The organism is Butyrivibrio sp. NC2002, from assembly GCF_000702265.1.
Lineage (GTDB): Bacteria > Bacillota > Clostridia > Lachnospirales > Lachnospiraceae > Butyrivibrio.
Map to the genome: position 1 here is coordinate 575,705 of NZ_KL370881.1, position 57,671 is coordinate 633,375.

Consider the following 57,671-nt stretch of genomic DNA (forward strand, 5'->3'; position numbering starts at 1 on the left):
GGAAATATCATTATGGGTGGTGTAAAGCTCGATATAAACACGATATCACAGGAACAGCATGGGAGTCTTTCCGAGTATCTGACCGGTGTGGAAGCGTACCTTACAGAAAAACAGGCTCAAATAATACAGGAAGCACAGCAGCGTAACACAGAGATAACCTATACCGTTGCGGAGTGCGGCGAATTTCACAGCATGGGAACCTATCATGAGGGAATTTCCACTATAGAAGAGGCAAAAGCTCTGTTTGAGAGCATCCGTGAAAATCATAGCAATATGATCCCTGCTGTCGGCATCAACATACATGAAGCTGGGACACCGGAGATAGATGATGTGCAGATGGATGTCCTCTATGGAAACACCATAGATCTTGATAATCTGCGGTATGTTCCTCAGATATGGAATGATCAGGAGGGACTGTCAAAGATCGGGCAGATCATAGATGCATTCCCGGATGTAAAGGTAATCGGGACACTGCCGGGATTGACTGTACAGGATAGACCGGAACAGGATATGGATGCCGTAAAGCCGGTATATGTGGACGAGGCTGCGAAGCTGGCGGCTGAAATAGACCGCTTTTCCAGTGACTTTGATCCCTATGAGTACAAGGATACGGTCGATAACTGGGAGTTACAGGTGCAGAATATAGCGGATGATATCCGAAACGGCAATTCTGCGGATTATAAGAAGTACCTGGGAACTGTGATAGAAGAGAGTGACAACATCGAGGATGTCCGCAAGGCGGCGGAGCTTCTTGTGAAGTTGGCTGAATACAAGCCGCTTGCCAAGGTGGAGGAGCTTGAGGAGGTAAATCTGAACCAGATCGACAATGTACTCAGCAATACGGTTCCAAAATCTGAGGAGAAAAGGGAAGCCCGGCAAGCGGAGCAGGAACGCTTGGAAGAGCTGCAACGCATCGAGGAAGAGGAAAGAAAACGCAGGGCAAGAGGGGAACGCCCATCACTACGGGCGAGACTTGCGGCCAAGAAAGCTATAGTAGCCGCAAACAGTGCAGTCCCCCAAAGAGAAACACAGCGACAGGTGCAAAATGAGCCGGTAAAACCACATATTGAGCTTTAAAGGTGTTTTTATTGGACAGGTAAATTTGTAATATGAGATCAGGATGGGGAAATACCCTGTTCTGGTCTCTTTTTTTATATCAGGTCAAATTTCGTGAAGATGTAGCAAATGGTAAAATAAAACTGTAAATGCCTATGCCGTTATGCTATGAGCATAGTACATAGCATAACGGCTTCTCTTTCGTTGAGCTAGCAAGGAGGGTGAATATGTCTTTATCCATACAAGAGCGATTAAAAGACCTACGTGTGGAGCGTGGCTTGACGCTGGGGCAGCTTGCGGAGCAGACCGGGCTTTCCAAGTCTGCGCTGGGCAGTTACGAAACGGAAGACTTCAAGGACATCAGCCACTATGCCCTTATCCGGCTGGCGAAGTTTTACGGTGTGACCGCTGATTATCTGCTGGGGCTGTCTGAAATGAAAAATCACCCAAACGCCGATCTTGCAGACCTGCGTTTGAGTGATGAAATGATTGACCTGCTGAAAAGCGGGAGGATAGACAATACCCTGCTGTGTGAGCTGGCGGCGCACCCGGATTTCCCCCGGCTGATGGCTGACCTTGAAATCTATGTGAACGGAACGGCACTGAAACAGGCGCAGGGTGCAAACGCCATAGTGGACACGATGAGCGCAACTGTTATAAAAAAGCATAATCCTGGCATGAGTGATACGCAGTTAAGACAGCTTATCACCGCCCATATTGATGAGGACGAGTTTTGCCGCTATGTGATACAACGGGACATAAACGGGATTGCCCTTGCTCTGCGGGAAACACACAAGGACGATTTTTTCAGCGTCCCAGAGGATAACCCGCTAAAAGAAATGCTGGAAACTGCTGGTGAAATCGTCAGCCAGGACAGCGACACGGAACAAGCGTACTTGGCGTTTATCTGCAAACGGCTCAAGCTGAATTTTAGGAAGCTGTCAGTAGAAGAACGGAAGTGGCTGAAAAAGATTGCGGAAAAATCCGACTTGCTGAAGAATCCAAAACCGCAGAGAGGACGAAGATAAAAAATGCCTGAAGGGCGTGTCCGCACAGGGACATCTTGAAATTGAAGGTACTACACCAGCCGATTGAGGGATGAAACGAAAAATCCGAGGCAGAGAGATATTCTCTTCCTCGGATTTTTTTATTTCAATAGACTCTCCGCCTCGAACTTGGTATATTGTGTTGCTGAGAAATGCGGTGCCATACACCACACATGGTTCGGAAAGTATGCTGTGAAAAAATTGCATCTTTTTTAATGCTGTCAGCGGTCTTTCCCTCTTTTCTCTTGTACGCATTGTATCGTCAGAGGCGTGGTTCAGAGCTTCCTTGTAACCCAGAGAGCAACGACCTGTATGTTTGGCTTCAGGAAGCCGCCCGCATCGACGAAGAAGAATATTCCTTCCATGGCATCCATACTGTCGATTTTCCAGTTCCCGGAGGGCCTGTAATTACAATAATTCTTCCTCGCTCCATTTTCGCCCTTCCTTCAACTTCGTGCTCTGTTCACCTTTTCACAACGATTCAATAGGCAAATTATGCTGTAAACATTTCACGGATTGCATCTATCCCAATCACGGGATCATTGGTCACCTGATGATTGGTTGCGTTATCATGGTACAAGCTCATAATTGCCTCTACATCATGGTTGTTAAAGGCATCTACCCATTTACATACTATTTCTTTTGGCCGTAACATAAATATTTCCTCCATATATCGTTAGCTGCTGTTTTCAAGATACACGATTCATGTAACATCACAATTCCCGCCGTTTCCACTGATCCAGGGCAGCTGCGACACAAATACCTGCCACAACGATCGTTAAGACGAGATAGGGAAGGTGGAAACCGTGCAGTGCTACCTCGTACACATCAAAATAACGCAATGGGGTCAGGTAGTCCAGGAAATGATTTCCTGTGTACTCGGCAGTAAAGGCCAACCCATAGGCAGCCAGCATGGAAATTGTTCCTGTCCGCACCGCAGCCTTATAGGATCGAAGCACACTGGAAAACAGCAGACCCAGGGCAAAAAAGAGAGTCTGGGTAAAGAACATTCCCATCGTTGTGGAAAGCACCGCTCCCGGCTGATCCAGACCGCCCAAAGGAAGAACGATCGTGAAATAATTACACACGCCGCTGAACAGGGCGAACACCAGCAGGTTCACTGCCGAAACGATCACCTTCGCCAGAACAATGGTTTTCCGCTTCACAGGCTTTGTGAACAGGTATTCCGATGTTCCGAATTTCTTTTCCCTTGCCACACAGGACAGTCCCAAAGACATGGCATAAGGAAACGCCAGCAGTCCCTCCCAGAAATAGATGCACACATACCAGCCGGTGGATGTCGTCAAGTCGCCTTTGACTCCGAACATGATCATGATCAGTCTCGGAAATTGGCTGACCATCGCTGCCATTTCATCCAGACTGTCCCGTAGGGACAGAAGCTCAAAATAGCAGAAACCGCACAGAAGCAGCATGATTCCCAGCCAGATCAGCAAAAGTCTTCTGGTTTGGCGGAATTCATTTTTAATCAATGTTTTCATGTTCACACCTCCTTAGCTGCGGAACTGAATGTCTTTTTTCAGAAAGACACCGTAAGAAAGCACCAAAAACAAGGCAAACAGCAGCACGCACCACCCAAGATACCGGAGGTCATAGAAGCCGGCTTTGGAGATCTCGGCGGCTCCGAAGAACGAGTAGGGAGACAGAAAACTGATAGCCCGGTTACTGACGATGTTGGAGAAGCTGGTAATGCAATACTCAACGAACACAACCAAACCGGCAGTCAGCAGCGGACTGCGGTTGCGGGAAAACAAAACTCCCACCATCAGCCCCATTGCAGCGAAGAACAGCGTCACAAGGGTCAGGGACAGGGCAATCAGGAAAAACTCTCCCCAAGGAGTTCCGGAACGGAATGTTGCCATGGCGAAAAGGGAAGCCAGCAGATACGCCGCACCCACGATCGCCACGCCGACAAACACCGTCCATGCCTTTGCCCAATAAATTGCTTTCCGGGGAAAGGGCTTTGTAAACAGGTATTCCGAGGTTCCTTCCGTACATTCTCTGGTGTGAATGGAAATGCCGAAGTGCATCCCGAAAACGCCGGAGGCAATCATGAAAAAGCTGGTCAGGAACCCGTAAATACCCAGCGGAGAGGTCAGGTATTCCATCGATACGCCGACGCTCCTGTAAAAGTCCGTGGTGCCCATGGTTTCAAAGAGTTCCACGGAGGCCGCATCCAGAAAGCTGTAATAAGTCGGTGTCATGAAAAAGATGCACGCAGCCAAGGCGATGGCCCAGCCCAGGATATAGGTTCGATGCCTTCTCAGTTCATATTTCAAAATGACCATGCCTGACACCTCCTTACGCATAGTAGTGCAGGAAGATCTCCTCCAAAGAGGGTTCTTCCAAAAGCACATCGTCCAAATGCAGCAGGTGAAGCTTGTCAATGATCGCCGTGATATTGCCGTTATACATAAAGGAAACAGAGGTCTTGTCAGGACTCTCGGTGTAGTTGGCAATGCCGGGCAGGCCCCAGAACTCACGGGGGATGGCCGTTTCAGCGGTAAGGCTGACCTTTTTATAGCCGCTTTCCCGCAGCTCTCGGATGGACTGAATGCCCACGAGCTTGCCCTCTTTTAAGATCGCCACCCGGTCACACAGCTTCTGCACCTCACTGAGGACATGGGAGGAGAAGAAAATGGTGGTTCCCCGGCTGTTCTCCTCCTTCAGAATATCGTAGAAAGCCTGCTGGATCAACGGGTCTAAGCCGCTGGTGGGTTCGTCCATGATCAGCAGCTTGGGCGAGGTCATGACGGCAGACACGATCCCCACCTTCTTCTTGTTGCCCAGAGACAGGTCTGCGATTTTCCGGGTCAGATCCAGATTAAGGCGCTCAGAAAGCTCATACATTTTCGTTTCGCAGTCCATGCCGTACAGGTCAGCGGTGTATTGCAGCAGGTCCCGCACCTTCATGTTTTCATAATAGCTGTTCTCGCTGGGAAGGTAGCCCACATCTCTGGCAATGACACTGGCCTTGGTCTGACAGTCCAGGCCGAAAATAGAGGCGTTGCCGCCGCTGGGATGGATCAGGCCCATCAGCGTGCGGATGGTGGTGGATTTTCCTGCACCGTTGGGGCCAATGAAGCCGAAAAACTCGCCCTCATTCACCGAGAAACTGAGGTCGTTGATCCCCCGATGGGTTCCATAGTGCTTGGTCAGCTGGTTTAAGACGATTGCTTGCTCACTCATTTTTGATACTCCTCCTTATAAAAATTTTTCCGCAGAATTGCGATGTTCTCCTCAAAATTCTCCATGACAGCCTGAAAATCGAAGGCCGCCGCCCCACGGTACCGGGCCGCATAGCCCTCAGCCATCAGAAGCAGCATTTGAAAGACCGGCTGGGCATCCTCCGGGTTTTTGAACTTCAGCGCATCATCTTCCCGAAGAACCATATCGTTTCTGAATTTGCAGACTTCCTCGGTCAGAATCACCAGCGCATCGGCTACTTCCGGAGAGGTTTCCTCCCAGACGCTGGTAATAAACTGCAAAATAAAGGGCTGGTTTTGGAAGCTCTCCATTTCCATGCGGCTGGATGCCAGGATTCTGTCGAACAAATCTGTTTGGGAATTGAGGGCTTCCTTGTCAAATATTCCCTCTATGATTTTCTTGCAGTATTCCAGTAGGTAAATGTAGAGCCGCTTTTTACTGCCGAAATACTGAAACACAGACGCTTTGGAAATGTGTGCGGCTACCGCAATATCATTGATTGAGGCTTTTTCATAACCAAACTTGCCGAAACACTGGAGCGCCGCATTGAGAATAGCCGTTCTCTTTTCTTCGGTCAGGGCCAAAAATTTGTCCAATTCATTTTCTCCTTTTTACATAATAACCGATTCGGTTATTTAGAGTATAGCACCAATAACCGAATCGGTCAAGCAATAAAAATTATCATTTGAAAACAGATACTCACCTAAAAAGCCGTCTGTACAAGCATTTCTCATGCCCGCACAGACGGCTTGCTTTATCTCTGGTAATCAGTCCAAAGGGTTGTATTCCGTAACGGTTTTCAAGTATGTTTCCGGGTCACCATTGAGAATTAAATTCACATAGGCTACCGGGTCATTGTATATCAGATAGTCAAGCTCTGACCTCTGGTACATATTGTCTGCGACCTCGTTCTCAACGGCGGTGCAGTCTATAGAAATCATGCTGCCATCAGCGAAGCAAAGCTCCACACAGGCAGTATCGATATTAAATTCACAAGTTAATAAATCGCTCATTTTGATTTTCTCCTCATTTTGGTATCCTATTTTCGCAAGTCTGACTCTCCAGAAATATTGGTAAATCTTTGGTAAAATTGAGAGCGAAACACAAAAAACGCTTATTTTCAGGTCTTATAAGACGATTTGAGACTTTTCATCATGCCCGGTAAATCCTGCCGTGGCATTGGACTGTTTATGGGAGATAACAAAAAGAAAAAGGCACATATAGCTGTAGGTGCAAACGAGGTGGCTATAACGGAAGCTATGACAGAATGCACGGAAAGAAATTATAACAGTGTAGTCATGCTGTTTAAGGGTGCCGGCTTTTTGAATGTAACTGCGGTGCCGCTCAATGATCTTAATATGTTTAATCAGAAGAAAAATGGGCAGGTAGAAGAGGTTACTATCAACGGAAATAACGAGTTTGAGGAAGGAGATATCTTTCCGAAAAATTCTAATGTGCTGATTACCTACCATAGCAAGTAGGAGAAGGGAGAAAAATATGGCTTTTTGTACGAATTGTGGAAGTGAGATTCCTGAAGGAACAAAGTTTTGTGCTAATTGCGGTGCGCCGGTAGGTAATGCTCAGAATGATGGGACCAATGCTGGCGGAAATAGTGTGCCGGAAACTTCGTCTGTATCTTCGGCATATGCCGTAAATAATCAAAGCGTATATGAACAAGATGTATATCAACAGCAGACCAGTAAGAGAGGACTGGTGGAGACAGATAATGTAAGCGGCCTTGAAAAATATGGAAAGTTCATAGGTATAGGTCTTTTAATCCTTGCAGTGGTTGATTTCGCCACTGATCCGCCAATACTTACAATAATACTTTCAACGGCAATTATCGGAGGAGCGATCTTTTGCCTTACAAAGAAGTATAAGCTTAAGGGCTTCCCTATAGCAGCTATAGTTCTTGCAGCATTTTGTCTTTTAGCGGGAGTAAACCAGGCAAATAGATATGGCATGTTTAAGATTCCCGGTAATGATAAGATAGCCGAGGATTTAACGGAGGAGCGGGCATCAACAGCAACAGCAACCGAGCAGGTAGCAAGTGAACCACCGTCCGTGAATGATGGGACTAAGACAGAACTGTTTAATCAAAAATTGGATAATGAACCTGCAGGCAATCAGGATGATGCTGTGGCTGCAACGGATTCCGATATGACAGATGAGAGCAAGGACGAGGATATCACTGAAACCACTGATCAAACATCTGGCGTGGATCCGGATTTAAAGGCATTTCTTGATAGTTACGAGGAATTTGTTGATGAGTATGTAGTGTTTATGAAGAAGTATATGGCAGATCCAACAAATGCCGTTTCAATGCTGAGTGAGTATTCTGAGATCATGGGAAAATATTCAGATTTCGCGGAAAAGGTAGATCAGTATGATTCAAAGGAAATGTCTACTGAAGATGCCAAATACTATCTTGAGGTGACCACGAGGTGTTCGCAGAAGATGCTTGATATTTATTCAAATTGACGTAAAGGATTAGTTGAGAATTTGAGGGAGTGGTATTCACTCCCTCTGTTTTAAGTTCTACTTTTATCGTGCCCTGTAGTGACTTGCTGTTGAACATAATCGTGAGAACTGTCTCTTCCAACATACTTTTGTACGTTGTCCATTTTCTGTTGAAGTGATTGGACTTCATTCTCAGCAGATTTATAAGTTTTTTCGAGGATAGTCTTTCGAGATTGCATGGCTTCATAGTCGGCCCGTATCTCTGACGGCTCGACAGATTTTGGGTCAAGTCCCATCTTTCGAAGCATTCGTTCAGCACCGTCATATAGAATAAGCTGAGTTTCATGCATACGAAGGTATCTGTCCGGATCCTTGGATTTCTTGTATTTATCCTGAAAGGGTTTATTGTCCCTGTACTGTTCCGCATATAGGAGCAGTTCGGAGACTTTTTTCATTTGATGCTCCAGCTCTACAAGCTCAGTACGGGCAGATTTCGCCTCGGCAGTCTTTTTGTCAATTTGCTTCTGAAGCTGAGAAAGGTTATCTGCAACGGCATAGCTGGCGGCGGCAGTCTTAAGGTTTTTGACGGAAGCCCAGTGCTGGAGACCGGGGCTGTTTTGAAATTTTTCTCCAGAGGTATCTATGAGCGTTCTGCTTGCACCGGTTCTGGTGACGATATCCTTCTTTGGTATCTTGATCCGTGATTTCTGCTTTGGAGCTTCTGTGGTGTTTGGCTCCTGTACAGTTTGTTCTTTTTTCTGCCATTTCTCGGGATTTTCAATCCTGTCTTTGATTTCTTCTTTTGTATAACCTGCTCCAAAATTGCGGAAGCTGCCACGCACAGGTCGCTCTTGGCCCGGGGCGGTGAACTTTATGTATTTTGCGTGAGGATCTCCGATTATTTCACCGGTAACTGTATAGCCTTTTTCTCTGATAAGGCGTAAAAAGTCCTCGTAGGATTTGGCGATTCTAATGCATTCGTCGATATCTTCCTGAAGCCGTTTTTTCCATGATGTGCCTTCCTGTTCAGCTTTCCACTGAATATATTTTTTACCTTTTCTGCCACTTGGCTCAATGATGGAAAGGCTGTGTTCTTTGCATAATTCATCGCTAAGTTGCCTGATGTGATAATAGCTTTTCTTGCAGGCATTGTATTTTTTGTGATCTATGTTATCGGCGGCGCAAAATATAATGTGATTATGTGGGTGACCTTTATCTGTATGGGTTGCGACAACATAGGAGTATTTGCCACCGAGCAGTTTGTCTGCGAGTTCGATCCCGATACGATGTGCTTCTTCATGAGAAACCTCGCCTTTTGCAAAAGACTGGATCAGATGATAAGCCTGATTTTTGTCAGATTGCTTTGTTCGGGAAAGAGCATAGTCAAAGTCATGCCTGGCTGTTTCGGGACTACAGCCAAATGAATCAACGAGCAGTTGCTGCTCGGTCTTATCCGGATTGCAAATATAAGCTACAGCTTTTGTAACGGTACTTTTGATAGCATGGATTCGTGTGTATGCCATATCTTATCCATCAACTCCTTTATCTCATTTAGATCTTCTTCGTAAGCGTTCCCGGTTTTCATAATCCGCTCTCTGATCATGTTTATGTTTCTGCCGAGGGCGGCTATCTGGTAGTTGTATTCCTTCAGTCCGTTATAGTCGATGTCATAGACATAACCGTATAGGATCAGGTGGCGGATATACTCAGATATATTCCGCATTTTGGATTCTTTGATTTTCTCATCGAGGACATATTTTTCATTTTCGCTCAGATACACCTGGATGGGTATCTTGCGATCACGTTCTTTGCTCATATAGGGCACTTCCTTTCAAAATTGCCGTATCCGGCGTGTTTGATTTTTGGCAGAAATGCTCTTTTTTCGGAAAGGGAAAAGGATGCAGTTCTGCATTAACGGGGGTCAGGGGGAGTATCCCCTTGCAAGCTCATTTGCTGTCATTTTGCCGGCAGGGAAAATGGTCAGTAAATGTGGATGTGTCATGACACATCCAATGCTTGGTATTCTTCTTGCAAATCGGTTCCGATTTGCGGGTTCAGACCGCCATAGGGCGGTTCGCTTTGAACCCATAACGCCGTATCCGGCGATTGCCTTTATGCTTTTGTACTGTGGGGAATAAAGAGAAAATAAAAAACTGCCACAGTACGGCGCACGGATAGCGCCGGTATCTTTAGCAGTTTTGGTGTTTTATGAGCCATATCATATCAGAGTGCGAAATGACTGGCAATAGATTTACGAAAATATATCAGAAGAGCTTTTCTGCGATTTCTCTCAGAGTGAGAGAAGTCTGCTCATAGGTCACATCATCGGAGATCAGCGTTCTGGTGATGTTATCGTAGTCGCTCTTATAGAATTCTTTATCAAGGAACTCCGTTATGAGCGATTTTATATCTACGCCTTCTTTTGCGGAAGGGCAGATAGGAAGCTTTGAACGATGCTCACGAACCTGTTGTATAAGTCCCATAAATGAATCATCCACAGTAATGGTCGGATAGAGCATATGGAGATCATACAGGTGTCTTGAAAAACGTTTCGTTTTATCTTCCATGTAATAATCGCAGAGGGCATAAATCTTATCAATGAATGTCCTGCTGACTGACTGCACTTTCATCGAAAACGGTTCAAGCCCGTAATCTGAGATGATGTCTGATGCAGAGTCTTTTATTGCTCCATAGATAATCGAGTCAACATCCCTTTCTTCGGTCGGGAAGGAATAGGAGACAAGGGCGGTTTCAAGTTTTACTCCGGGCATGATGCCTTCCACCGGGTAGTCGTTTGCAGGTTGATAGCCAAAGAGGTAATAGTTGTAATCTTTATCGCTCTCGATACTGTCCCAGTTCTCAATGGGCATACCCAGCTCATCACTGATCGGTTTGAGGATATTGTATTTGAGTTTCTTTCTCCGGGATTCTCCGATATGTTCAGAGAAGGTGATATCAATATCTTCGGAAAACCTGTTGATAAGGTGGAAACACTTCGATAATGAGGTTCCCCCTTTGAAAACTATATCAGGATTGCTCTTTGCCAACAGTTTTAAGATCATGGTAACGTAGTAATCCTTTTCAATGATGGATTCTGCGATGCCGGTCTGTGCGTTGGCTTCTGTTATGACCTCTGTAAAGAGATCCTTATCATTATGCAAGTACATGGTCTAACCTCATTTCATAATAATACCGGAAGGTTGAATCCGGATATCGTCTTATATATTGGTCAACATCGTCTCTTGTAATATGGTTCGCAAGAGAATATTTTTTTAATTTTTCCCTCGCTTCATCATAATCGCTGTCAAGGTAAGAGTCCAGATTTTTTAATAATTCCAAAAGCTGAAGAACCTTAACATTATCATCGGAGATGGGAACATTGGTCTTTCTGACAATAAAGGACTGCTTGCCGATCAGCACTTCCCTTACGATGGCGGCTATGTTGTTGCTGACGATTTCCTTCTTCATAGGTACCTGCAAGGACAGTCCGATGATGTTGGCAAAGGTGCTGCCGGAATAATAACCGTCAGTCTTACCACCACGGGAGATATATTTGTACCTTGCTACCGTTTCGGGAGTCGGGCCGGCGGATGAGCTGAAGCGGGTTTTCTTCGGAATATAATAAATCCCTTTCTCATATCGCACAATCTTACCTGCGTCTGCAAGTGTCTTGATCTGCTGGCGGAAGTTATCCCTTCGCATTCCTTCTATATGAATATCATCGAGGAAGATAGGCTCCCCGTCATCGTAATGTTCTTTCAAATATTCAAAAAGCATAGTCTGCTCCTTATAAAATCACGCTATATAATATATAATATGATACATAGTGAATTATAAGGCATAAAAAATCGCAAGTCAACCCCTTATGACTGGTTTTTTATGGCTTTTTTACGGCTATTTCAGGGGAGGTGATGCCTATCGGAATAAAAAAATAAAAATTTTTTTATTTTATCCGTGATGTTTTGGCATATCAAAACACAGTAAAGGAGTGTAAGGATGTTTTGAAAGTTCCTTGCGAAGAGGAGGAACTTTTGAATGAACGAATCTGAAAAGCGGGAGGTGGAGGAAGACTTCTGGAAATTTATGAGAGACTCCATCTGGTACTGTGCAAGGAACGTGACAAGAAGTGCCAGTGCTGCGGAAAGAAGAAACAGCGGCATTTCACTTGAATCTCTCAGTGAAGGAAGCTTAAGAGACTATATCGCAGTGGAAAACAGTCACGAACTGGGGGAAGAAATTGAGATGATTATCAGAAATATACGCTTCGCAATTAAAAGCGACGGCTTTGGCGATGTTTTTGATAATCTGACGGAAAGGGAAAAAGAGGCACTCATTTTATTTGTAGGCTTTGGCTACGATTTTGATTCGATTGGAAAACTCCTGGGGATCACTCCTGAACGAGCAAGGGACTACAAATATAACGGGCTGAAGAAAGCGAGGGCTAAGAAGAATGGAAGAAGAAAAAATCATAATTGATTACGACATGATCATTGCTGCCAAGAGTGGAAGTATGCAGGCTCTCGGATACATACTCGATCGTCACAGCGACTATATAAACAGAGTGGTGTATCATATAGCACCTTGGCTTAACAAGCAGTGTCGAGAAGAATGCAGCCAGGAAATCATGATGGCTCTTATGCGGCTCATCAGAGAGAAATACAGAGTATAACAATAAAACGGAACTTTCTGGCATTCTTACACCTTTTATTTGTCATTCTCATAAAGTCCATAAGAGTTAAGTGTTTTAGCAGGCATGGTGTCTCTTATAGGCTTTTCGGGCTGACAAGTCCGATGTAAGAATTGCCACCACTACGGTGGGAGTGAACCTTGAAAACAGAATATGGTCATTCTGCAAGACGTATGGAATGTGGAGCTTGCTAAGTGGATGGTGCGATGATCTGCGGTTATATTGCAGCGAGCGTTATCTGTTCTGGCTAACGACAGTAAGGGCTGTCGCGGCGATGATACTTCCAGTGATAATGATACATTTTCCCGAGGGAAACCAATTAGCGAAGGTGGTGCAACGCCAATGTGGGTTACGAACCTGGTAACTACTTGCAGGATTTTTTTGAATGTCTGTGGGCAAAAGCCTATCTGTGAATCAGACAGTTTTTTGCCTGCAGATATTAATTAATGGAGAGATGAGAAGTGGAGGTGGTCGCTATAGATAATAAGAAGCTATTACGTTATAGCATTCAACTGTCTATGCTAAAACAGCTCCTTATCAAACACCTGATTGATGATAGGGAATATAAAAGAATATTAGTGGTACTTATGCGAGATTATGGCGTAATATCTGATCTTAAAACTTGACTTATCTACCGTATTATTTTATATTTATCATAGTACATTACGATAGTGATACAAAAATGAGAGGTGGATATGGAAGTTGAAGTTATAAAAGCAAAGACAAACTTTGACAATTCTGCGGCGGTAGGCAGAAAAGACCGCCTCAGAGTAGCTGCGTATTGTCGAGTAAGTACTGCGGATGAAGAGCAGATCAAGAGTTATGACTCTATGGTTAAGTATTATACTGATTTAATAAAGAAGAATCCCGATTGGAAATTTGTTGAAGTATATGCTGACAAGGCTTCTACCGGAACCAAAGCAGAGACGAGAGAGAACTTCCAAAGGCTTATAGCAGACTGCATGGCTGGTAAGATCGACATGGTTATTGCAAAGAGTCTTTCGAGGTTTGCAAGGAACACACTGGATACCCTAAAGTATGTGAGGCAGCTCCGAACAAAGAATGTTGCTATTTATTTTGAGGTTGAGAAGATTAACACTATCAAGGATGGAGAATTCCTTCTTACCATTCTAAGTTCTGTGGCACAGCAGGAAGTAGAGAACACTTCTGCATATGTAAAAAAGGGTCTTAAGATGAAGATGAAGCGGGGTGAGCTTGTAGGATTTCAGGGCTGCCTTGGCTATAAGTATGATATAGAGACCAAAACGATATCGGTAGATGAAACAGAAGCCGAAACTGTCAGATATATGTTTGAAAGATATGTGGCAGGAGCCGGAAGCACGATGATTGCCAGAGAGCTTAATGAGCAAGGCATCATGACTATACGGGGTAATCCTTGGACATCTTCAAGCGTCATGGGGGTTATCAATAATGAAAAGTATACAGGTGACATTCTGTTAGGAAAGACATTTACTGTTGATCCTATAACTAAGAGAAGGCTTGATAATCTTGGAGAGGAAGATCGCTTTTTTATAAAAAATCATCATGAGCCAATTATCTCACATGAGACGTTTGAAAAAGCACAGGCTCTGAGAGAAAGGCGTAATGGTGGAAGACAGCACCATGTTGAGATTGGCAAGAGAGAAAAGTACAGTAGAATGTTTGCGTTTAGCTCTCTTATAGAATGTGGTTTTTGCGGTGGTCATCTCACAAGAAGAAAATGGCACAGCTCATCCAAGTATAAAAAGACTATTTGGCAGTGTGTTACATCTACGAAGGGTGGCAAAAAGCTATGTCCCGATTCAAAAGGTATTCCGGAACAGGTCATAGAGGAAGCATTTATAGAATCATATAGACTTTTGTGTTCAGATAATCAGGAAGTAATGAATGAGTTTCTGAGTAGGATAGAGAAGACTCTTGGAGATGATGCCAACGAGAAGAACTATCAGAAGGCTAAGAAAGAGGTCAAGCAATACAAAGAAAAAAGAAAAAAACTTCTTGATAAATATGTTGATGACGGGATAGATAAAGAAACCTATATGTCAATGGATGCTGAATATGAGGTTAAATATGCAGAAGCACAGTCTCAGCTTGAATACTATGAAAAGCAGGTACAGGGAGACGATAGTCTTCGCAAGAGAATAGAAGGCTTCAGAAAGACTCTTACTCAGAATCAGGTTCTTGAAGAATTTGATAGAGCGGTTTTTGAAAGTATTGTTGAAAAAGTCATTGTCGGAGGGTACGACGATGACGGAAATGCAGATCCCTATAAGGTCACTTTTATATACAAAACCGGATTCAAGGATAGCTTCGATCATGCTAAAACAAAGTTTGGTCCGAAGAGTAAAAAGAGCGACGAAAATGTGTCCTCAAATAGTAGTGTACATCAGGAAAATCAGTGCTCAAATCATAGTGTAGACACATGTTGAGACCGTCGTCCTGTTAACGAAGACAAGCGGTAGCGAAGGCTGAGTGTTACAGGCGCGGTTGTTCTGGCGAGCCCCGTATTTTGGGGCGAGAGCAGAACTTCCTTGTGAAATAGTGGTGAGACATGACAAGCGCATAACCAAATCGATTTACTTATCTGAGATTATTCTAGTTACCACGGCTGGCCATCCAGTGCCAGCCGCGTTTCTAATTCACGTAGCAAATCAGTTTGCTACGATCGAATAATTTTCAAGGAATATTTTTCGACTTTATCAGAATAAAAAAGGCTTAGTTTACTGTCTAAATTTATGTGTTCTAGTTTTCGACAGTAGAATTCTATGGTGTATTACGGTTGATTTTAATAGTCTTTTCAATTTGGATCGTAATGTTTGTGAGATGATTACGGCAGAAAAAATGATATGCGTGGAAATCGACAGTAGGTAAAGAATGTTTACTACGTGAGGTATTTACATTTTGATGATACTGACCGTAATAAGATCCTTGGTACTACTGTCGATAAATACACTTTGGTAAGAGGCGACCGTAATTGGCGTGCGAGCACTACTGGCGGAATTGGATAAATATTTAGAAAGACCGTAACGGCCGGGATAATGTTACTGCCGAAAAAGTAGATAATGCCAAAAGAGTACGTAATGAGTGCTATAAAAGAAAAATAGAGAAAAAATAGAAAAAAGAGAAATCGAAACTTGGACTCGGTTTGGGAAAATTTGAATTCTACCTCATCCAAGTATACTGATTATCTGATCCCAATCTGCATTTCTGATCGCACTCTTTAGGGCCTCAAATCTCTCTTTTTCATCATCCGGCATTTTGTATTTTTCTATAGAATCAAGCAACATGAGAATACTGTCATAGTCAAACATCTGGGCAATTTCCTTCATGGCAGTGTAGGCCTCCTTTAGCTTGTTGGGAGTGATTACTTCCTTTTCGGAATCGTCTTCAGCCTTTTCAAATATCTTTGCCAAAAGAGCTGTCGCTTCTCTGTACATTACAAGAAGCTTATCGGTATTTTTCTTAATGAAGCTTAAATCGCCTTCATTTCCTGCTTTTTCAAGGCTTTCTGCAAGATTTCCAAGCTCCATAAGACCTACAATTCTAGAAGAACTCTTAAGTGCATGAACCTTGGTTGTATAATTGCCGAAACTCTCAGAATCATAGTAATCCTTTATCTGCCTTGAATTATCCTGATATGAATCATAGTAGGATCGCAGGGCATCCATTAGTCCCTGAGACGATCCGCAATTTGCTATTGCCTTTTTTATATCAAAGAGAGAAGAGTGCCTGATAATCTCCGGTATGATTTCTAAACTGTCATTTCCAACATCATCCTGCTCAGATATTGTGGCCTTTTTTACCTTGTCCCCCGGAAGGAACTTGCAAATAATACCCTCAAGAATATCCGTTTGGATTGGCTTAGACAGATAATCTGTAAAGCCTGCATTTATATAGAAATCCCTTGATCCTGACACTGCATTGGCAGTAAGGGCAATTATCGGAAGGTCTCCATCGATGGTCTTATCCTTCTTAATCTCTGAAAGAGTCTCTATACCGTCCTTTCCCGGCATTCTGTGATCAAGGAAGACCATGTCATATTTCTTTTGCCTCATCATCATAAGACATTCATCACCGCTTTGAGCTGTATCGATCTTAACGAGAGTTTTTTTAAGTAGGTTCTTAATAACAGTGAGATTTATCTCAGTGTCGTCAACTACCAGAATCTCAGCATCAGGCGCTGTAAAGCTTTCCTTATATTCTTTTCTGACGGATATGGATCTCTTGAGGGCTGTATCGTAGTCTCCAAGCGGTTCAGCGTCAATTATCTTCTGGGTAATATCAAAGTAAAAATCAGACCCTTCGCCGTAAACGCTGTCTACTTTAAGTTCACTTCCCATCATTTTAAGAAGGCGCTGAGTTATGGGCATGCCAAGTCCTGTTCCTTCAATCGACCTGTTTCTCTTTTCCTCAATTCTCTCAAAAGCTGAAAAGAGCTTAGGAAGATCCTCTTCTTTGATGCCTATTCCAGTGTCTTTAACAGAATAGCGCAAAATGATATCATCATCATCTATCCTTGTTATATCAACAGATAGGGTTATGCTGCCTTTTTCCGTGTATTTAACTGCGTTGGTGAGAATGTTTGTTGCTACCTGCTTGAGCCTTATTTCATCCCCATATAAAAGGTGCGGAATCTTAGGATCCACCTTTACTACAAGCTCCAGGTTTTTATCATCAGCCCGTTTCTTGATCATGTTGACAAGATCATTAAGAATAGACGCCACATCATATTCAACCGGAACAATCTCCATCTTTCCGGCTTCAATCTTGGAAAAATCAAGGATATCGTTAATAATGCCCAGTAGAGAATTACCGGCGCTTCTGATGGCTTCGGCATATTCTAAAATACTATCCTCTGTACTTTCCCTAAGGATCATTTCATCCATTCCCAGCACTGCATTTATCGGTGTTCTGATTTCGTGGGACATATTGGATAAAAAGGCGCTCTTTGCTTCATTGGCAGCCTGGGCATCCTCAACTGCCTCAACGAGCTCGCCTGTCACGGCTTTTAAGAAGTGCGAGAGTCTCTCGGAAAGAGGGATGAAATCATCATGATGATGAGTAACAGTCTGCTTTATTAATATGTGGGACTTTTCTGTTCCCAGTCCTTCTCTCATTCCTGTGGCAACAAGCGCACTGTTCAATATGCCGCCCTGTCCTTTGTATCTGTAAATTTCACCCATGCCAAGAATGGGAAGAGGCTCCTCGTCTCTTCCTTCACTATAAAAATCAAACTCCAGATGATAATCGCTCTGAAGAAAAATAATTCGGTTGCCACAAATAACTAAAGAGAGTGCTTCAGGGCCAAAACCAGCCATTCGCATGGCAGCATTTTTTGTCCCATTTAAAATGTCATCATACTCGCCATAGGAAAACCTTACCTTCTCACCGGGCAGTATATCTGCTTCAAGGTAAACCTCTCCATTTTCGCCAAAACCTGATGGAGTCCTTCCCATGAACACACCGTTTCTTTTAACAATAAGGGGGAATTCACAGATATTATGGACAAACATTTTGTCCGGCTTAACTCCAAGATATTTTTCATAAATATCTGTAGATTTCATGTCGTCTATTGTAAATACAGTAGTTCTGCCGTCATTGGTTATATTGCAGGCGCATACGTCCATCTCTTTGCCAACAGGTTCCCAGCCAAAGAGATAATCACAATAAACATATAAATCTTTACCGGAGTAGACTATTACCGAAACTCCCGGCCCCACATTTCCCTGACCTATAACTACGGTGTCATTATTACTTCCTACAAAATCGTTTAAATTTTCAACTGAGTTGGCATTGGCGATTGCCCCATATATTGGGACATCCTCAAGACCTTTAGAGAGCTCATCAATAAATAATGATGCAGAAGCTTTTATCCTGGCAAAATAAATCTCGACTGCCTTTACATTTGGAATCTGTAAAATATTCTCTCTAAGCTTTCTGGAATAAAATAAGACATCGTCAACCAGAGTATCTGAATTTCTGTCAAAGTTTTTGTAAAAAGAGGTAATATTTGCCTCCCTAACAAATGTAAAGCTGATGATAATAAGACTTTCAACATGATAAAAGGGCAGAATGCCTCCTGCAGACATTCCTATGGTTTCCAAATTACTAAAACTGGTATTAAGTATTCTTTGAAGCTCGGCTATATCTTCTTCCGGATTATTGGCAAACATGATTTCAGCCACAACTTTTTTATATTCGATGTCAGAAGTTGCTTTTATAAACCCCGGGAGCTCTTTCTTGAATTCCTCCAAGTTCTTTACAATCAGCTTTTTTTGAACCATATACCACTTCACCCTTTATTTTTCAAAAAACACAGTGTTGATAATATCATATCGTATAACTGATAAGTGTTCATGACTCATTATAACATTATAAGGTAGTTCCTGCCGACTGTTTTATTCTGATACAAAGTCGTGTCCGACGCTTTTGGCAGTGAAAAGAAGAGACCAAAAGACTCAAGGACGTTATCAACGAAAAGAGTGCCGATACCAGAAACAATGATTTTACAGTTACTCAGGAAACGAATTTGCTGATATGCAGATATGAGACAATATGAAGTGTTATTCTAAAAGACATTGACGCAAAGATCCATTAATGACTATAATTATTTAGATATAAAAATACTAAGGAAAGAGAGGTAATCATAATGTGTGTTGTTAAAAGAGAGATTGTAAATGTAAATAGTATGATGACCTCGGTTTCTGCCCTTTAAATCTTATAGGGATAAATGTTATGACTTTTAACCGTGGCATATTTGTCGCGGTTTTCTTTTGCTCGTTTTGGGCGGTTTCCGTTAAATAAGATCTCCATACTATCAACCCGATTTGAATATTGATCATGCTAAGATAAAAGGAGACAACAAATTGAATAATATTATTATCCGAAAAGAAACAAGAGAAGACTATCATAATACTGAACTTATGACCCTGCGTGCATTCTGGAATCTGCACGGTCCTGGATGCAATGAGCACTTACTGGTAAACAAGCTTCGAACTGATGACGAATATTTGCCAAAGCTTAGCCGTGTGGCAGAACTTGACGGAAAAGTAGTAGGGGCTATTTTTTATTCTAGGGCCAAGGTGGTAGATGGCGATGAAGAGCATGAGGTATTAACATTCGGACCACTTGCTGTGGAACCTACGTGCTGTAATATGGGAATAGGAGCGCTTCTTTTAAAAGAAACTCTGTCTTTAGCAAAGGAAGCAGGATATAAGGGAATTGTGATCTGCGGCGAACCGGGATATTATCCAAAGCACGGATTTAAGACATGCGATCAATATGATATCCACCATCCCATATTTGGAAATACAGATGCCTTTATGGCACTTCCACTTAATGATGGTTTTGAAGATGTTCATGGATATTTTTACGAGGCTCAGGTATTTGAAACGTGTGAGGACGAAAAGGAAATAGAAGAATTTACCAAGAATTTTCCCTATTACAAACCATTAAAGCTCTCCTGCCAGTGGCTACATGTTGAAAAACTAGGAAAAATTTCGGAGGTAGGCAAAAACAGTTATAAGATAAAGTTCTGGGAGCAGGAATTGCCGGCTAAGCTTAAGGGAAGTTTCTATGAGGAAGATTCTTATAAGCTCCCTGTTGTAGGTGACTATGTGACATTTTTGTACAATAGGCATGGAGACTGCACAATTCTTTCTGTCTGTGAGAGACAAAGTTTTTTGCAAAGACCTGATCAGGCTAAGACCGGAGTTATGCAATATATGGCAGCTAATGTAGATTATCTTTTTATCGTCACATCACTTAATGAGGACTATAGCTATAATCGTATAGCAAGATACGTAAGTATTGCAATTGCCGGCGGAGCAGAGCCGGTTGTAATCCTGACAAAATCAGATCTTTGCAACAATCCCGGAAGATATGTACGTGAAGTGGAACAGATATCAGATAAAGTGCGAGTCCATGCAATCTCTGCCATGTACGGTATTGGCAATGAGGAACTACAAGAGTACATGACACCCGGAATCACTATATGCCTGATGGGCTCATCCGGCGCAGGGAAATCGACGCTGATCAATTCCATTACAGGGAAAGATATCATGAAAACATCTACGATCAGAGAAGATGATGGTAAGGGAAGACACACAACCACATACCGTAAGTTGATCGAACTACCAAGAGGTGTAACTCTTATAGATACTCCGGGTATGCGTGAAGTTGGTATGGCAAATGTGCAGGAAGGGATTGATGAGACTTTTTCAGATATCGTTAATCTGGAGAGCCGATGCAAATTCAGTAATTGCAGGCATGATACAGAACCCGGCTGTGCAATTAAGGCGGCCATTGCAAGCGGGGAATTATCTTTAGAAAGGTATGAACTGTATAAAAACCTGGGCAGGGAAAACACCAACAATCATGCTATGAAAAAGCAAATTTCCAAGTGGGCAAAGGCCTATAAGAAGAGCAACAAGAGAAATATGTGGGACTGAAGGAGAATATAGAAAGGGAGTAGCTGATATGCATTTTGTTGATGCAAAAGGAATACTAACCACAAATGGAGGGCGCTGTGGCATGAACATCTACCGCGGATGCAGTCATGGCTGTATATATTGTGATAGCAGAAGCAAGTGTTATCAGTTTACGCACCCTTTCGAAGATATTGAAGTTAAGCAGAATGCTCCGCAGCTTTTGGAAAAGGCGCTGAGATCAAAAAGACGAAAGTGTATGATCGGTACGGGCTCAATGTCAGATCCATATATGCATATCGAGGAAGAGCTAGGGCTTACAAGGAGATGTCTGGAGATTATCCTGCAATATGACTTCGGGCTTGCTATACAGACAAAATCTGATCGTATCCTTCGGGATATTGACATTTTGGATGAGATTAACCGCTCTGCAAAGTGTGTGGTACAGATGACCCTTACGACATATGATGATGACTTGTGTAAAAAAATTGAACCAAATGTTTGTAACACAAAGAGGCGGATAGAAGTGCTTGAAGAGATGCAGAAAAGGGGCATTCCAACAGTTGTATGGATGACCCCGATTCTGCCCTTCATCAATGATACTGAAGAAAACATTACATCTATTCTGAATGAGTGCGTCCGGGTAGGAGTAAAAGGCATTATAGATTTTGGAATGGGATTGACGCTTAGAGATGGTGACAGGGAATATTATTATGCAGCGCTTGATAAGTACTTTCCGGGAATGAAGGAACGCTATATCAAAAAATATGGAAATGCCTATGAACTACCAAGTCCAAAAGCCCGGGAACTGACTGAGGTATTCCGAAAAATCTGTAAGGCAAATGGGATTATGTCAAGCCCGGAGGATTGTTTTCGCTTTATAAATGACCTGCCGGAGAAATATTCGCAGATGAGTATTTTTGACCTGTAAAGGCTGCTAAACAGACACTGGGAAAAGAATGAGTTAACCGGTTTTTGCCACTATCTATATCAGACTATTGATAATATGATAACAGCATAAGATATCTTATTTAGAAAAATGACGTACTTATAAATCTATCATATTGTCAGGAAGAAATGAGGGTTACAACTATGAATAAATTAACAGATTGGGTCATAAATAAGATTAAAAGCGAATACAAAGAAGATGTCGCCCTGCTTCTGGCGCTGCATGGACATAACACGGCAGATGACGGGCATGGTCTATGCTTTGACTATTTTGTTCCGGCAAATGAGAGAGGTAACGAACTTGCAGAAACATTCATTATTGATGGAGTGGGGCATGACCTTTATCCCCGTTCATGGGAACGATTAGAGGAATCGGTGCAGATGAATGACATGCCTATTATCCTGGACGGTGCAGAAATCCTGTATGCACGCTCTGATGAAGATAGAGAAAGGTTTCTTAATCTTAAAAAGAGACTTCAGGATAATCTCCATGATCCAAAATTTGTTTATGGAAAAGCGCTGGAATATATGGATAAAGCGCTTGAAATATATCGCATACTTATCTTTGAGGACAGCCTTTATAGAGTGCGTTCGGAAGTTGGGTATATCCATTATGAATTGACAAGGGCTGTGGCAGTTATGAATCACACCTATGCGGAAGAGCCGATATTTAGCACCAAACAGGCTTACAACGATGATCCTGATAGTCGTATGTATCACTGCCCTATGATGAAGCAGGTTCCGGATGGCTTTTTTGAAAATGCTTCTCGCCTTTTAACTGAGAATGATCCCGAGAGGATTAAGGAAGTGATCTATTCTTTGCTTAAAGCGACCAGAAAATTCATATTGGAAAGAGAACCTGCAAAAGAGCCCAAAGTCATGGATGAAGCCAACTACAAAAACTTTTCTGACTGGTACCGTGAGATGAGTCTTACATGGCGCAGGATCCGTTACTTCTGTGATAATGATATGAAAGAGCCTGCCTTTTGTGATGCTCAGTACCTTCAGGAAGAATTATTGTATATAACGCAGGAGTATCACATTGAGGAGATGAACCTGCTTGATTCTTATGACTACAATAATTTGTCCGGATTAAAAGAGAGGGCAAATGACTTGGAAAATCGAATCCTTGAAATACTTGCAGGTCACAGTGCACCGGAAAATAGTTATGGATCAATAGAAGAGTTTCTTAAGATCAGAGGCCAGGATATATGAAATATCGAAATGCGAAAGAGCTTTTTCCCGATGAACTCCTAAAGGAAATCCAGAAATATACTTCAGGTGAGATGATATATATACCGGAGAAATCTGAGAAAAAAAGCTGGGGAGAAAAATCGGGAGCAAGGGATTTTTATGTAAAAAGAAATGCTGACATAAGAGCTAAGCATAGTGCGGGAAAATCCATACAGGACCTTGCGGATGAGTACGGATTATCCCATGATTCTGTCAGAAGAATCTTGTATAAATAATTTTTTTGATCGGACTGTGAAAAAACACTATAAAAATCAGGATGAAAAAGTTAACATTATGATGTAAGGGAAAAATTCTTATCCCTTACATCATATTGTTTTAGAAGGTTTTTTTGGAAAAGGTGTTGTTGATTATGTCAATGGAGGCGGAGGATCGGGAGATGTCCACTGAAGATGGGAACAGGATATACAGATCGTCTCAGGGCAGCCGATGAAAAAGGCGCTCTCGATCATGAGCAGCTTAAGCTCAGCGCAAAGAGAATATTAAATACTATTTTGAAGTTTGACTAGGAGAGATGGATGGGAATTACGTTTTATTATTCTTGGGAAATAGCCCTGATAGAATGGATACAGAGCAGAATGGGGACTTTTGGAACATCGCTTGCCGGATTCTGCTCTTTCTTCGGAGAAACCACCATAATTATTGTGGTGATCGGTATTTTATACTGGGGATTTAATAAGGACTATGCAAAATATGTTGGACTAAATGTACTTGTGGCAGCAGTATTAAGTCCCCTGATAAAAAATATTTTTATAAGAAGGCGACCTTATTTCGACACCCCCGAAATAAAGTGTCTTAAACCTGCTGAAAAAGGGGCGGATATATATGATATAGAAGCCCAGGGATTTTCGTTTCCCAGTATGCATTCAACAATCGGAGTTGCTCTCTATGGATCGCTTGGCAGATACTCCGGGCTTATATGGGTTAAAGTAATAGCGATCATATTTCCGATACTTATCGGTATTTCAAGATTCAGCTTGGGAGTCCACTATCCGACTGACGTTCTTGCCGGTTGGATTTTGGGACTTTTTACTATGCTTCTTATACCTGAAATAGAGAAAAGAATAGATAATAAACTAATATCATACGGCATTTATGCTTTGATAGGACTTCCGGGATGGTTTTATTGCACAAGCGATGATTACTATGCGGTATACGGAATTCTTGTGGGAGTCCTCTTAGCATTTTTGTTTGAACAAAAGTATGTTAATTTTGAAAACACAAACAACGTAGTATACTGCCTTACAAGATTAATTTGCGGTGCAGTTCTGTTCATCGCTATGAGTAGTATACTTAAAGTGATCTTCAATGCAGATATTATCAATAATAATGACCTGCTGTACAGATTTGCGAGGTTTTTCAGATACTCTGTCAGCTCATTTGTGGTAATTGGTATATACCCGATATTATTTAAAAAGTTTAGGAGAATATATGGCTAATCATAAGAGCAGAGAATCAAACATAGAACTTTTAAGAATTTTAGCTATCATAGGAGTCATAGTTCTCCATTACAACAATCCTGTTTATGGGAAAGGATTTGTAAATTATGATAAAGGCATAGAAAGGATCATCCTTATTGTCCTTGAGAGTTTGTCCATCTGTGCAGTTAACTTATTTGTACTTATTTCCGGATATTTCATGGCAGGCAAAAACAAAAGAGATTTTCTAAAACCCGCAGAGCTTTTATTTAAGGTGGCATTATTTGGGAGCGTATTCTTTTTGGTTTCCATCTTTGCTACAGGGATGGAAATAAATTTTGACAATTTCCTTAGATTCTATATTCCCGATAAATGGTTTGTTTTTGTCTACATTGCTCTGTATCTTTTTTCGCCATATATAAATATTGTATGGAAAAACCTTGATGCATCCGGAAAGAGGCTGATCCTTATCATGTCTGCGATTGCTTTTTCCATATATCCTACGATTGTCGATGAACTTGCATTATTATCCGGAAGACAGTTAAACGGGACTATGCCAATTGGAGTGACCGGTGATGCAGGAGGATATACATTAGTCAATTTTGTCTTCATATATTTAATAGGCTGCTATATAAGAGACTGTGCAAATGAAAACAGAAAAATAGCCGGTCAAAAAAAGCTTTTTATTTTTCTTATAGCGGACCTGATCCTCATTTCGCTCTGGGCCTATGCAGATATTATGGCAAAAGGAGTAATGCCCGGGGACTCGGTTTCATATAATTACAACAATCCGCTTGTGGTGATAGAGACAGTTCTTATATTTTTACTGTTTAGAAATATGAAGAGTTTTGAAAGCGGTCTTATCAACTACCTTGCTGCAGGAACATTTACCACATACATAGTACATATAAGATTTATAGAGATATTTCAAATAGGAGAAAAAGTAAATTCTTCAGTATTTATGCTTGCTATGGACATAGTAAAAAGTGTGATCATGGTTTATGCTTCCTGTATCCTGGTATATGCCCTCTTCGAGCTTATTTTAAGACCGATCAGATCATTTGTGATAAAGCGCTGGAAAACGCACAGATTTTTTGAAGTGTGATCACAGGTTTGTGTAGTTACTGTTATATGTGGTGTTCGAATTTTAAATAATAGTTTATCAATATTTTACTAATAGTTTAAGGCTGTTATGTTAGAATAAAATTAACCTTGAGATATTAGGAGGTATGCAATGAATCCGGCTAACAGTATCTATGATAAATGCAAGATAATCGCAGAATCGGTTGCAAACCCCTGTGCAATTATGCAGGTAAAAAGAGACCGGGAGGGAAACTGCGAGGAAATTATTATTTTTGCCACCAATCCTCAATATAGTTTGACGGGAGAAGACGTTGAAGGACACAATTATGTTGACTTTATTCCCCGTGAACCGGAGTTTGAGGATATGTGTGTTCGTGCTGCTTTTGGCGGCGAGAAGTTTCATACTTACGTAGATACCACCAAGATGCTGGGCGGGTGGTCAGACAATCTTATATTACCCCTGAAGTTTAAAGATGAAGAAGATATAGGCTATTGCCAGTTTATATATGAAATGAATAAGGCCATGGAACCTGAAAAGTTTTCCACGGTCTCTCCTTTAGTTGCTGGATTTATCATTCAGTGCGGATTAACTCTTAGAGAAAATAATATTTTTGAGCAGAACATTGATAAGGTGTCAGATGATATAAGGCAGTTTACAGGAGCAAAAGCAGTCTGCATAATTTCCGCTGACTTTGAAAAAAGAAAAGCTAAGATCATGAGTCTGGCAAAGGATCCGACAGAGATCGTGACAGAGCAGTTTCTGGCAAATATTTCAATAGATATGGCAGAGAGCTGGAGCAGGCTTATAGGAGAGAGCAACTGTTTTATCATGCGAGATAAGAGTGACCTTGAGAGAGTAAGTGAAGCCGCTCCTGAATGGGCCCATTTCCTTAAGCTTGAAGGTACGAAAACAATATGTCTTATCCCGATTGTAAAAAGGAATATGACTCTTGGATTTCTTATATTAAATGATTTTCCTGTAGAAAAAGTTACCACAATAAAGGAATCTCTTGAACTTGTTGCAATTCTCCTTGCTTCGGAATTTTCGAACCACCAGTTTATCGAGAGACTGGAGTGGCTTACAAGCGTTGACCTTTTGACAGGTGTCAGAAACAGAGCGACCATGAACAGAGTGGTCGATGAATATGCTGAACAGCTTAAATGGAAAAAGTTCCCCTTCGGTGTAGCATTTTGCACAATGAATGGAATGAGGGCGCTCAATGATAAATACGGTCATGATGCCGGGAATAAATGTCTCGAAAAAGCAGGTGAAATCTTAAGAAGCGTATTTGATGAGACTGAAATATTCAGATCGTCAGGAGAAGAATTCGCAATAGTAGCAATGGGAATGGATGCGAAGGATTTCGAAGAAAAAATAGAAAAATTAAGAGTGCTTTGCAGTGATCCAGACGGAGTATATTTTGCCATCGGAACCCGTTACGACGAGGAAACAGGCGATATCAGGCAGGCTCTTAGGAACGCCAGCAGGGATATGCTTACAGAAAAAGCGCAGTTTTACATAAAATATCCAGAAAAAGATTTATAAATTGCATAGAATTTTCAAGAACGAAAGAAGAATTCTCTATGTTTTTCTCCAAAATGCACCACTATAATAGGCAATGTAACAAAAACATGTACGTTTTGACCAAAGGCGTGCAGAGTGTATTAGGAGGAAAATATCATTATGAAAAAGAAAGTAGTAAGTCTTCTTACAGTTTCAGCTCTTTCACTTTCAATCCTTGCAGGATGCTCATCAAATTCAGCTGACACAGCTGCTGATGTTGCAAGCTCTGTAGAGGAAGCAGCAGAAGAGACAACAGAGGAAGTATCTGACGCAGTTGAAGAGACAGCAGAGGAAGTTACAGACGCAGTTGCTGGTGGCGACCTTGCTGATAAGAAGGTAGGCGTTTGCATCTATCAGTTCTCAGATAACTTCATGACACTTTTCAGAAACGAGCTTGAAAGCTATCTTGTAGCTCAGGGATTCTCAGCAGACAACATCACAATCGTTGATGGTGCTAATGACCAGGCTACTCAGACAAACCAGATTCAGAACTTTATCACAGATGGTGTTGATGTTCTTATCATCAACCCTGTTAACTCATCATCTGCAGCTACAATCACAGACCTTGTTGTAGCAGCTGACATTCCGCTTGTTTACATCAACCGTGAGCCCGATGCTGATGAAGAGCAGAGATGGCAGGACAATGACTGGAACGTAACATACGTTGGATGTGACGCTCGTCAGTCAGGTACATATCAGGGTGAGATCATTGTTGACCTTGGACAGGACGTTGTAGACCTTAACGGCGACGGCAAGATCCAGTACATCATGATCGAAGGTGATCCTGAAAACGTTGATGCTCAGTATCGTACAGAGTTCTCTGTAAAGGCTCTTGAGGATGCTGGTTGGACAGTTGACTGCCTTGATGACGAGGTTGGTAACTGGGATCAGGCTACAGCTCAGCAGCTCGTTGCTAACGCACTTTCTGCTCATCCTGAGACAGAAGTTGTATTCTGCAACAACGATGCTATGGCACTTGGTGCTCTTCAGTCAATCGAAGCAGCTGGCCGTACAGTTGGCACAGATATCTATCTTGTAGGTGTTGATGCTCTTTCAGAGGCACTTGAAGATGTTATCGCAGGCACAATGACAGGTACTGTATTCAACGATCACTTCTCACAGTCACACTCAGCAGCTGATGCAGCTATCAACTACCTTACAGGCGCAGGCAACGATCACTACATCGGATGCGACTATGTAAAGGTTACAGCTGACAACGCTCAGGAGATTCTTGACTCTGTTAAGTAATCATCTGTCGTGATAGTGACAGCTATTAGTAGTTAGACCATATATGGTGCGGATGCGCGCGTAGTGTCCGCACCATTTTTGATGAAAAAATATTGATTAATCCAGCAAAAAAAGGTAAAGCACGAAGGTATTCAAAGATTTTAGGAGGGATTATGGCAAACGAATACAAGTTGGAACTTAGAGGTGTATCCAAGTCATTTCCCGGCGTAAAGGCACTAGATAATGTTCAGTTAGCTGTCCGCCCCGGAACAGTCCATGCTCTTATGGGCGAGAATGGCGCCGGAAAATCAACTCTGATGAAATGCCTTTTCGGTATCTACAAAATGGATGCGGGAGAGGTTCTTATAGACGGACAAAAAGTAATTATAAACAATCCTGATGAAGCAATGAAAATGGGAATTGCCATGGTGCATCAGGAATTACAGCCGGTACCAGCAAGAAGTGTTGGCGAAAATATGTATCTGGGAAGATTCCCCGTATGGAAATTCGGACCATTCCAGATAATTAATCATAAAAAGATGTACGAAGATACAGAGAAGTGGCTAAACGAAGTAGATATGCACTTCGATGCCAGGGCTCAGCTGTCTACACTCTCAATCGGACAGATGCAGTCAGTAGAAATAGCCAAAGCAGTTTCTCATGATGCTAAGGTTATCATTTTCGACGAGCCTACATCTTCTCTTTCAGATAATGAAGTAGAAACATTGTTCAAGATCATGGAAAACCTGAGAAAACGTGGTGTTGCCATGATATACATCTCGCACAAGATGGACGAGATCAAGCGAATCGCTGACGACGTAACAGTAATGCGAGATGGAACATATATCGGAACATGGCCTGCAAAAGATCTTACAATTGATGACATCATAGCTAAGATGGTAGGTCGTGAACTTACAAACATCTATCCTGCAAAGGACAGAACACCCGGAGAAGTCGTTATGGAAGTTAAGGATTTATCTTCCATACACGAAAGATCATTCCAGAACGTATCATTTAACCTTAGAAAAGGCGAAATCCTTGGATTCGGTGGTCTGGTCGGTGCTCAGAGAACAGAGCTTATGGAAGGTCTCTTTGGAATAAGAAATCTTTCAAAGGGTGAAGTTATAATTCACGGTAAAAAAGTAGTTATCAAGAATCCGAAGGATGCGATGAATGCAGGTATCGGAATGATAACAGAGGATAGAAGAGCAAGAGGTATTTTTGGTTGTCTATCCATTAAGGACAATGTAGGCGTATCTGTTTACAACAAGTTCTTAAAAGCAGGATTTATTCTGGATCATGCAAAGATCAACAAGGTAGTTGATGAAAGCATAAATAAGCTTAGGATCAAGACACCCAGCAGTAAGGAACACATCGCAAACCTCTCAGGTGGTAACCAGCAGAAGGTTATCGTATCAAGATGGCTTGCAAATGATCCTGATATCCTGATCATGGATGAACCTACAAGAGGTATCGACGTAGGTGCCAAGCATGAAATATACGAGATCATGACAGACCTTGCAAAGCAGGGAAAAGCAATCATCATGATTTCATCCGAAATGGCAGAACTTCTTGGAATGAGTGACAGAGTAGTTGTTATGTGTAACGGTAAAAAGACCGGAGAAATAGACACAGAAGACGAGATGACTCAGGAAAAGGTAATGAGCTACGCAACAATGTTCTGAAGACAGTTACTTAACGAGGTGTTTTCGAGTTTAGTAAATGTCTTCGCTCTGGCGAGGGCAAAGCCCGAGAGCAGAGCTTCCTAATAAACAAATAAAGGAGTATAAAAATGGAAAAGACAAAACAGCAGAAAATGAGAGATTTTCTGATAAATAATGGTGTTATTATTGTTATGTTCATCCTCGTAATCTATACAGGTGTAACAAACAAAAACTTCCTCACAACAGGTAACTTTACAAACATTCTCATGAATATGAGTTCACGTCTTGTTATCGCTCTTGGTATTGCAGGATGCGTTATCACAGCAGGATGTGACCTTTCAGCAGGTCGTATGATCGGTTTTGCGGCATGTATCGCAGGAACACTTCTTCAGAAAGTTGATTATTCAGGCAAGTTCTTCCCCGGAATGAAGCCTCTTAACATCTTTGTTGTACTTCTTATAGTACTTGCGATCACAGGACTCTTCGGAGCTATTACAGGATTTTTCATTGCATATCTTCACGTTCCTCCGTTCATCGCAACACTTGCTATGATGGAAATCGTTTATGGTCTTGCACTTATCTATACAAATGCAACACCCCTTGGTGGATACGTAACACAGTATACAGACATTGCTTCAGGTAAATTCCTCGGTGTAAGCCATCTTATCTGGATCGCTATTATTGTAGCAGCAATCACATGGTTCATCTTCAACATGACACGTCATGGAAAATACATGTATGCTATCGGTGGAAACCCGCAGGCAGCAGAAGTAGCAGGTGTTCCTGTAAAGCTTACAATGATCCTCATCTACATGAAGGCAGCTATGATGTATGGCCTTGCAGGTTTCATGCTTGGTGCAAAAGCAGGTGGTGCTTCAGTAAACCTTGGTTATGGTTACGAGATGGAAGCTATTGCAGCTTGTACAATCGGTGGTGTATCAGTTACCGGTGGACGTGGTAAAGTTTCAAGTGCGATCATCGGTGTTGCCGTATTCGAACTTTTGAAGGCAGCTCTTCAGTACCTCGGAGTAAATGCAAATGCTCAGTACATTGCAATCGGCATCGTTATCTTCGTAGCTATCTCACTTGATATCAGAAAGTACGTTGCTAAGAAGTAATCAACATTAATTCAGTCTTTATTCACCCCTTGGAAGTTGATTCTAAGGGGTGATTTTGTTATAAATGACTTTGAAAAAATCATTTGGGAGAGATAACATGAAGAAAAAATACCTATTTTTATTATCACTTATAGGAGCTGTGACGATATCTGCATGCTCCGCAACAGAAACTAAAGAGCAGAGCGCGCCTTCTATAACTGAGGAAACCAAAAGCGTAGATGAAGAAGCTGCAGCAGATGAAGAAACTGCCGAAAATACGGAAGATAGCAGTGCCAAGGAGGAGATTTCTTCAGAAGCTGAAGATGCAGAGCAAACAACAGAAAACATAGAAACAACTAAAGAGACAGAAGAATCTACAGAAGAGGGAACACAAAAGTTATCAGAAGATGATGATTTTGCCGCAGAAGCAAGGGAAAGAGCAGCAAAAGAAGCAGGAAGCAGCATAGAGGATGCAAGGTACTGTCTATCTGATGACTTTGACGGAGACGGCGAGACAGAAGCCTTCGTATTTGTAGGATCTGAGGTTGATGATGAGTGGAGCTCCTGCGATGGTGACATTTGGTATGTTACCAGGGATAAATGTGAAAATGTAAGAAATGGTAGCTTCTATGCCTATGATGAAGGCGTTTTCAGGGTATTTGATACGGGTTCAAAGAAGTTCATTGCATTTAGTGATGTCTATGCGACAGCAGCTCCGACTAATCTTTATTATGTAGAAAACGGTGAACCTAAGGAGTCGATCGTTTCAGGAATCGGTTCATTCTTTGTGCCGGATTATATAGACGGTTACTGCATCAATCTTGATTCCTACGACAATCTCGGACACTACGAAAACGGCGAGGAATCATTCGTTGGCCACACCTGGAAGAACTACTATTTCTACTATGATGAGACTTTGGGTGATTTTAAGGAATATGTAGGACATGACATCACGGAGGATGAGTTAAATGCAGCCTGCAATATGGACCTTACAGGCGAGATCAGAAGTGAAGGCTATGAAATAGACTCCATGTTTAAAAGAGATAACGGGATATATCAAGTGAACTACTCTGTTAGAACAGATAATGAAGACGGCTCCTATGATGTAGAATACGGAAATGCCACATATAATGCAGGTGCTGGTGAGTTTATCAAGGTTTGGGATCCGGAAAAAAGTGACTGGAAGTCTTCTGATTACGGCGGAACTATCCTAAAGAGCATTACAGAGTAAAGAATGCAGATCATACACTTTAACAAAAGTCACTAAGTTTTTCATTATATAGCAAACAACATGGCAGAGGGCTTATAATTGTAAGTGGATTTAGAAAGGAAATGTCCGGCTTTCGCAGGGCGGACTAAATAAAGAAAAATGGATATAAATAAATTTTTGGAACAATCGGGAATATCACTTTTGCTCTTTGCAATATGTGTTTATTATGCATGGCGCCTTCTTTTTATGAAGGACTATACAGCTGTAAGAGGAAAAGATCAGGATCCTCCGAAGGATATTGAGGGTTACTGCAGGGCAGCAGGACTCATAGTAGTTTTCTTTGGAATAGCAACTCTTGTAATGGCAGGACTTGTTCTTATAGATCCTACAATTGGATTTATCCAGATAGTAATATGCACTGCGATCATGGTCTTTCTGTGGAAAAAAATGACTGACAAATACGCTTAAAGGGAATAGAGATGAAATATAAAGTCTTACTGGTTGATGATGAGGAAGAAGTTTCTCAGGCTATAAAGAGAAAACTTGATTGGGATGAGATTGGTTTTGAAATCCCGGAATATGCGCACAACGGTCTGGAGGCTCTTGAATTTGCGGAGGATAACACACCGGATGTTGTAATGACAGATATCCAGATGCCGTATATGACAGGGCTTGAACTGTCTAAAAAGTTAAAGCAGTTATATCCCGGGATAAGGATCATCATTTTTTCAGGATATGATGAGTTTGAATATGCCAAGGAAGCAATACGCCTTGAAGCTGAAGAATACATATTGAAGCCGATAGATGCAGAGGAATTAAAAAATGTATTCACCAGAATAAGGGAAAGCCTGGATAAGGAAAGAGATGACAGGCAGAACCTTGAGAAATTGCAGAGCTACTATATGGAATCCCTTCCTCTTTTGCAGGAGGACTTTTTTGCTGCGCTTCTTGACGGAAAAGTTGATGAAAAAAGAATCGACAAATATATTAAGGACTACCAGATAGATTTAAAAGGACCTTATTATTGCACGGCGATAATACACGCAAGCACAACAGATTTGCCGGAGGGTATGAGCCATGTTCTGTTATCCGTATCGGTAAGGAGACTTGCAGAGGAGAAGCTATCTCCCATGTGGAATGCCAAGTTTTTCTCATATCTTGGTAATACGGTTGCAATAGCTCAATTTGATAATGAAAATGAGATCATAAAGTTTACAGATGAATGTGACAGATTCTGCAGACTTGCGCTGTCTGTATGTAAGGCCAATGTAACGGTGGGAATAGGCCCTGTTGTAAGCAGTGTGGATGCGATCACAACTTCTTATTCCGGCGCAAAAGATGCTCTTTCTTACAGAGTTTTGTATGGAACCACCAAAGCCATAAATATATCGGAGATAGCGCCTGCCCAGGGAACCAAAAACAATCAGGATAACGAAGCGGATTTCCATGACATCTTTAAAAAGATAAAAATGGAAGACGAAGAAGCTCTTTTAAATACAGTTGAAAACTATGTAATGCAGAGCACCAGAGGGCAGATGTCAGTTCAGGACTACAGATTTTTTGTAATAGATATCATAGGTGAATTGTACAGATTTATTAAGGGCAATCAGATAGACCCCGAAAAGATATTTGAAACAGGTGAAGATATCTACGCAACAGTTTCACAGCTTGATAAAAATGAGCTTATAAACTGGCTTAAAGCATCATGCAAAAAACTTCAGCAGATCATGCGGGAAAAAAGAACCGATACTACAAAATCCTTTGTCGGAAAAGCAATCGAGTATGTTGAGGATCACTATGCAGATCAGGATCTGTCTGTAGACAGGATATGTATGGAACTAAGTGTGAGCAGTGCATACTTTTCCACGGTATTTAAAAAAGAAACAGGAAGGACCTTTGTTACCTATCTTACCGACTACAGAATGGAAAAGGCGCTCCAGCTACTTATTGAAAAAGATGAAAAGACCTACGTTATCGCTCAGCAGGTCGGGTATGCTGACCCTAACTACTTTAGCTATGTTTTCAAAAAACAATTTGGAACTTCACCTTCCAAGTACAAGCAGGGATTGACGGGAGATGGAAACAAGAAAGCTTAAAGATGCTGTAAAAAAGATATATCCAAGGAGCATACAGGTTACCATCCTGATATCATTCACGGTGGTATCCTTTGTTTGTATGCTCTTTTTGGGTGTTGCAATGTACCAGAGATTTGAGTCCAGATCAAGGCAGATGGTAACTGACAGCTCTACCAGACTTCTTAATCAGACAGTAAGTGGCATAGAGGACTATCTTAGAAATATGCGAAGAATATCTGATGCCATGTATTATGATGTAATAAAGGATAGTGACCTCTCTGAAGAGAATATTGGCAGTGAGATGAGTCTTTTATATGAGGCAAACAAGGATAATCTTATAAGCTTTGCACTTTTTACTGATGCTGGAAAGCTTGTAAGTGCTGCTCCTATTGCTGTGGAAAAGGAAGGCGTTCACGTGACGGAACAGAGCTGGTTTTTGGATGCGCTTGACCGAATGGACAATCTTCATTTTTCAGTACCGCATGTGCAGAATCTCTTTACAGATGATACTGACTATCGCTACCATTGGGTAATATCGCTAAGCAGGGCTGCAGAGCTAAATTATGGCGGAACACCAAGACAGGGCGTGCTTCTTTTGGATATGAATTACAACACAATAGAGCAGATGCTAAAAGAGGTCAATAATGCAAACAGTGACCAGTATGTGTATCTGGTAAGCGGGACAGGTCAGATAATCTATCACCCCAAAAAGCAGCAGATTGATACGGGGATTTTCCATGAGAATATAACTACACATTCAATGTATGACGACGGAGCTTACGAGGAGTCATTTGAGGGCGAAAACAGAATAGTAGTTGTCGATACAGTAAGCTATACCGGCTGGAAGCTGGTAAGCGTAACTCCTATAAAAAGCCTGTATCTGGGACTGACAAGTACAAGATATTTCGCTATCATGATCCTTTCACTGGCTATTCTTGCACTCATCATAATGAACAGACTTGTCACAAAAAGAGTAACAGGACCACTCCTTAAGCTTAATGAATCCATCAAAAAAATGGAGGCAGGAAGTCCTGATACCAGAATATACATAGGCGGTTCCTACGAGGTAGAGCATCTGGGCAGGACACTTCAAAAAGCTATGGACGAGATCAGCAGACTAATGAAGGATATCGTCACACAGCAGGAAGAAAAAAGAAAGAGTGAACTGGATGCACTTCAGTCGCAGATAAATCCTCACTTTTTATATAACACTCTTGATTCCATTGTGTGGATGATAGAGGGTGATCATAACAAAGATGCAGTATTTATGATAACCCAGCTTGCCAGCCTGTTCAGGGTAAGTCTAAGTAAAGGCAGAACAATAATACCTATCGGAGATGAGATAAGGCATGCGGAAAACTATATGAATATCCAAATGGTAAGGTTCAAGAATTCGTTTTCTTTTAAAACAGAGATAGAACCTGAGGTAAAGGAATACCTTACTGTCAAGCTGATCATTCAACCAATCCTTGAAAACGCAATTTATTATGGTGTCAAAAATATGGAGGATGAAGGAAAAATAGTTTTAAGAGCCTACAAGCACAAAGGAGAAATCTTCATAGAGGTTAAAGATAATGGCTATGGCATGCCCAAAGAAAAGGTGAAGTATCTTCTTACAGATGATACAAGGGCATCCAAAAACGGCTCAGGTGTGGGTCTTATAAATGTTCACAAAAGAATACAGCTCAGGTTTGGTCAAGAATACGGCCTTCATATTGAAAGTGAACCGGATGAGGGAACGATAGTAATGATACATCTTCCCGCTATTGAGGGAACAGAAGAAAACAGAATAAGACTTGAAAACGGAGGCGGTGAGAATGAAGAAAGATAGATATACACTCACAGGCATAGTGGTGCTTCTTGTTGGAATAATCGCCATTTCCGCTTATGCAATGATCAGAAGTAATTACGATGATGATGTATACAAAATAGCTGTGATAGTCGAGAATCCGGGTGACGATAAATGGGCGTCCTTTAAAGCAGGTGCCCAGGATGCCGGATCTGACAAAAGGGCTGTTGTGGAATTTATAAATTCATCTGATATTTCAGATATAAGTGATCAGAAAACGATCATAGATAAAGAGATTGCAAACGGGGCTGATGCGATAATAACCGAACCGGTAACAAGTGTTGGCACAGAGGACATTATCAGGGAGATAAGTAACAAGGCGGTCCTTGAGCTTGTGTGCTCCAACGCGGAAGCAGATATTGATGTTGAAGGAAAATATGCTGTTACTATGCCGGATAACTATCAGATAGGAAGAGCGATAGGCAGTGAAATTCTTATCAGACATACAGATGATATAAAGAATAAGACTATTGGAATAATAACGGGGGATCAGGACAGGGAAAAATTCAGCCAAAGATATAAAGGACTTATAGATTCTCTTGAGGGGAAGGGTGTAAAAATTGTATGGCAGGTTTTGATAGACGATGAAGACGAAGCCTCATTAACTGAAGCTATACAAAACAATCCGGTTGATGTGATCGTTGCTTTGGATGATGAAGGACTTACGCTTGCAGCCCGGGCGACTGCAGAGAGCTCATATCTTCCGGAAATATATGGAGAAGGAAACTCTGTAAGAAACATTTGCTATGTGGACAGGGGAAAAATAACGAGCATGATCGTCCCCGACTATTTCAGAATAGGGTATCAGAGTGTTGTAAGCGTTGTGGAAAAAATAAATCACAAGCTCACACCAATGGAGGATGAAATAGTAGACTACAGGGTTATAAACAGGGAGAACATTTTTAATGAGAAAAATCAGAAGTATTTATTCACGAATGTTGAATAAAAAAAGAGGGGGATTTTTCCAAAATTCATTTATAAAAGCTTTGCTTTTTTGCATGGTTTTACCTGTGATAACAGGATGCGTTCCTGAAAAGAAGCCGGATGATGAAATAAAAATCGGGGTATGTGTATATGATCAGTATGATACTTTCCTTACACAGCTTCTTGAATGTTTTGACAATGAAGTAAATGGCAATGAAGTAAATGGCAATGTGTCAGTAGAATATGTATATGCGTCACAGAATCAGATGACCCAGAACGATCAGGTTGAAGAGATGATCGAAAAGGGAATGGATGTGATATGTGTAAATCTTGTGGATAGGACTGCGCCTACTACGATCATAGACCTTGCCAGAAAAAACAATGTACCTATCGTCTTCTTTAACAGAGAGCTTGTAGGAGAAGACCTCATGCAGTGGAGTAAACTCTATTATGTCGGAGCAGATGCTTACGAATCAGGAAGACTCCAGGGAGAGCTTGCTGCAGATGTTTGCAAGAGAAACAGAATAATTATAGATAAAAACGGTGATGGCCTTATCCAGTATGTGGTGCTTGAAGGCGAAGCAGGACACCAGGATTCTATTATAAGAACAGAGTATTCTGTAAATACAATGATAGATATGGGCATCGAAGTAGAGAAAATAGGTTATGCCATAGCCAACTGGAACAGAGCGCAGGCTCAGACTAAGATGGCGCAGCTCATTGAAAGAAACGGCGATGAGATCGAAGTCGTTCTGGCAAATAATGATGACATGGCACTTGGAGCTGTTGATGCCTACGAAAGTGCAGGAGTGCCAAAGACAGAGAGACCGGCGGTTTTCGGAATCGATGGTACTGATGTGGGACTTAAAGCAGTCGCTGATGGAAGTATGCGTGGAACGGTATATAATGATAAAGAGGGTCAGGCAGAGGCGATGTATAAACTTGCGATCGCCCTTGCAAATAATGATGATCCGGATGAACTTGGACTTGTAGACGGAAAGTATAAAAGACTTCCCTACACAATTGTTGATGTTAGAAATGTAGATGATTATCTGGAAAAGAAATGATGATAGTTAAGCTTAAAGATGAAATAGATTTAAAAATAATACAAAAAAGCGGTCAGTGCTTTAGAGTAAAGGAAATAAAAGACGGACTTTTCAGATTTATCACAGGAAAAAATATTGTATATATAAGGGAAAAAAGCAAAAAAGAGATAGAAGTATCCTGTGATGAAAAGACCTGGAAAAACGTCTGGGAAGAGTACTTTGACCTGGGGACTGATTATGCAGAAATCTGCAAAGAAGAGAGAGGCAAAAATTCATTTGCGGATGCAGCAATGGAATTTGGAAGAGGCCTTAGAATCCTAAAACAGGATGAATGGGAGATGCTGATTTCATTTATTATATCCCAGAGAAAAAGCATACCTGCAATATCATCCTGTATAGAAGCACTGTGCGACAAATTTGGAGAAAAGATAGAGACTGAATATGAAAAAGTAAATCTGTTTCCAACGCCTCAAAGCCTTCTAAATGCGAGCGCAGATGAGCTTAAGGCTTGCGGACTTGGTTACAGAGCTCCGTATATAAGAGATGCAGCAATGAAGGTAGCAGCGGGAGAACTAGACCTAAATGCTATTTCAACGCTTTCTGATGACGAACTCTTTGAAAGCCTCCTTAAGGTACACGGAGTTGGCAAAAAGGTAGCTAACTGTGTGCTCTTATTTGGATATGCAAGAAAAGAAAGAGTTCCGATAGATGTCTGGATAAGCCGCGTGATAGATGAAGAATTCGGAGGAGAAAATCTTTTCCCGATATTTGGTAAAAACGGCGGAATAATGCAGCAGTACATTTTTTATTATGAAAAAAACAGGTAATAAGGTAATAGGAAAACTTATGAGGAAGAAATTATTATCCATTACTATTGCGGCAGCTTTAATATCTGTGATATTCACAGGCTGTGGCAAAAAGGAAGAAGCAGAGCAAAAGGTCAGCATAAGCCCTGAGGAAGCCATAGAAAATGCAAAAGAAGAAATGGCTAATGCTGAAAATCTTTTAAATGAAAAAAGAAAAAGTGACGGGCAGGAAAAAGTATCTTCAAGTGAAGATGAAGAAAAAAGCGCTGTAAATGCCGAGCAGTCCTCAAATAAAATCCTGAATGACACAAACAAAGTCAGCGTTGTCGAGGGCGGCTATGCAAGTGGATATGGTGTTTACATCGGAGCAGATGATGAAGCACTTATGCAGAAGCTATCGAATGATACGGAGATAGGTCTTGCAATAATTGACGCTCAGTACATTTCACCGGAGAATATAAGTGCTCTTAAATCAAGAGGCAAAATGATCTATAGCTATATAAATGCCGGATCACTTGAAAACTTCAGGGATTACTATGACACCTTTAAGGAAAAGACACTGGGGGCTTATGAAAACTGGGATGGCGAGTACTGGATGGATACCTCGGATGAAGAGTGGCAGAATTTCTTGTGCAATGATCTTGCACCATCTCTTATGGAAAAGGGAATAGACGGCTTTTTTGTGGATAACGCAGATGTGTATTTTAACTACCCACGAGAAGATATCTATGAGGGTCTTAAAAATATTGTAAGTAATCTCTCTAAAATGGCGGTAGGAAGAGTAATAATAAATGGCGGAGATGCCTTTGTTTTAAGGCTTATAGAGGATAACAACCTGGGAGTCATAGAAGGCATAAATCAGGAATGTGTCTGCAGTAAGGTAGATGATTACTCTGGAAATGTCTTCGCTCCTCAGGATGAGGAAACAAAAAAATATTATCTTGCCTATCTTGACGAAGTATCAAAAAACGGAGGGGACGTATATTTAATAGAATATACTGAGGATGAAGCAATAATAGATGAACTTAAGAAACTCTGCGATGAGAAAGGATATAAGTGTTACGTAACTAATTCACTTGGGCTTGCAGGGTAACACAAAAGGGGATGATTTTTTGAAAAACAGATGCGTTATAGTTGGCGGCGCAAGGATAAATAACTATGATTTTGTGAAGAATCATATTAAGGAAGATGACTTCATAATATACTGCGATGGAGGCTTGTCACATTTGGAAGGTCTTGGCGGGAGTGTAGACCTTATAATAGGGGATTTTGATTCTCATGATAATCCCAATATGGATAAAGAGACAATCGTTCTTCCGACTGTTAAGGACGATACCGATACCGTTTATGCGGTAAAGGAAGCAGTAAAAAGAGGATTTAGAGATTTTGTCATGGTTGGCGTTATTGGCGGAAGATTTGACCATACTCTTGGAAATCTCTCAATGCTTCTTTACCTTGATAATTTAGGGGCCAAGGCGATGCTCGTAGATGACTATTCGGAGATCACACTTTTATCTGCGAAAGATGGAGCCCATTCAGAATGCAGAGTAAAGGATGACTGCAAGTATTTTTCAATAATATGCGCCGAAAAAAAGGCAAGCGGGATAACAATAAGAAATGCCAAATATGAAGTGGAAGATTTTGAGATGACAAACGATACTCCGATCGGCGTTAGTAACGAAGTCATAAAAAACAAAGAAGCTGTCATAGAAATAAGAGAAGGAAAAATATTTGTCATAAAAGTAGTATCAGAATAATTTGTGTAGAATTTAGTGCTTAATATGTACAAAAAGTACTGTTATAAAAAATGTATTTTTTTTACATAATATTGTGATGATAGGGTTAAAAGCTAAAAAGGAGGATATGTATAATGCTTTTTTCAAACGAGAGCGGGGCACTTGTCGCAAAGCGCCAGGGAGAAACTCTTAGGATCGAAGCCTGGGGAAAGGATGCATTTAGAGTAAGAAGTACCATGTATCCGGAATTTACCGGAAATGATTGGGCACTTACGGAAGAAAAACCGGAGGCAAAAACTGTTATTTCAATTACGGAAAGAGAAGACGGTCCCTTTGCGGAAATATCAAACGGAAGAATAAAGGCAACTGTAAATTTTGCAGGTGTTCTTACATTTTATAGAGATGACAAGATGTTTTTGAGGGAGTACTTCAGAAACTACGGCGGCACAGAGTCCAAAGAATCAAGATGTCTTAAATATGTAAACAGGGATTTCAGACCTTACGTAGGTGGAGATTATCATCTTACAGTAAAGTTTGAGAGCAATGACGGCGAGAAGATCTTTGGTATGGGTCAGTATCAGCAGCCCTACACGAACTTAAAGGGCTGTGTTCTTAATATGGAGCAGAGAAACTCTCAGATAACAGTTCCTTTTGCTGTTTCAAGCCTTGGCTATGGCTTTTTGTGGAACAACCCGGCAGTTGGCCGCGTAACTTTCGGCAATAACTATACAGAGTGGATCGCAGAGGCTACAAAAGAGATGGACTACTGGATAACAGTAGGCGATGCGCCAAGGAACCTCATTGCAAATTATACAGAAGTTACAGGAAGATCACCCGAGATGCCCGAAGACCTGCTTGGATTATGGCAGTGTAAGCTTCGCTACCGTACACAGGAAGAGGTTCTTAAGGTTGCACATGACTGCCAGAAAAACGGTGTGCTGATCGACTGCATCGTAATAGACTTTTTCCACTGGACAGTACAGGGCGATTGGAAATTCGATGAAAAATACTGGCCTGATCCCAAGGCAATGGTGGATGAACTCCACAGCATGGGAATAAAGGTTATGGTTTCCGTATGGCCTTCAGTTGATAAGAGAAGTGAGAACTTCTATGACATGCTCGAGAGAGGTCTTCTTCTCAAAAATGAAAGAGGCGGACTTCAGAACTACGATTATCAGGGAGACTGCACAATATTTGATGCAACCAATCCTGAGGCAAGAGATTATGTATGGAATATCTGCAAAAAGAACTACTACGATCTCGGAATAGACATGTTCTGGCTTGATAACTCAGAGCCCGATCTTGTTAAATATGATTTTGATTCACTCAGATATCATATGGGACCTGCACTTGAAGTAAGTAATATTTACCCTCAGTGCTATAGCAGAGTTTTCTATGACAAGATGAAGGATATTCAGGACAGACCTCCGGTTAATCTGCTTCGTTCCGCATGGGCTGGAAGCCAGAAATACGGTAACGTAGTATGGTCAGGTGATGTTCCGAGTACATTTGAAGCATTCAGAGATCAGCTCGCAGCAGGTCTTAACATGGGTCTTGCAGGTATTTCATGGTGGACAACTGACATCGGCGGATTCATGACAGATGATGTAAATGACCCCGATTTCAGACAGCTCCTTGTCAGATGGTTTGAGTTTGCTGTATTTTCACCTGTTCTTCGTATCCATGGCGACAGAGGACCTTACAATATCCCTGCGCTTGATGATAGAGATTTCGGTGGCGGATACCTCCATACCGGTCAGGATAATGAGCTTTGGAGCTACGGCGAAGACAACTTCAAGATCATGAAGGATCAGCTCGCACTTAGACATAAGCTTATTCCTTATATCAAAACACTTTATGAGGAGACATCAAAGAACGGATCACCGATCCTTCGTACACTCTTCTATGAGTTCCCTGAGGATGAAAAGTGCTGGGAAACTTATGATGAGTACATGTTTGGTGATAAGTACCTTGTAGCACCTGTTCTTAATCTTAACGAATATGAGAGACAGGTATACCTCCCTGCAGGTAAGTGGGAAGATATAAGAGACGGCAAGGTTTATGAAGGTGGACAGACAATAACTGCCAGTGCACCTATTGAATCTATTCCTGTATTTGAAAAGAAGTAAAACATAGATTATGAAAAAACGTTTTGCACAAACAATTTCGCTTATATTGGCAGTCTGCACTCTTATGGGGTGCAGACTGCCTTTTGATGATACTAATCTGACAGAAGGAGAGAGAAAGTATCCTGAATTTTTGACGATCGATGTGTTTGATATCCAGTCAAATACTCAGGGGCTGCAGATTGGATGGTTTGCAAAAGCTGTAAAAGAGAAATTCAACATGCAGCTTAATATAATTGCTCCAAATAAAGAGGGGAATGGAGACGCCACTTACGAGAGCATGAGAGCATCGGGAAAACTTGGAGATATCATTATCTCCAATGCCGGTGATGGTATGCTCAGAGAACTTGTAAGAGAAGGGCTCATACTTGATATGTCGGATTATATATCGACCTGCGATAATCTGATGAAAAACATAGAGCAGATTGAAGTTACGTCTTCCTATGCAGATGCCGAAGGAATATGGGCTATACCAAGTGAAATATCGGATAAGCCAAACACAAGACCTGCTGATTATGATGAACCGACCAATGCCCCGTCTATAAGATGGGATTTGTACAGGCAGGCTGGCTATCCTGAGGTTGGGACAATCGAAGATTTACTGCCCGTTCTTTTAAAGATGCAGGAAATTGCCGGTACGTCAGATAGCGGAAATCCGGTATATGCATTTAGTCTGTTCAAGGATTGGGACGGCGGAGCTATGCAGAACGCGGGAGCTCTTGCTTCGTTATACGGTTACGATACTTTGGGTTTTGTGATGATGAATCCCGAAACAGGAAAGATGCAGAGTATAGCCGATGAAGATTCAATATATTTCAGAATGCTCAGATTCCTTTTTGAGGCAAATCAGATGGGACTTGTGGACCCGGATTCGCCTACGCAGACCTATGAAAAAGTTGCAGAAAAATTTAAGGATGGTGCAGTTTTGTATTCCTTCTGGCCCTGGATGGGAACGTCGCTTTACAATTCAGAAGAAAGGCTTTCAGAAGGAAAGGGATTCGCATCCCTTAAAATAGAGGATGCAAGCTACCTTACCTGGGGAAATGATCCGAACGGCAAACAGGGATTTTCTCTTATGATAGGAAGCTCCACCAAGGATCCTCAGAGAATGGTTGATTTCGCTAACTGGCTTTATTCACAGGATGGCACTGAAAAATGCGGATCACCTACAGGAGATTTCAGAGGCCCCGAGGGACTTACCTGGGAGATGACAGATGATGGTCCAAAGCTTACGGAATTTGGTGTAAAGGCATTTATAGATATGAAGCAGGATCTGGAAGTTCCCAAGGAGTACGGAGGAGGCCTCTGGAGCAGCGGTGTTTCATGGCTCAACTTTAAACCGGTAGATAAGCAGGAAGTCGATGATAACGGCGTTCCGTATTATTACACAATGTGGGACGATTACAAAAAGTATACCAAGACAAAGCTTTATAGTGATTGGGCAACATTTTATAAGACAGATCTGGAGCCTATAGAGTATTTTGAAAATGAAAACATGCTCACTATAATTCCCGGAACCGAATGGGCAGGCTATGAATATCCTTCATATATAGAAACAATCGAAGAAAGCAGCAGACAGACTATAGTTGATTATTCATGGAGAATGGTCTTTTCATCAAGCAGAGCTGATTTTGAATATCTGAAAAAGACGATGATAGAGACACTTGGAAGGATCGGCTACGACGAAGTTCTTGAGAAGAACATGGAGGCTGCACAGTCAAGGTATGAGCTCTTTAAGTCTGCATTGGAGGTGAAGGAGTGAAGAAAAAATCACGAGTTGGCAGACAGATGTACAACGTCCTGTTTTTTGCATTTATCATTCCGATAGCCATCATAGGCATCATGTCTGTTTTTATCCTCTACAGAGAGATGAAGGATAGATACGAGGCTCAGATCAAGGCAGAGAATACCAGGATCAAGTCCATAATGTTTGACATTACTTCAAGCGTTTATACAAATCTTGAAACGATAATGTCATCTCAGGATTATAGGGACATGTTCACCTCCTCTCACTTTGCAAGACAGGAGCAGGAGCAATATATATCTTTGACAAGAGCGATAGGGTCTCTTAGGGGAACAACAGCTGCAATTTCTTCTATAAATATTTATACAAATAATCCGGTTATTCCTACTGGCAACAACATTGTTAATGTCGGAAAAAGCGGGGAAGAAAAACTGGGAGATGATGCGAAGCTTGCTGCAGGAAGCGGAAATGCCGGAGATCCTTTCAGCAGATTTGAGTGGTATGAGCAGATAGATACCATGGCATGGAATTCATATACCTGCAGCCATGTACCATTAAATGATTATGAAGATGCATACGAGCTTACGCTTGTAAGACGTTTTAATACCGGCTCAAGTGAAAACAAAGCATACATGGTTGTGACTGTAAGCACAAACTATTTAAGGAACAGACTTATAAATAATGACGAATACATGCTGATATGTCTTTCCGGATATCCTGTATTTTTTTCATCTCAGTACGGAGAAACAGAGATAGAGATGCCCGAAATAAGTGAAGAAGGACCTGATAAGTACAACTTTTTAGGGGATATGATGCTTGGAGATGGGCTTGCGCTTACGTATATTTCGAGCTTTGCGCCATACAAGGTAGATAGCAGATTCTTTGTGCTGGTAGGTGACTATGAAGCACATGATCAGATAAATGCCATATTAAGAGAGTTCATGGTGATCCTTTTGCTTACACTTATGACGCCTATTGTCATAGTTATTATGTATTCAAGATTCTTTACGAAGAGAGTAAATGCATTAAGGCAGGCCATGCACAGGGCAAGCGTCGGAGACTATGACATAATTGAAGATGTGACTGGTGATGATGAGTTGTCAGATACCTTCAATGATCTTAAGCTTACAACTGAAAAAATAAGAGAAAACGAAGGAAGATATTACGAGCAGAGGATCCGCGAACAAGAGCTTATCAACATGCAGCAGAATATGGAATTTAAGATGCTATCGGGCCAGATAAATCCGCATTTCTTATATAACACCTTAGAGGCCATAAGAATGCAGGCGATAAGAGGCGGAGACAGAGACGTAGCTACTTCTGTCAAGTACCTTGCCAAGATCATGCATTATGTTCTTGAAAGTACCGGGAAAACAACGGCAACTCTGGCAGATGAACTAAAACATGTCGAGAGCTATCTGCAGATACAGAGACTAAGGTTTGGAGAAAAGGTCAGCTGGAACTTTTATATAGACGGAGAGTTTGACCCTGAGAAATATCATATTCTTCCGCTACTTCTTCAGCCAATAGTTGAAAACGCGATAACTCATGGCCTTAAGGATATGGACAGGAATGGGCACGTGAGCATAATTGTTGAATACGATATGAAAAACAGAAACTCCATGGAAGATGAGAGTGGACTTAAGTTATCTGAAACGACAGATAAGAGGAAGCTTCTTATCACGATAAATGATGACGGAAAAGGAATGACACAGGAAGAAGTAGAAAGACTTAATGCTTCCTTATCCGAAAAAAGAGTAGAGGGAGATGAGAAGGCTGCCCAGAGTATAGGTCTTTATAACATTCATCAGAGAATAAAGCTTGTATGCGGTGATGAATACGGAATGACTATCCGTGCACAGGAAGGAAAGGGAACCAGCGTAGAACTTCGACTTCCGGGCGACGGACTAAGCATAGAAAAAATGAACACTTTGGTAGTGGAGGAGAAAAAAGATGAGAGACAAGAATAAACTGATCAAAGACTGCATGGATAAAGCAGTTGAAAGCGGACATCTTGCAGGATTAAACCTTCTTGTATTAAAGGATGGCAAGGAAATATCCTATAATGAAGCCGGTTATGCCAATATTGAGGAGAATAAACCTTTTAAGAGAGATACTATCGTAAGATTGTATTCTCAGAGTAAACCTGTTACTGCAGCCTGTGCGATGCTTCTTATCCAGGACGGAATAATCGAGCCATATGAACCTGTCGGGGATTATATTGAGAGCTTTAAAAATCAGGAGATAGTTGAGGGCGGAGTAAGAAGGAGTGTAAGGGCAGACAGACCCATGTTCATAAAGGACCTCCTTGATATGACATCCGGTCTTGTATATCCCTTTGTCAACACACCTGCAGAAATCGGAACAGGAGAGATTTACAACGAACTTATTGAGCGCCTTACTTCCGATAACATGATGAGCACAATGGAATTTGCTGACAGACTAGGGGAGGTTCCGCTTAATTTTCAGCCGGGAGAACATTTTCAGTATGGAACAAGTGCAGATATACTTGGCGCTGTTATTGAGAAGGTATCAGGACAAAAGCTCGGCGAATTCATGAAGGAGAGATTGTTTGATCCTCTTGGAATGAAGGATACCGGATTCTATGTTCCGGATGAAAAAATGGACAGATATGCTATGGCATATAACTGCTATGGAGATCACCCTGTTCCATACAGCGGAAACAATCTGGGAATAAGAGATGACGGCAAAAAGAATGCCTTTGAGTCAGGCGGTGCAGGACTGTTTTCAACTGTTGATGATTATGCTAATTTTGCAAGAATGCTTATGAACGGCGGAACTTTTGAAGGAAAAGAGATACTTACAAAGAGAACCGTGAAATTCATGACAAGTGCAAAGCTTACTCCCTGGCAGCAGAATGATATGTACAGCTGGCAGACACTTGGCGGATTTTCATACGGTAATCTTATGCGTATCATGAAAGATCCCGAGAGGGCAGGCATCATGGCAGGAGAAGGTGAGTACGGCTGGGATGGCTGGCTTGGACCATATTTCTGCAATGATCCTGAGAGCAGAACAAGTATAATCATGCTCACACAGAGAGTTGATTACGGCACAGGCCCTGTTACAAGAAAGCTTAGAAACATTATATTCTCCTGATAACATCAAAATGACCATGTACAAAAATTACTGTAATTTTTGTAGAATTGAAAGGGTGCTGAAAAAATATAGATATTCATAAAATAAAACCTGTAGGAAACATAACTAAATGTTTCTTGCAGGTTTTTTGTTGTGCAGAGCACTTGGCGAAGATATTTGTGAGCCGGGTGGAAATTTCTGTATCAGCAACAACAGGGAGGATGAAAGAGTGTCTAAAGAAAAAATATCTAAAGTAGTCTATTATCCATATAGGATAATTTCCATGCTTCTTTTGGTTATTCTGTTCTTTCCGGGACTGAATGTTGCCAGAATAAGTGGTCTTATAAACAGAAGTACATCACTTCTTACTACAGGTTTTTCCTATGGTAATTTAATATCCAATTTTGGACGTGCGATAAAAAAAGGTTGGGTGCTTGAGTCTACTATGAGACTTCTTAATATATCCAGTCTTCTTATCTGCGTAGGCATAATAGTATGCGCTGTTGCAGCATGTCTTTCACTTGGAAACAGAAAATGCAAGTTCCTTGGTAATGCAATAAGTCTTACAGGTTCTGTTCTTGCCGCTGTATCTATGGGAGGGATCTGGAATGCATATTTCCAGATAGCAGCAACTACCAAGCCTTCCAAGGTAGAGCCCATGTTTCAGAATTTTTACTACATAATGCTTGTTCTTCTTGTGGCAATGGTTATCTTGTCAGCAGCTGAACTTATAACAGTTGGAAAACCCGGTAAAGATGAAAAATTTGAGATGGAAACGAAATTCAAATTATTCCTGATGTTTCTTCCTTTCATCTTACTGACATTTGTATTTTGCTATCTTCCGCTTTGGGGATGGAGATATGCCTTCTTTGATTACAAGGCGGGAGATACTCTCTCCTTTGATAATTTCGTAGGCCTCAAGTGGTTTGGTCAGCTTATAAGAAACAAATCAACAACGAGGGACATCATAAATGTTATGAAAAATACCCTTGCAATGAGCGGACTTGGAATAGCCACAAGCTGGATGCCGATGGCCTTCGCTATTTTTCTTTCTGAGATCAAGAATTCAAGATTCAGAAGATTTGTCCAGACATTTACAACTATTCCCAATTTCATAAGCTGGGTACTTGTATTCGCGATTGCATTTTGTATTTTTTCAACAGATGGTTTTATTTCATCACTTATGATAAACCTCGGCTTCTGGTCAGAGGGTAAGAACTTCCTTATGAGCGGATCTCATACCTGGATCAAGATGCTTTTGTGGGGCTTATGGAAAGGCCTTGGATGGAGCGCGATCATCTACATCGCAGGTATATCCGGTATCGATCAGCAGCTTTATGAAGCAGCAACAGTTGATGGTGCAGGACGTTTTCAGAAAATGTGGCATGTAACTGTTCCGGGGCTTATGCCTACATTTTACGTACTGCTTCTTATGGCAGTAGCCGGAATCCTTTCAAACGGAATGGATCAGTACCTCGTATTTGAGAATTCTTCGAACACAGCACAGATCATGGTACTTGATCTGTACGTTTACAAGATGGGTATTGTAAAGGGTGCTATTCCTCTTTCTACTGTTGTGGGAATGCTCAAATCAGTAATAAGTGTAACTCTGTTATATGTTGCAAATACCATCAGTAAGGTTCTCCGCGGAGAAACGATTGTATAAAGCGAAAAGCTTAAAGCAGCAAAGTTTTAAAACAAGAGGTGAAAAATGAGCAAATCAGAAATTGCAAAGAGGGAAGCTCTTTTAGAAAAAAAGTATGAAAAAACACACAGACCGCACATGAGATTAAAGGCCGGGGACATAGTATTCAGTATTATAAACTACACAGTTTTTGCACTATTTACGATCATATGTATTTTCCCTTTTTACTACCTTTTCATAAACACCATAAGTGATAACGAACTGGTAAGAAAAGGACTTATAAATTTTGTTCCCAAGGGGATACACTTTGAAAACTACATCAGACTTCTTCAGGTAAATGACCTGTTTGGAGCATTCGGAATAACAATTGCAAGAACAATCCTTGGTACGCTCCTTATGGTACTTGCATCAGCATTTGTAGGTTATCTTGTGACACAAAAGGATATGTGGGGAAGAAGCTTCTGGTACAGATTCCTTGTTATCACAATGTATTTTAATGCCGGTATCATTCCCTGGTACCTTAACATGGCAATGCTCGGACTTACCAATACCTTCTGGGCATACATTATCCCGGGAATAGTTGCTCCTTATAACATCATTCTGGTAAAGACCTACATAGAATCAGCAATTCCCGGAGAACTTCAGGAGAGTGCATCACTTGATGGTGCATCTCATATGAAGATTTTCTGGACAATAATACTTCCGCTTTCAAAGCCAATCCTTGCTACAATTGCAATCTTTGGTGCGGTAGGACATTGGAACTCATTCCAGGATTCACTTATCCTTATGCAGTCTGCTCCCAAGCTCTATACCTTGCAGCACAGACTGTACATATACCTTAATACAACAAGTAACCTTTCAGCACTTATGAGTGCAGGAAGTACTTCAGGAATAAGCAAGAGCGTTCTTGATTCTGCCCTTAACGGAAAAGTAATCAAGTACACAATTGCGATGGTAACAATAATACCGATCCTGTTGGTTTATCCTTTCATGCAGAGATATTTTGAAAAGGGAATCATGATCGGTGCAGTAAAGGGCTAAGAGCACTTGGTGTGTTAGTAATGTGAACAAACCCAAAAGGTTTAAAATAAAAGGAGGAAAATATGAAGAAAAAGGTATTATCAATTTTACTTGCTTCTACAATGGTATTTTCACTTGCAGCATGTGGAACAAGTAATCCTGCAGGAACAGTTGAGAATGCAGACACAACTGAAGAAGCAGAAGAAACAGAAGATGCAGCTGAGGAAACAGAAGAGGAAACAGAAGAGGAAGAAGCTTCTGAAACTGAAGCATCTGAAGATGCAGAAGTTTCAGAGACTGCAGAAGCATCAGGCGATCTCGAGGGTGATCTCTCAGACATTATCCCTGAAGAGACAGTTACACTTGATGTATATGATCAGCTTGCTAACTATTCAGGCGAACAGACCGGTTGGTTTGGCAAGATCATGCTTGATAAGTTCAATGTAAAACTCAATATCATTCCTGAAAACGACGGCGTATATGACACACGTATGGAATCAGGTAACCTCGGTGACATCGTAATCTGGGGTGCTGACGGTGATGACTATCAGCAGGCAGTAGACAAGGGAATGCTCTTTGACTGGGAAGAGGATGATCTTCTTACAGAGTATGGCCCTTATATCAAGGACAACGTTAGTGCAGCTCTTGAAAAGAACAAGAGCATTTCATCAGACGGAAAGCTCTACGGCTTTGGCTTTGACGTAACACGTTCTGCATCAGATCCCGGCTCATTCATGTATACATGGGATCTTAGATATGATCTGTACAACGAGATCGGATCTCCTGAAATTACAGATCTTGACAGCCTTGTAGATGTTCTAACGCAGATGAAGGAAGCATGCCCTACAGATGATAACGGAAACCCGACTTACGGTGTATCACTGTTCAATGACTGGGACGGCGACATGGTAATGTTCGTTAAGTCAACAGCTACAGCTTATTATGGATATGATGAGTTTGGTCTTGGTCTCTATGATCCCAGCACTCAGACTTTCCATCCCGTACTTGAGGAGAATGGTCCTTACCTTACAGCACTTAAATTCTATAACACACTTTATCAGAAGGGACTTCTTGATCCTGATTCACAGACTCAGGGATTCAACGGTATGCAGGAAGATTACCAGAATGGTACAGCATTCCTCAATGTATTTAACTTCATGGGCTCTGCACTTTATAACACACCCGATCACCTTGAGGCAGGAAAAGCTATGTTCCCTGTAAAGCCTTCAGAAGCTAAGCCTATCCGCTATGGTCTTAATGTTTACGGTGGAAACAGAATCTGGTCAATCGGTGCAAATACAGAATATCCTGAGCTTTGCATGGCTATCATCAACTGGCTCACAACACCTGAGGGACGTATGACCGCTGAATATGGTCCTAAGGATGTTTGCTGGTACTATGATGAAAACGGCAACACATGCTTCACAGAAACAGGTCTTGCCTGCAAGACAGACATCTCTACAGAGATGGGCAACGGTTACGAAGGAACATATGATGATGGTTCATTCAAGATGAACAACTCTACTTGGGCTCTTGATGCTCCTAACCCTGACAGCAACGGTGAGACATTCAACTATCGTAACTGGGCAAGCTACTCTACAGAAGCAGGCTCTGAGATCGAGAAGAAATGGAGAGACTGGGCAGGAGCAGCAACACCTGATGAGTATCTTGATAAGTATGACTACATCCTTTCACCCGGTACAATGTACATCGGCGGAGTTCGTTCTGACGAGCTTCAGGTTGTATGGGATCAGGTTTCAACCTGCGTAAAGGATAACTCATGGAAAGCAATCTATGCTGAATCTGATGAAGAGTTTGATTCAATTGTAGCTGAAATGAAACAGCAGGCTGAAGAATACGGCTATGAAGAGTGCATCGAGTTCCAGGAAAATGAAGCAAAACTCCGTGCAGAAGCTGAAGATGCTGCAATGGCAGAATAATAATTGCTCCTAATTGTTTTGAAATATTTATGTGGAAAAGCTGTAGCCTTCTGACTGCAGCTTTTCTTATATCATAGCGTTTTTATCATATAAAACGCTCCGCTAAGGATTTTACCGGATGAAGTATTAATTTTTTAAGAAATGAATAATCAGTGTTATGGTAAAATTATTAATGCGCAGATGAAGAAGGCAGAAAGGATACTTTTCATGGAAACCGTTTTAATTGCGGATGATGAGGAAAATATCAGAGAAGGAATAAAACTGATAATAGACTGGGAAGAACTCGGTTTTGAAATAGCAGGAGATGCAAGTAACGGAGAGGAAGCGCTTTCTGCTATAAAAAAGCTGAATCCTTCTCTTGTTGTCATGGATATGCAGATGCCCAAAATTCATGGGATCGACGTTATAAAAATGGCCAGGCAGCAGGGGTATGAGGGCTATTTCATTATTTTGTCAGGGTATTCCGATTTTTCATATGCAAGAGATGCGATAAGAAACAATGTGACCAATTATATAACCAAGCCTGTTGATGAGGATGAATTATATGACACGGTCAAAAAAATAAAAGAGCAGATAGACAGACTAAGTAAAGAAGGCGGCAGGCTCGGCAAGATAAGGAAGAAGGCGAGAGGAGTTGTTGTGAATGAACTTCTTCTTGGCACTTATTTTGAAGAAGACAACAAGGAAGTAGATGAAGAACTTCTTGATGAACTTGGTAACATGAAGCTTTTGTATCCGCAATATCAGGTTCTTATACATGAAACCTATCATACCGGAAGTGAAAGGAAGGATTACAGACTGCCTGATATTCTCCCCACATTTCTGGATGATGGCAGCTACGAAATAACTACGATAGACAGAGACGAGTGCGTCCTGCTAAAAGGAAGGGCAGCGGTATCAAGGTTTGAAGATTTTATACTTCATTATGAGAAAGCTCCTATAGAGTCGGATAGCCCTTTGGATGCGATCTTTATTGCACTTGGGGAGAAGGTAGATTCACCTGATAAGATCGCAGCCTCTTATGAATCTGCAAAAAAGCTTGCCGGAAGGCGTTTCTTTTGTGACTATGGAGAGCATTTTGTAAGAGAAGAAGATCTGCTTAATGTTGATGGAAGCAAAACAAACCTGGAGAAGGAAGACAATTTCCTTGATAAAAACAGGCAGAAGGATATTGCCGAAAGCATTATAAATGCAGTGGTTTCCGGAAACAGAAATGCAATGATAAACGAGCTTGTAAACTTATCTGACTATGTGAAAAATTCAGGTGAAGGAAGCAGTGATGTATGTTTGTATCTCACAGAGATACTTCTTCAGATAAAGGACAGGCTCTCAAAGCAGTATGTCGGATTATCAGATCTGTTCGACACCCATGCGGGAATAATAGAATTTGTAGAAGGCAGATTTTATCTGTATGAAATAATCCAGTATATGACGGACATTCTTGACGAAGCTATAAAAAGGCTCCATGACAGGCAGGGTTCGGAAAACGTAATAGCGGATATTATTTCCTATACAGAGAGAAATTATATGCAGCCTCTTACACTTGAAGATCTGGCTTTAAACTTTGGATATAACAGCGGATATCTGGGGAGGTTATTCACCAAGACAACAGGTACCGGCTACAACTATTACCTTAATGAGTGCAGGATAAAAAAAGCTAAAGAGCTCTTACTTGAGGGTAAATATAAAGTATATGAAGTCGCGCAGCTTGTAGGATACAGCGACGTGGACTATTTTGGTAAGAAATTCAGAAAACATGCGGGGATGACACCCCAGGAATTCAAGAAAATGAATTAATATATTTAGGAGGCATGATGAGCTGGAATAATAGTTTGAAAAAGGTTCCTTATGGTGGAGATTATAATCCGGAGCAGTGGCCGGAAGAAGTATGGGAAGAGGATATGAGACTCTTTAAGAAAGCGGGTATAGATACCGTTACTCTTAACGTCTTTTCCTGGGCATCCCTTCAGCCTTCTGAGGACGAATATGATTTTGACAAGCTTGAAAAAATCGTGAAGCTTGTAACAGACAATGATATGAATATAATCATGGCAACATCGACTGCAGCGCATCCTGCATGGATGGCAAAAAGATATCCCGATGTTTTGAGAACCGACTACGAAGGCAGAAAAAGAAAGTTTGGCGGAAGACACAATTCATGCCCGAACAGCCCTACTTACAGAAAATATTCGGCAAGACTCGCGTCCAGACTTGCAGATAAATTTAAAAACCAAAAGAACATAATCGCATGGCATATATCAAATGAATATGGCGGAGAGTGCCACTGCGAGAGGTGCGAAGAAGCCTTCAGAAAATGGGTGCAGGAAAAATACAAGACAATTTACAACGTAAATAAAGCCTGGAACACATCCTTCTGGGGACACACCTTCTACGATTTTGATGAAATAGTAACTCCGAATGCCCTCTCGGAGGAATTTATGATGGGTTACAGACCACACACTGACTTCCAGGGAATATCACTCGATTACAGAAGATTCATGTCTGATTCCATACTTGAGTGCTATTGCATTGAAAGAGACGAGGTTAAAAAAGTAATTCCGGATGCATACGTTACGACAAACCTCATGGAGTTCTACAAGCCTCTTGATTATGCAAAGTGGGCCAAGGAAATGGACTTTGTTTCCTGGGACAGCTATCCGCAGCCTGACTACACACCTCAGAAAACAGCCATGGGCCATGACCTTATGAGAGGCATAGGAGACGGAAAACCATTTGCACTGATGGAGCAGACACCGAGTGTTACCAACTGGCAACCCTATAATGCTCTTAAGAGGCCCGGAGTTATGAGGCTTCTTAGTTATCAGGCGATGGCTCATGGAGCAGATACGGTTTTGTTTTTCCAGATGAGAAGAAGCATAGGAGCATGTGAAAAATATCACGGCGCTGTCATAGATCATGTGGGAACAAGTGAGACCAGAGTATTCAGGGAGGTTTCAGAGCTTGGAAGAGAGCTTAAGGAGCTCGGGAAAAAGACAATAGGCATGACTACAAAATCCGATGTTGCTGTCATGTTTGACTGGGATAACTGGTGGTCAGTTGAATATTCAGCAGGCCCAAGCAACGATCTGTATTACAGGGATCAGATCACCAAATATTATGAAGCTATAAGGAAGATGAATATCAATGTTGATATCATATCTCAGGATAGCGATCTTTCGAAGTACAAGGTTGTAATAGCACCGGTGCTCTATATGATAAAGAGTGACCTTGATCAGAGGATCAGATCATTTGTTGAAAACGGCGGAAGCTTTGTGACAACATTTTTCAGCGGATACGTGCAGGAAAACGACCTTGTAATAACAGGAGGATATCCGGGAAAGCTTCGCGATATTCTCGGCATATGGGTTGAAGAAACGGATGCTTATCCGGAAGGAAAAAACAATTCATTTAGCTATCATGGCAGGAGATATCCTGCAAAAACTCTCTGTGACCTCATCCACCTTGAGGGTGCAAAGATGCTGGATGATTACGGATATCTTGAAGACTTCTATCAGGGTATGCCTGTTGTTACATCCAAAAAGCTTGGCGGCGGAAGAGCATATTATGTTGCAACAGAATCCGATATGGATTTTTACAGCGCCTTTTTATCAGATGTATTATCCAAGGCAGGTGTCCACAAGGTGATGTATACATCGGGCGATGTTGAAGTAACTAGCAGAGAAGATGAAGACAGAAAAATGTTATATATCCTTAATCATGGAGATGGCGAGGGTATATATGAACTTCCGGAGGACGGAGTTGAGCTCATAAGCGGAATAGAACTTGCATCAGGTATGCACAGGATTGCAGCAAAAGATGTACATGTTATAGAAATAAAGAAATGAGAGGGAATCAAATGGAAGGAAGTATTCAGACACTGAAACTTAGAGCTGAGGAAATACTTGAACAGCTTACACTTGATGAAAAAATAGGAATGATCCACGGCAATGAACTCTTTAGGACGAAAGGTGTGGAGAGACTTGGAATACCGCCTCTTACTATGTCTGATGGACCCTGCGGAGTAAGAGCTGATTTCAAAGAAAGAGAATGGATTCCTGTCGGAAATACGGATGATTATGTTACTTATCTTCCCTGTAACAGTGCGATCGCATCTACCTGGGACAGGAATCTTGCAGGCAGGGCAGGCTCCATACTTGGCGAAGAAGCAAGAGGACGCGGAAAAGATGTTATTCTTGCACCGGGCATGAACCTGAAAAGAACTCCTCTGTGCGGAAGAAACTTTGAGTATTTCAGCGAAGATCCATTCCTTACATCACAGCTGGCAACAGAGCATGTAAAGGGTGTTCAGAGCTGGGACGTAGCAGCATGCCTTAAACACTTTGCTCTTAATCATCAGGAGACAGCAAGGCTTGAAGTTGATGAAGAAATAGATGAAGAAGTTCTAAGAGATTTGTACCTTCAGGTGTTTAAGGATGTAATAGATGATGCCAATCCTTACAGTATCATGAGTGCTTACAACAAAATCTATGGAGAGTACTGCAGCCAGAGTAAGTTCCTGCTTGGTGATATCTTAAGAGGTGAGTGGGGCTATGATGGCTTTGTAGTATCAGACTGGGGTGCTGTACATGATACAGTAAAGGCAGCAGAAGCAGATATAGACTGTGAGATGTCAGTAACTTATGATTTTGATGATTACAAATTTGCCAATCCGCTCAAGGAAAAAGTATTAAGCGGCGAAGTGGATGAAGCACTTATAGATAAAAAAGTTCTCCATATTCTGATCCTTATGCTCAGACTGAATATGATCGGTGAAGACAGATTAGAGAGAAAAGATGCTTCCTATAACACAATGGCTGCAAGGCAGAACTGCCTTGAAATAGCAAGAGGCAGTGTTGTCTTATTGAAGAATGATGGAATCCTTCCTTTGATAAGACCTGTGATCAAGGAAAAGAAGATCCTTGTTATAGGCGAAAATGCAAACCGCATTCATTCAAACGGAGGCGGAAGTGCTGAGATCAAAGCGCTTTATGAGATATCTCCTCTTATGGGACTTAAGTCAAGGATCGGAGGAAGTACTAAGATAGATTATCTTCCGGGATATTGCAGCAAGATAGACGCTGACATGACCCCCGAAGGAACAAACTGGCAGGCGATAAGTCTTGAAAACAGCGGCGGCAAATCTGCCGGTGAAGAAAAGGCAAAGAAGGAACTTTCGGAATACAGAAAAAAGATAAGAGAAGAAGCTCTGTCTAAGTGCATGGATTACGACTATGTTATTTTTGTGGGTGGTCTTAATCATGAGATTGACACAGAAGGCTTGGACAGAAAAGATATCAGC

General features: G+C 41.5%; 48 protein-coding genes (2 of these 48 running past the window's edge). 37 read left to right on the forward strand and 11 right to left on the reverse strand.

Going from position 1 to position 57,671, the window contains the following annotated elements:
- Together T543_RS13485 and T543_RS13490 are read left to right on the forward strand one after the other, a co-directional pair.
- Positions 1-1,077 carry the 3' portion of a hypothetical protein gene (locus tag T543_RS13485; RefSeq protein ID WP_026667056.1) on the forward strand. It extends 303 nt beyond the left edge of the window, so the window shows 1,077 of its 1,380 coding nt (coding positions 304-1,380); the start codon falls outside the window, past its left edge; its stop codon occupies positions 1,075-1,077.
- 206 nt (positions 1,078-1,283) lie between these two features.
- Complete coding sequence (locus tag T543_RS13490) at positions 1,284-2,084, forward strand: helix-turn-helix domain-containing protein (RefSeq protein ID WP_002575858.1); 801 nt, start codon at positions 1,284-1,286, stop codon at positions 2,082-2,084.
- 511 nt (positions 2,085-2,595) lie between these two features.
- Here T543_RS13490 and T543_RS13495 read toward each other — a convergent pair.
- The 6 genes from T543_RS13495 to T543_RS13520 all read right to left on the reverse strand — a co-directional run bounded on the left by T543_RS13495 (position 2,596) and on the right by T543_RS13520 (position 6,340).
- A complete protein-coding gene (locus T543_RS13495; protein WP_034468524.1) occupies positions 2,596-2,757 on the reverse strand; it encodes a nuclear transport factor 2 family protein in 162 nt (53 codons plus the stop codon).
- A 58-nt stretch (positions 2,758-2,815) separates the two neighbouring features.
- Positions 2,816-3,601: an ABC transporter permease subunit gene (locus T543_RS13500; protein ID WP_026667057.1), complete on the reverse strand. Its 786-nt coding sequence runs from the start codon at positions 3,599-3,601 to the stop codon at positions 2,816-2,818.
- A gap of 12 nt (positions 3,602-3,613) precedes the next feature.
- On the reverse strand, positions 3,614-4,408 hold the full coding sequence (locus T543_RS13505; RefSeq protein WP_035769273.1) for an ABC transporter permease subunit: 795 nt from the start codon (positions 4,406-4,408) through the stop codon (positions 3,614-3,616).
- A 13-nt stretch (positions 4,409-4,421) separates the two neighbouring features.
- A complete protein-coding gene (locus T543_RS13510; RefSeq protein WP_035769274.1) occupies positions 4,422-5,309 on the reverse strand; it encodes an ABC transporter ATP-binding protein in 888 nt (295 codons plus the stop codon).
- Positions 5,306-5,923: a TetR/AcrR family transcriptional regulator gene (locus tag T543_RS13515; RefSeq protein ID WP_035769275.1), complete on the reverse strand. Its 618-nt coding sequence runs from the start codon at positions 5,921-5,923 to the stop codon at positions 5,306-5,308. The genes T543_RS13510 and T543_RS13515 overlap by 4 nt, the downstream gene beginning before the upstream one ends.
- Positions 5,924-6,094: 171 nt before the next feature.
- On the reverse strand, positions 6,095-6,340 hold the full coding sequence (locus T543_RS13520) for a DUF6061 family protein (RefSeq protein WP_026667061.1): 246 nt from the start codon (positions 6,338-6,340) through the stop codon (positions 6,095-6,097).
- Between the two features lie 126 nt (positions 6,341-6,466).
- Here T543_RS13520 and T543_RS13525 point away from each other — a divergent pair, with 126 nt between their 5' ends.
- Entirely contained in the window at positions 6,467-6,808 is a 342-nt protein-coding gene (locus T543_RS13525; RefSeq protein ID WP_155841026.1) for a hypothetical protein, read from the forward strand.
- Between the two features lie 16 nt (positions 6,809-6,824).
- On the forward strand, positions 6,825-7,808 hold the full coding sequence (locus T543_RS13530) for a zinc ribbon domain-containing protein (RefSeq protein ID WP_026667063.1): 984 nt from the start codon (positions 6,825-6,827) through the stop codon (positions 7,806-7,808).
- A gap of 50 nt (positions 7,809-7,858) precedes the next feature.
- Here T543_RS13530 and T543_RS13535 read toward each other — a convergent pair whose 3' ends face one another.
- The 4 genes from T543_RS13535 to T543_RS13555 form a co-directional block, all read right to left on the reverse strand.
- On the reverse strand, positions 7,859-9,310 hold the full coding sequence (locus T543_RS13535) for a relaxase/mobilization nuclease domain-containing protein (protein WP_035769276.1): 1,452 nt from the start codon (positions 9,308-9,310) through the stop codon (positions 7,859-7,861).
- Positions 9,259-9,603, reverse strand: a complete 345-nt coding sequence (locus T543_RS13540; RefSeq protein ID WP_027215716.1) for a plasmid mobilization protein — start codon at positions 9,601-9,603, stop codon at positions 9,259-9,261. Before T543_RS13540 ends, T543_RS13535 begins: the two co-directional genes overlap by 52 nt.
- A gap of 448 nt (positions 9,604-10,051) precedes the next feature.
- The gene (locus T543_RS13550; protein ID WP_027215714.1) at positions 10,052-10,954 is read right to left on the reverse strand and encodes a nucleotidyl transferase AbiEii/AbiGii toxin family protein; all 903 of its coding nucleotides are present in this window, start codon (positions 10,952-10,954) and stop codon (positions 10,052-10,054) included.
- Complete coding sequence (locus tag T543_RS13555) at positions 10,941-11,564, reverse strand: DUF6088 family protein (protein WP_027215713.1); 624 nt, start codon at positions 11,562-11,564, stop codon at positions 10,941-10,943. The genes T543_RS13550 and T543_RS13555 overlap by 14 nt, the downstream gene beginning before the upstream one ends.
- Before the next feature lie 258 nt (positions 11,565-11,822).
- On the opposite strand from T543_RS13555, the gene T543_RS13560 reads away from it, so the two are divergent.
- From T543_RS13560 to T543_RS13575, 4 genes are all read left to right on the forward strand, one after another.
- Entirely contained in the window at positions 11,823-12,263 is a 441-nt protein-coding gene (locus tag T543_RS13560; protein WP_027215712.1) for a sigma-70 RNA polymerase sigma factor region 4 domain-containing protein, read from the forward strand.
- Entirely contained in the window at positions 12,238-12,456 is a 219-nt protein-coding gene (locus tag T543_RS13565; protein WP_027215711.1) for a helix-turn-helix domain-containing protein, read from the forward strand. Before T543_RS13560 ends, T543_RS13565 begins: the two co-directional genes overlap by 26 nt.
- Positions 12,457-12,941: 485 nt before the next feature.
- Positions 12,942-13,100 (forward strand): SHOCT domain-containing protein, encoded by a 159-nt coding sequence (locus T543_RS16325; protein WP_330370009.1) that lies wholly within the window; start codon positions 12,942-12,944, stop codon positions 13,098-13,100.
- A 69-nt stretch (positions 13,101-13,169) separates the two neighbouring features.
- Complete coding sequence (locus tag T543_RS13575; protein ID WP_027215709.1) at positions 13,170-14,903, forward strand: recombinase family protein; 1,734 nt, start codon at positions 13,170-13,172, stop codon at positions 14,901-14,903.
- A gap of 738 nt (positions 14,904-15,641) precedes the next feature.
- Here the strand turns inward: T543_RS13575 and T543_RS15440 are convergent.
- A complete protein-coding gene (locus tag T543_RS15440) occupies positions 15,642-18,758 on the reverse strand; it encodes an ATP-binding protein (RefSeq protein ID WP_051638785.1) in 3,117 nt (1,038 codons plus the stop codon).
- Between the two features lie 582 nt (positions 18,759-19,340).
- Here T543_RS15440 and rsgA point away from each other — a divergent pair.
- From rsgA to T543_RS13725, 29 genes are all read left to right on the forward strand, one after another.
- A complete protein-coding gene (rsgA, locus tag T543_RS13585; protein ID WP_081830079.1) occupies positions 19,341-20,924 on the forward strand; it encodes a ribosome small subunit-dependent GTPase A in 1,584 nt (527 codons plus the stop codon).
- A 28-nt stretch (positions 20,925-20,952) separates the two neighbouring features.
- A complete protein-coding gene (locus T543_RS13590) occupies positions 20,953-21,831 on the forward strand; it encodes an SPL family radical SAM protein (RefSeq protein ID WP_035769277.1) in 879 nt (292 codons plus the stop codon).
- 161 nt (positions 21,832-21,992) lie between these two features.
- Positions 21,993-23,063, forward strand: coding sequence for a hypothetical protein (locus tag T543_RS13595; protein ID WP_035769278.1), 1,071 nt, complete (start codon positions 21,993-21,995; stop codon positions 23,061-23,063).
- Positions 23,060-23,317 (forward strand): CD3324 family protein, encoded by a 258-nt coding sequence (locus T543_RS13600; RefSeq protein ID WP_035769279.1) that lies wholly within the window; start codon positions 23,060-23,062, stop codon positions 23,315-23,317. Before T543_RS13595 ends, T543_RS13600 begins: the two co-directional genes overlap by 4 nt.
- A gap of 300 nt (positions 23,318-23,617) precedes the next feature.
- Positions 23,618-24,538: a phosphatase PAP2 family protein gene (locus T543_RS13605; protein WP_035769281.1), complete on the forward strand. Its 921-nt coding sequence runs from the start codon at positions 23,618-23,620 to the stop codon at positions 24,536-24,538.
- Positions 24,531-25,622: an acyltransferase gene (locus T543_RS13610; protein ID WP_035769283.1), complete on the forward strand. Its 1,092-nt coding sequence runs from the start codon at positions 24,531-24,533 to the stop codon at positions 25,620-25,622. Before T543_RS13605 ends, T543_RS13610 begins: the two co-directional genes overlap by 8 nt.
- 129 nt (positions 25,623-25,751) lie before the next feature.
- Entirely contained in the window at positions 25,752-27,146 is a 1,395-nt protein-coding gene (locus T543_RS13615) for a GGDEF domain-containing protein (protein ID WP_035769284.1), read from the forward strand.
- Between the two features lie 138 nt (positions 27,147-27,284).
- Positions 27,285-28,412 (forward strand): galactose ABC transporter substrate-binding protein, encoded by a 1,128-nt coding sequence (locus tag T543_RS13620; RefSeq protein ID WP_035769286.1) that lies wholly within the window; start codon positions 27,285-27,287, stop codon positions 28,410-28,412.
- A gap of 152 nt (positions 28,413-28,564) precedes the next feature.
- Positions 28,565-30,076 (forward strand): sugar ABC transporter ATP-binding protein, encoded by a 1,512-nt coding sequence (locus T543_RS13625; protein WP_035769287.1) that lies wholly within the window; start codon positions 28,565-28,567, stop codon positions 30,074-30,076.
- Between the two features lie 107 nt (positions 30,077-30,183).
- Entirely contained in the window at positions 30,184-31,173 is a 990-nt protein-coding gene (locus tag T543_RS13630) for a galactose/methyl galactoside ABC transporter permease MglC (protein ID WP_035769289.1), read from the forward strand.
- A gap of 97 nt (positions 31,174-31,270) precedes the next feature.
- Positions 31,271-32,383, forward strand: a complete 1,113-nt coding sequence (locus T543_RS13635) for a hypothetical protein (RefSeq protein ID WP_035769290.1) — start codon at positions 31,271-31,273, stop codon at positions 32,381-32,383.
- A 138-nt stretch (positions 32,384-32,521) separates the two neighbouring features.
- Positions 32,522-32,830, forward strand: a complete 309-nt coding sequence (locus T543_RS13640; protein WP_035769292.1) for a hypothetical protein — start codon at positions 32,522-32,524, stop codon at positions 32,828-32,830.
- A gap of 11 nt (positions 32,831-32,841) precedes the next feature.
- Positions 32,842-34,458 carry a response regulator gene (locus T543_RS13645; RefSeq protein ID WP_035769294.1) on the forward strand — a complete coding sequence of 539 codons (1,617 nt, stop codon included), beginning with the start codon at positions 32,842-32,844 and terminating at the stop codon, positions 34,456-34,458.
- On the forward strand, positions 34,439-36,268 hold the full coding sequence (locus tag T543_RS13650) for a sensor histidine kinase (RefSeq protein ID WP_035769296.1): 1,830 nt from the start codon (positions 34,439-34,441) through the stop codon (positions 36,266-36,268). Before T543_RS13645 ends, T543_RS13650 begins: the two co-directional genes overlap by 20 nt.
- Positions 36,255-37,232 carry a sugar ABC transporter substrate-binding protein gene (locus T543_RS13655; protein WP_035769297.1) on the forward strand — a complete coding sequence of 326 codons (978 nt, stop codon included), beginning with the start codon at positions 36,255-36,257 and terminating at the stop codon, positions 37,230-37,232. Before T543_RS13650 ends, T543_RS13655 begins: the two co-directional genes overlap by 14 nt.
- Positions 37,192-38,277, forward strand: a complete 1,086-nt coding sequence (locus tag T543_RS13660) for a galactose ABC transporter substrate-binding protein (RefSeq protein ID WP_081830080.1) — start codon at positions 37,192-37,194, stop codon at positions 38,275-38,277. The genes T543_RS13655 and T543_RS13660 overlap by 41 nt, the downstream gene beginning before the upstream one ends.
- On the forward strand, positions 38,274-39,083 hold the full coding sequence (locus T543_RS13665; RefSeq protein ID WP_242839523.1) for a DNA-3-methyladenine glycosylase family protein: 810 nt from the start codon (positions 38,274-38,276) through the stop codon (positions 39,081-39,083). The genes T543_RS13660 and T543_RS13665 overlap by 4 nt, the downstream gene beginning before the upstream one ends.
- 19 nt (positions 39,084-39,102) lie before the next feature.
- The gene (locus T543_RS13670; RefSeq protein WP_197023971.1) at positions 39,103-40,155 is read left to right on the forward strand and encodes a glycoside hydrolase family 191 protein; all 1,053 of its coding nucleotides are present in this window, start codon (positions 39,103-39,105) and stop codon (positions 40,153-40,155) included.
- Positions 40,156-40,174: 19 nt separating this feature from the next.
- Positions 40,175-40,819, forward strand: a complete 645-nt coding sequence (locus T543_RS13675; RefSeq protein ID WP_035769301.1) for a thiamine diphosphokinase — start codon at positions 40,175-40,177, stop codon at positions 40,817-40,819.
- Positions 40,820-40,932: 113 nt separating this feature from the next.
- Positions 40,933-42,927 (forward strand): glycoside hydrolase family 31 protein, encoded by a 1,995-nt coding sequence (locus T543_RS13680; protein ID WP_051638787.1) that lies wholly within the window; start codon positions 40,933-40,935, stop codon positions 42,925-42,927.
- 10 nt (positions 42,928-42,937) lie between these two features.
- Positions 42,938-44,686 carry a type 2 periplasmic-binding domain-containing protein gene (locus T543_RS13685; protein ID WP_035769305.1) on the forward strand — a complete coding sequence of 583 codons (1,749 nt, stop codon included), beginning with the start codon at positions 42,938-42,940 and terminating at the stop codon, positions 44,684-44,686.
- Positions 44,683-46,638, forward strand: a complete 1,956-nt coding sequence (locus T543_RS13690; protein WP_035769307.1) for a sensor histidine kinase — start codon at positions 44,683-44,685, stop codon at positions 46,636-46,638. Before T543_RS13685 ends, T543_RS13690 begins: the two co-directional genes overlap by 4 nt.
- The gene (locus T543_RS13695; RefSeq protein ID WP_035769309.1) at positions 46,622-47,788 is read left to right on the forward strand and encodes a serine hydrolase domain-containing protein; all 1,167 of its coding nucleotides are present in this window, start codon (positions 46,622-46,624) and stop codon (positions 47,786-47,788) included. Before T543_RS13690 ends, T543_RS13695 begins: the two co-directional genes overlap by 17 nt.
- 109 nt (positions 47,789-47,897) lie before the next feature.
- A complete protein-coding gene (locus T543_RS13700; RefSeq protein ID WP_242839524.1) occupies positions 47,898-49,433 on the forward strand; it encodes an ABC transporter permease subunit in 1,536 nt (511 codons plus the stop codon).
- A gap of 45 nt (positions 49,434-49,478) precedes the next feature.
- The gene (locus T543_RS13705) at positions 49,479-50,453 is read left to right on the forward strand and encodes a carbohydrate ABC transporter permease (RefSeq protein WP_035769311.1); all 975 of its coding nucleotides are present in this window, start codon (positions 49,479-49,481) and stop codon (positions 50,451-50,453) included.
- A 62-nt stretch (positions 50,454-50,515) separates the two neighbouring features.
- Positions 50,516-52,372: an extracellular solute-binding protein gene (locus T543_RS13710; protein ID WP_035769313.1), complete on the forward strand. Its 1,857-nt coding sequence runs from the start codon at positions 50,516-50,518 to the stop codon at positions 52,370-52,372.
- A 207-nt stretch (positions 52,373-52,579) separates the two neighbouring features.
- Positions 52,580-54,169, forward strand: coding sequence for a response regulator transcription factor (locus tag T543_RS13715; RefSeq protein WP_197023972.1), 1,590 nt, complete (start codon positions 52,580-52,582; stop codon positions 54,167-54,169).
- 17 nt (positions 54,170-54,186) lie between these two features.
- Positions 54,187-56,217: a beta-galactosidase gene (locus T543_RS13720; RefSeq protein ID WP_035769317.1), complete on the forward strand. Its 2,031-nt coding sequence runs from the start codon at positions 54,187-54,189 to the stop codon at positions 56,215-56,217.
- Positions 56,218-56,228: 11 nt separating this feature from the next.
- On the forward strand, positions 56,229-57,671 hold the 5' portion of the coding sequence (locus T543_RS13725) for a glycoside hydrolase family 3 protein (RefSeq protein WP_051638788.1). Its footprint extends 642 nt past the window's final position; only the first 1,443 of its 2,085 coding nucleotides appear in the window; it begins with the start codon at positions 56,229-56,231; the stop codon falls past the right edge of the window.

Excerpts from the sequence above, each read along its gene's own strand:
- T543_RS13635 (WP_035769290.1), top strand. The coding sequence starts at position 31,271 with ATGAAGAAAAAATACCTATTTTTATTATCACTTATAGGAGCTGTGACG.
- T543_RS13565 (WP_027215711.1), top strand. The coding sequence starts at position 12,238 with ATGGAAGAAGAAAAAATCATAATTGATTACGACATGATCATTGCTGCC.
- T543_RS13630 (WP_035769289.1), top strand. The coding sequence starts at position 30,184 with ATGGAAAAGACAAAACAGCAGAAAATGAGAGATTTTCTGATAAATAAT.
- T543_RS13615 (WP_035769284.1), top strand. The coding sequence starts at position 25,752 with ATGAATCCGGCTAACAGTATCTATGATAAATGCAAGATAATCGCAGAA.
- T543_RS13605 (WP_035769281.1), top strand. The coding sequence starts at position 23,618 with ATGGGAATTACGTTTTATTATTCTTGGGAAATAGCCCTGATAGAATGG.
- T543_RS13700 (WP_242839524.1), top strand. The coding sequence starts at position 47,898 with ATGTTTCTTGCAGGTTTTTTGTTGTGCAGAGCACTTGGCGAAGATATT.
- T543_RS13550 (WP_027215714.1), bottom strand. The coding sequence starts at position 10,954 with ATGTACTTGCATAATGATAAGGATCTCTTTACAGAGGTCATAACAGAA.
- T543_RS13505 (WP_035769273.1), bottom strand. The coding sequence starts at position 4,408 with ATGGTCATTTTGAAATATGAACTGAGAAGGCATCGAACCTATATCCTG.
- T543_RS13640 (WP_035769292.1), top strand. The coding sequence starts at position 32,522 with ATGGATATAAATAAATTTTTGGAACAATCGGGAATATCACTTTTGCTC.
- T543_RS13695 (WP_035769309.1), top strand. The coding sequence starts at position 46,622 with ATGAGAGACAAGAATAAACTGATCAAAGACTGCATGGATAAAGCAGTT.
- T543_RS13600 (WP_035769279.1), top strand. The coding sequence starts at position 23,060 with ATGAAATATCGAAATGCGAAAGAGCTTTTTCCCGATGAACTCCTAAAG.
- T543_RS15440 (WP_051638785.1), bottom strand. The coding sequence starts at position 18,758 with ATGGTTCAAAAAAAGCTGATTGTAAAGAACTTGGAGGAATTCAAGAAA.
- T543_RS13520 (WP_026667061.1), bottom strand. The coding sequence starts at position 6,340 with ATGAGCGATTTATTAACTTGTGAATTTAATATCGATACTGCCTGTGTG.
- T543_RS13500 (WP_026667057.1), bottom strand. The coding sequence starts at position 3,601 with ATGAAAACATTGATTAAAAATGAATTCCGCCAAACCAGAAGACTTTTG.
- T543_RS13590 (WP_035769277.1), top strand. The coding sequence starts at position 20,953 with ATGCATTTTGTTGATGCAAAAGGAATACTAACCACAAATGGAGGGCGC.
- T543_RS13495 (WP_034468524.1), bottom strand. The coding sequence starts at position 2,757 with ATGTTACGGCCAAAAGAAATAGTATGTAAATGGGTAGATGCCTTTAAC.
- T543_RS13540 (WP_027215716.1), bottom strand. The coding sequence starts at position 9,603 with ATGAGCAAAGAACGTGATCGCAAGATACCCATCCAGGTGTATCTGAGC.
- T543_RS13650 (WP_035769296.1), top strand. The coding sequence starts at position 34,439 with ATGGAAACAAGAAAGCTTAAAGATGCTGTAAAAAAGATATATCCAAGG.
- T543_RS13510 (WP_035769274.1), bottom strand. The coding sequence starts at position 5,309 with ATGAGTGAGCAAGCAATCGTCTTAAACCAGCTGACCAAGCACTATGGA.
- T543_RS13660 (WP_081830080.1), top strand. The coding sequence starts at position 37,192 with ATGAGAAAAATCAGAAGTATTTATTCACGAATGTTGAATAAAAAAAGA.
- T543_RS13665 (WP_242839523.1), top strand. The coding sequence starts at position 38,274 with ATGATGATAGTTAAGCTTAAAGATGAAATAGATTTAAAAATAATACAA.
- T543_RS13575 (WP_027215709.1), top strand. The coding sequence starts at position 13,170 with ATGGAAGTTGAAGTTATAAAAGCAAAGACAAACTTTGACAATTCTGCG.
- T543_RS13625 (WP_035769287.1), top strand. The coding sequence starts at position 28,565 with ATGGCAAACGAATACAAGTTGGAACTTAGAGGTGTATCCAAGTCATTT.
- T543_RS13685 (WP_035769305.1), top strand. The coding sequence starts at position 42,938 with ATGAAAAAACGTTTTGCACAAACAATTTCGCTTATATTGGCAGTCTGC.
- T543_RS13610 (WP_035769283.1), top strand. The coding sequence starts at position 24,531 with ATGGCTAATCATAAGAGCAGAGAATCAAACATAGAACTTTTAAGAATT.
- T543_RS13680 (WP_051638787.1), top strand. The coding sequence starts at position 40,933 with ATGCTTTTTTCAAACGAGAGCGGGGCACTTGTCGCAAAGCGCCAGGGA.
- T543_RS13530 (WP_026667063.1), top strand. The coding sequence starts at position 6,825 with ATGGCTTTTTGTACGAATTGTGGAAGTGAGATTCCTGAAGGAACAAAG.
- T543_RS13555 (WP_027215713.1), bottom strand. The coding sequence starts at position 11,564 with ATGCTTTTTGAATATTTGAAAGAACATTACGATGACGGGGAGCCTATC.
- T543_RS13705 (WP_035769311.1), top strand. The coding sequence starts at position 49,479 with ATGAGCAAATCAGAAATTGCAAAGAGGGAAGCTCTTTTAGAAAAAAAG.
- T543_RS13710 (WP_035769313.1), top strand. The coding sequence starts at position 50,516 with ATGAAGAAAAAGGTATTATCAATTTTACTTGCTTCTACAATGGTATTT.
- T543_RS13715 (WP_197023972.1), top strand. The coding sequence starts at position 52,580 with ATGGAAACCGTTTTAATTGCGGATGATGAGGAAAATATCAGAGAAGGA.
- T543_RS13595 (WP_035769278.1), top strand. The coding sequence starts at position 21,993 with ATGAATAAATTAACAGATTGGGTCATAAATAAGATTAAAAGCGAATAC.
- T543_RS13720 (WP_035769317.1), top strand. The coding sequence starts at position 54,187 with ATGAGCTGGAATAATAGTTTGAAAAAGGTTCCTTATGGTGGAGATTAT.
- T543_RS13560 (WP_027215712.1), top strand. The coding sequence starts at position 11,823 with ATGAACGAATCTGAAAAGCGGGAGGTGGAGGAAGACTTCTGGAAATTT.
- T543_RS13655 (WP_035769297.1), top strand. The coding sequence starts at position 36,255 with ATGAAGAAAGATAGATATACACTCACAGGCATAGTGGTGCTTCTTGTT.
- T543_RS13535 (WP_035769276.1), bottom strand. The coding sequence starts at position 9,310 with ATGGCATACACACGAATCCATGCTATCAAAAGTACCGTTACAAAAGCT.
- T543_RS13490 (WP_002575858.1), top strand. The coding sequence starts at position 1,284 with ATGTCTTTATCCATACAAGAGCGATTAAAAGACCTACGTGTGGAGCGT.
- T543_RS13670 (WP_197023971.1), top strand. The coding sequence starts at position 39,103 with ATGAGGAAGAAATTATTATCCATTACTATTGCGGCAGCTTTAATATCT.
- T543_RS13645 (WP_035769294.1), top strand. The coding sequence starts at position 32,842 with ATGAAATATAAAGTCTTACTGGTTGATGATGAGGAAGAAGTTTCTCAG.
- T543_RS13620 (WP_035769286.1), top strand. The coding sequence starts at position 27,285 with ATGAAAAAGAAAGTAGTAAGTCTTCTTACAGTTTCAGCTCTTTCACTT.